This is a genomic window from Hydrogenoanaerobacterium sp., assembly GCF_032017025.1.
Lineage (GTDB): Bacteria > Bacillota > Clostridia > Oscillospirales > Ruminococcaceae > Hydrogenoanaerobacterium.
This window is the reverse complement of record NZ_DALZQO010000001.1, coordinates 112,013-160,806: the sequence shown is the minus strand read 5'-3', so window position 1 is coordinate 160,806 and position 48,794 is coordinate 112,013. Positions and strand designations below refer to the sequence as shown.

General features: G+C 44.7%; 37 protein-coding genes. 23 read left to right on the top strand and 14 right to left on the bottom strand.

The genetic code is table 11. The features are described 5' to 3' along the window. Nucleotides 1-101: 101 nt before the first annotated feature. A complete protein-coding gene (locus tag RTV33_RS00720; protein WP_312640495.1) occupies nucleotides 102-407 on the bottom strand; it encodes a DUF1292 domain-containing protein in 306 nt (101 codons plus the stop codon). A gap of 1,197 nt (nucleotides 408-1,604) precedes the next feature. On the opposite strand from RTV33_RS00720, the gene RTV33_RS00715 reads away from it, so the two are divergent. The 5 genes from RTV33_RS00715 to RTV33_RS00695 all read left to right on the top strand — a co-directional run bounded on the left by RTV33_RS00715 (nucleotide 1,605) and on the right by RTV33_RS00695 (nucleotide 12,596). Beyond that, a complete protein-coding gene (locus tag RTV33_RS00715; protein ID WP_312640493.1) occupies nucleotides 1,605-4,637 on the top strand; it encodes an ATP-binding protein in 3,033 nt (1,010 codons plus the stop codon). Between the two features lie 24 nt (nucleotides 4,638-4,661). Then, entirely contained in the window at nucleotides 4,662-5,783 is a 1,122-nt protein-coding gene (locus RTV33_RS00710; RefSeq protein ID WP_312640491.1) for a response regulator, read from the top strand. Between the two features lie 255 nt (nucleotides 5,784-6,038). After that, the gene (locus tag RTV33_RS00705; RefSeq protein WP_312640489.1) at nucleotides 6,039-9,329 is read left to right on the top strand and encodes a collagen binding domain-containing protein; all 3,291 of its coding nucleotides are present in this window, start codon (nucleotides 6,039-6,041) and stop codon (nucleotides 9,327-9,329) included. A 575-nt stretch (nucleotides 9,330-9,904) separates the two neighbouring features. Then, a complete protein-coding gene (locus RTV33_RS00700) occupies nucleotides 9,905-11,671 on the top strand; it encodes a methyl-accepting chemotaxis protein (RefSeq protein WP_312640487.1) in 1,767 nt (588 codons plus the stop codon). A 70-nt stretch (nucleotides 11,672-11,741) separates the two neighbouring features. Continuing rightward, nucleotides 11,742-12,596, top strand: coding sequence for a bacteriohemerythrin (locus RTV33_RS00695; protein WP_312640485.1), 855 nt, complete (start codon nucleotides 11,742-11,744; stop codon nucleotides 12,594-12,596). Between the two features lie 46 nt (nucleotides 12,597-12,642). Here RTV33_RS00695 and RTV33_RS00690 read toward each other — a convergent pair whose 3' ends face one another. The 6 genes from RTV33_RS00690 to mnmA form a co-directional block, all read right to left on the bottom strand. Next, nucleotides 12,643-13,320, bottom strand: coding sequence for a lipase family protein (locus tag RTV33_RS00690; RefSeq protein WP_312640483.1), 678 nt, complete (start codon nucleotides 13,318-13,320; stop codon nucleotides 12,643-12,645). Between the two features lie 204 nt (nucleotides 13,321-13,524). Continuing rightward, on the bottom strand, nucleotides 13,525-14,178 hold the full coding sequence (locus RTV33_RS00685) for a peroxiredoxin (protein WP_312640953.1): 654 nt from the start codon (nucleotides 14,176-14,178) through the stop codon (nucleotides 13,525-13,527). Between the two features lie 511 nt (nucleotides 14,179-14,689). Continuing rightward, nucleotides 14,690-15,556, bottom strand: a complete 867-nt coding sequence (locus RTV33_RS00680; protein WP_312640481.1) for a MetQ/NlpA family ABC transporter substrate-binding protein — start codon at nucleotides 15,554-15,556, stop codon at nucleotides 14,690-14,692. Nucleotides 15,557-15,578: 22 nt separating this feature from the next. Beyond that, entirely contained in the window at nucleotides 15,579-16,238 is a 660-nt protein-coding gene (locus RTV33_RS00675; RefSeq protein WP_312640479.1) for a methionine ABC transporter permease, read from the bottom strand. Then, on the bottom strand, nucleotides 16,231-17,244 hold the full coding sequence (locus tag RTV33_RS00670; RefSeq protein WP_312640477.1) for an ATP-binding cassette domain-containing protein: 1,014 nt from the start codon (nucleotides 17,242-17,244) through the stop codon (nucleotides 16,231-16,233). Before RTV33_RS00670 ends, RTV33_RS00675 begins: the two co-directional genes overlap by 8 nt. A 227-nt stretch (nucleotides 17,245-17,471) precedes the next feature. Further along, complete coding sequence (mnmA, locus tag RTV33_RS00665; protein ID WP_312640476.1) at nucleotides 17,472-18,551, bottom strand: tRNA 2-thiouridine(34) synthase MnmA; 1,080 nt, start codon at nucleotides 18,549-18,551, stop codon at nucleotides 17,472-17,474. Nucleotides 18,552-18,951: 400 nt separating this feature from the next. Between mnmA and RTV33_RS00660 the strand changes: the two genes are divergently transcribed. Next, a complete protein-coding gene (locus tag RTV33_RS00660; protein WP_312640475.1) occupies nucleotides 18,952-20,730 on the top strand; it encodes a DEAD/DEAH box helicase in 1,779 nt (592 codons plus the stop codon). A gap of 44 nt (nucleotides 20,731-20,774) precedes the next feature. Here the strand turns inward: RTV33_RS00660 and RTV33_RS00655 are convergent, their stop codons facing one another. Continuing rightward, nucleotides 20,775-21,362 carry a hydrolase gene (locus RTV33_RS00655; RefSeq protein WP_312640952.1) on the bottom strand — a complete coding sequence of 196 codons (588 nt, stop codon included), beginning with the start codon at nucleotides 21,360-21,362 and terminating at the stop codon, nucleotides 20,775-20,777. 173 nt (nucleotides 21,363-21,535) lie between these two features. Here RTV33_RS00655 and RTV33_RS00650 point away from each other — a divergent pair, with 173 nt between their 5' ends. From RTV33_RS00650 to RTV33_RS00635, 4 genes are all read left to right on the top strand, one after another. Further along, nucleotides 21,536-21,802: an autorepressor SdpR family transcription factor gene (locus RTV33_RS00650; RefSeq protein WP_312640473.1), complete on the top strand. Its 267-nt coding sequence runs from the start codon at nucleotides 21,536-21,538 to the stop codon at nucleotides 21,800-21,802. A 3-nt stretch (nucleotides 21,803-21,805) separates the two neighbouring features. Then, nucleotides 21,806-22,468 (top strand): SdpI family protein, encoded by a 663-nt coding sequence (locus tag RTV33_RS00645; protein WP_312640471.1) that lies wholly within the window; start codon nucleotides 21,806-21,808, stop codon nucleotides 22,466-22,468. A 291-nt stretch (nucleotides 22,469-22,759) separates the two neighbouring features. Next, complete coding sequence (gene asnS, locus RTV33_RS00640; RefSeq protein WP_312640470.1) at nucleotides 22,760-24,160, top strand: asparagine--tRNA ligase; 1,401 nt, start codon at nucleotides 22,760-22,762, stop codon at nucleotides 24,158-24,160. Between the two features lie 288 nt (nucleotides 24,161-24,448). Then, the gene (locus tag RTV33_RS00635) at nucleotides 24,449-25,735 is read left to right on the top strand and encodes an aminotransferase (protein WP_312640468.1); all 1,287 of its coding nucleotides are present in this window, start codon (nucleotides 24,449-24,451) and stop codon (nucleotides 25,733-25,735) included. Between the two features lie 81 nt (nucleotides 25,736-25,816). Here RTV33_RS00635 and RTV33_RS00630 read toward each other — a convergent pair whose 3' ends face one another. Together RTV33_RS00630 and RTV33_RS00625 are read right to left on the bottom strand one after the other, a co-directional pair. Next, nucleotides 25,817-26,524 (bottom strand): lysophospholipid acyltransferase family protein, encoded by a 708-nt coding sequence (locus RTV33_RS00630; RefSeq protein ID WP_312640466.1) that lies wholly within the window; start codon nucleotides 26,522-26,524, stop codon nucleotides 25,817-25,819. Further along, nucleotides 26,521-27,198 carry an HAD-IA family hydrolase gene (locus tag RTV33_RS00625; RefSeq protein ID WP_312640464.1) on the bottom strand — a complete coding sequence of 226 codons (678 nt, stop codon included), beginning with the start codon at nucleotides 27,196-27,198 and terminating at the stop codon, nucleotides 26,521-26,523. Before RTV33_RS00625 ends, RTV33_RS00630 begins: the two co-directional genes overlap by 4 nt. Before the next feature lie 245 nt (nucleotides 27,199-27,443). Between RTV33_RS00625 and secD the strand changes: the two genes are divergently transcribed. From secD to trxA, 6 genes are all read left to right on the top strand, one after another. Continuing rightward, nucleotides 27,444-28,844: a protein translocase subunit SecD gene (secD, locus tag RTV33_RS00620; RefSeq protein ID WP_312640462.1), complete on the top strand. Its 1,401-nt coding sequence runs from the start codon at nucleotides 27,444-27,446 to the stop codon at nucleotides 28,842-28,844. Then, entirely contained in the window at nucleotides 28,844-29,761 is a 918-nt protein-coding gene (gene secF / locus RTV33_RS00615) for a protein translocase subunit SecF (RefSeq protein ID WP_312640460.1), read from the top strand. The genes secD and secF overlap by 1 nt, the downstream gene beginning before the upstream one ends. Before the next feature lie 97 nt (nucleotides 29,762-29,858). Continuing rightward, on the top strand, nucleotides 29,859-30,635 hold the full coding sequence (locus RTV33_RS00610; RefSeq protein WP_312640458.1) for a sugar phosphate isomerase/epimerase: 777 nt from the start codon (nucleotides 29,859-29,861) through the stop codon (nucleotides 30,633-30,635). Between the two features lie 173 nt (nucleotides 30,636-30,808). Continuing rightward, on the top strand, nucleotides 30,809-31,069 hold the full coding sequence (locus tag RTV33_RS00605) for a DUF6514 family protein (RefSeq protein ID WP_312640456.1): 261 nt from the start codon (nucleotides 30,809-30,811) through the stop codon (nucleotides 31,067-31,069). Between the two features lie 93 nt (nucleotides 31,070-31,162). Further along, on the top strand, nucleotides 31,163-31,612 hold the full coding sequence (gene nrdR / locus RTV33_RS00600; protein WP_312640454.1) for a transcriptional regulator NrdR: 450 nt from the start codon (nucleotides 31,163-31,165) through the stop codon (nucleotides 31,610-31,612). Between the two features lie 219 nt (nucleotides 31,613-31,831). Then, entirely contained in the window at nucleotides 31,832-32,146 is a 315-nt protein-coding gene (gene trxA / locus RTV33_RS00595; RefSeq protein ID WP_312640452.1) for a thioredoxin, read from the top strand. A 16-nt stretch (nucleotides 32,147-32,162) separates the two neighbouring features. On the opposite strand, the gene RTV33_RS00590 is transcribed toward trxA, so the two are convergent. Next, nucleotides 32,163-32,837 carry a Crp/Fnr family transcriptional regulator gene (locus tag RTV33_RS00590; RefSeq protein ID WP_312640451.1) on the bottom strand — a complete coding sequence of 225 codons (675 nt, stop codon included), beginning with the start codon at nucleotides 32,835-32,837 and terminating at the stop codon, nucleotides 32,163-32,165. A gap of 68 nt (nucleotides 32,838-32,905) precedes the next feature. Between RTV33_RS00590 and RTV33_RS00585 the strand changes: the two genes are divergently transcribed. Beyond that, nucleotides 32,906-35,347 carry a DsrE/DsrF/DrsH-like family protein gene (locus tag RTV33_RS00585; RefSeq protein WP_312640450.1) on the top strand — a complete coding sequence of 814 codons (2,442 nt, stop codon included), beginning with the start codon at nucleotides 32,906-32,908 and terminating at the stop codon, nucleotides 35,345-35,347. A gap of 60 nt (nucleotides 35,348-35,407) precedes the next feature. Here RTV33_RS00585 and RTV33_RS00580 read toward each other — a convergent pair whose 3' ends face one another. Genes RTV33_RS00580 through metF form a run of 3 tightly spaced genes read right to left on the bottom strand, consistent with a single transcriptional unit; the run spans nucleotide 35,408 to nucleotide 39,351 of the window. Then, entirely contained in the window at nucleotides 35,408-37,771 is a 2,364-nt protein-coding gene (locus RTV33_RS00580; RefSeq protein WP_312640448.1) for a homocysteine S-methyltransferase family protein, read from the bottom strand. Continuing rightward, the gene (locus tag RTV33_RS00575; RefSeq protein WP_312640446.1) at nucleotides 37,761-38,441 is read right to left on the bottom strand and encodes a vitamin B12 dependent-methionine synthase activation domain-containing protein; all 681 of its coding nucleotides are present in this window, start codon (nucleotides 38,439-38,441) and stop codon (nucleotides 37,761-37,763) included. The genes RTV33_RS00580 and RTV33_RS00575 overlap by 11 nt, the downstream gene beginning before the upstream one ends. Before the next feature lie 37 nt (nucleotides 38,442-38,478). Beyond that, a complete protein-coding gene (gene metF, locus RTV33_RS00570; protein ID WP_312640444.1) occupies nucleotides 38,479-39,351 on the bottom strand; it encodes a methylenetetrahydrofolate reductase [NAD(P)H] in 873 nt (290 codons plus the stop codon). 578 nt (nucleotides 39,352-39,929) lie between these two features. On the opposite strand from metF, the gene RTV33_RS00565 reads away from it, so the two are divergent. From RTV33_RS00565 to RTV33_RS00540, 6 genes are all read left to right on the top strand, one after another. Continuing rightward, nucleotides 39,930-41,465: a histidine kinase gene (locus tag RTV33_RS00565; RefSeq protein ID WP_312640442.1), complete on the top strand. Its 1,536-nt coding sequence runs from the start codon at nucleotides 39,930-39,932 to the stop codon at nucleotides 41,463-41,465. Between the two features lie 45 nt (nucleotides 41,466-41,510). Then, a complete protein-coding gene (locus tag RTV33_RS00560; RefSeq protein WP_312640441.1) occupies nucleotides 41,511-43,112 on the top strand; it encodes a response regulator in 1,602 nt (533 codons plus the stop codon). A 162-nt stretch (nucleotides 43,113-43,274) separates the two neighbouring features. Beyond that, entirely contained in the window at nucleotides 43,275-44,606 is a 1,332-nt protein-coding gene (locus tag RTV33_RS00555; protein WP_312640440.1) for an ABC transporter substrate-binding protein, read from the top strand. Nucleotides 44,607-44,675: 69 nt separating this feature from the next. Further along, nucleotides 44,676-45,557, top strand: coding sequence for a sugar ABC transporter permease (locus RTV33_RS00550; RefSeq protein ID WP_312640438.1), 882 nt, complete (start codon nucleotides 44,676-44,678; stop codon nucleotides 45,555-45,557). A 4-nt stretch (nucleotides 45,558-45,561) separates the two neighbouring features. Beyond that, the gene (locus RTV33_RS00545; RefSeq protein ID WP_312640436.1) at nucleotides 45,562-46,455 is read left to right on the top strand and encodes a carbohydrate ABC transporter permease; all 894 of its coding nucleotides are present in this window, start codon (nucleotides 45,562-45,564) and stop codon (nucleotides 46,453-46,455) included. Nucleotides 46,456-46,494: 39 nt separating this feature from the next. Further along, the gene (locus RTV33_RS00540) at nucleotides 46,495-48,738 is read left to right on the top strand and encodes a glycoside hydrolase (protein WP_312640434.1); all 2,244 of its coding nucleotides are present in this window, start codon (nucleotides 46,495-46,497) and stop codon (nucleotides 48,736-48,738) included. Nucleotides 48,739-48,794: the final 56 nt, after the last annotated feature.

Here is a 48,794-nt window from a genome sequence, read left to right as displayed (position 1 = left end):
GAAAGAGTCCGGAATCCCTTTTAATAAGTGTTGGATTATAAATACCATACATATCGTACAAGGCAGGAGACAATGCTTTGTTGTTATTCTGTTAGAATGGTTTATTCCTCGGTAAAGTCGTAAAACTCCTCAAGGCGCTCCATGAAGATTGCCGAGATATTGTTGAATTCATCCTCATCTTCAATGGCAATCAAAAATTCCTCGTCACCTTCGGCTTCCACTTTCAGAACGATCAGTTCACCGTCGTCCTCCGCCAGTGTTTCCTCATCCTCCACGGGGATAACTGCGATGTAACGGTTGTCATCTTCCTCGTAGGTATCGAGCACTTCAAAATCGTGGTCAACGCCTTCCTCATCCTGCAAGGTCAAGATATCCGGTCCAAATTCCATCTCTTCATTGGTGTCCATAATAAACCTCCATTGTGCATGGCAGCACATCAAATTCATTGAAACGGTACAGCCGGGTAATCTTTAAAAGCTGCACAGAATTTCTGTTACTTTCATATTATAATACAAATGAGGTATAAGTCAACCGGAAAGTATTTTTAATACTATATTAACAAATTATATTAAGATTATTTAAAAAATATATTGACATTACATATAAAATGTGCTATATTAAAGACACAAAAGAAAGAATAAACAAGTACAACATTCCATGAAAGGTGGCGATTCCAATGTACACGGAAGCTGAACCAGTCCAGTTTGCGGGCTGCGTGTTTCAAACGGAATGCGCAGCCGATCTCGAAACGTAACCTCACCAAATCAGAAAGCTTTATCGTTTTATATGTTTGTTAAAACGCATTACTTTTAGCTCAATGGCGGTTGCCATAAATTGGTGTAAGGTTTTGTAAGGAGAAGGTTAACATCTGAATAAGCATTTATCTGGTATCATTTATAGCATATCCGGTAACATGTAAAAATGAATTATAAAGGTTGAGTCCAATGAAATAGTCAGATGAGCCCACACAAAGAATAGAAGAAGGGTGAGTCCAATGGAAAGATAGGCGGGTGCCTATTTACAGGCAAGGTGCTATCTCAAATTTACGAATAGATTACTTCCATTATACTGCAAGAATGCTTTTGTTTTTGTAAGTAATCCTCAGTAAGCGTATTCGAACCAAAATGAAGATAGGAGATTTAACCTGTATAAAAATTATATAAATGGTGCGCAACAGTAGTCATTTATAGCCTTTATAAACACTAAAATTTAAAGCTCACGGCAACAATAGCTGCCGTGGGCTTTTTGCATCTATTTAACAGGTGACGAACCGATTTTAGCTAATTTAGATGTAAAAGTATCTACTCATAATTGCGCTTACCGATTGCTTTCTTTTATGGCTTATGCTACCATTACAACAGTAATTTGCCAGATATTTCTTGTGATAAACTAAGGTAAAGCTCCGAGTACTACCGCCGAAAGTTTGCATTTAGGCGAAAGGCTGTTTATGGTTTGTTCTACTCAAGCGGTGCATTTTGAGGCGTAGTTTTTTAGCATTTCGCATAGTGTACGATTTCTGGGCAGCCAATTTGCTTAATTTTGAAATGCAGCTTGGGTATGGGGTGAAAAATTTTGCTGCAAATAGGATGGAGGGCATATTTCCAATGCGAAAATGGATTAGCTTAATAATTGTTTTTGCAATTACTCTGTTTTTTATCTTACTCTCTTATTCTGACCCGATTTACAGAAAATCTGCCCCAGCCGCACAAAAAGGCTTTCTTGACCTTTCAGCCTGGAACTTTTCGCAGGATGGGCTTGTAAAGCTCTCGGGTGAGTGGGAATGCTACGACGGGCAGCTGCTGTCACCGGCGGATTTCAGCGACAGTGCAGCGCCAAAGCCGCAGTTGACGGGCTATGCGAATCCAACCGCTACGCGTATTAGTGGTAAGAGCGGCGGTTTTTTAAGCCCTAAGGGTGCCAGAACATTTCGCCTAGTTGTAGCTACGAATCACGAGACAGATTATCTTGGCTTACGCGTTGATAATATCAAAATGAGCAACAAGCTTTACATAGACGGCAAGTTGAGAGGCTCAAGCGGAACCCCTGCATTAAATGCAAATGAATATCAACCGAAAAATGCAGCTTACAATATCTATTTTAGCCCGGATCATGATCAGATCGAAATCCTGCTTCAGTCGGCAAACTACGACTTTCCCTTACGGGGGTTGATGTATACCGTTCTTTTAGGCGAGCAGGAAGACATCAGCCTTCAAAGATCAATCAAAACTTCATTAGAACTTTCCGGTGCTATCCTTTGTTTTTTGTTTGGACTGTATTATCTGTTTACGTTTTTTTACATTCAAAAAAGCAAAAGCATGTTCTTTTCTTTTGTTGAGTTTTTTTTGCTGTCCCTTGTATTTTTAACGACCGGTGAAAAGATGCTTTACAGTTTAATTTCTACAATATCGTTTGAGATTTTTGCGAAAATACAGGTGATAAGCTTTACCGGAGTAGCGGTTTCGATTATTGTCTATACCAATGCTTCCCAAGAAAAAGCATTCCCCAATTATATTTTTAAACCTACCCTAATCGGGCTTTTAGCCTATATTGTGCTTGCTGTAGTCACGCCCTATTCTGTGTACAGCAATCTACTGGTTTTCAGCCATATGGCAATCCTGTGGTCTTATCTTTTTATTCTATATAGGCTAGCCTCTTTTTACAAAAAAGTACCGGTTGGCTCGGCTGATAGAATTAATATCATACTTTACATGCTCTGTCTGGGTGGCTTGACGATTAGCTTTATCAATGGTTCTATGAGTGTATTGAGTTTAACGGCCAGTCAGGCTGTAGGGTCAGCGGGATTTTGTATCTTTGCAATTTTTTCACTGATTTTTTTGGTATTTCGCTTTAGTGTAAACTACCATAACATGCTCAAAATGGACAAGGTCAAAGATGAGTTCATTACAAAAACCTCCTACGAATTAAAAGCGCCTTTGGGCAGTATTGTAAATATTTCCGAAGCAGCCCTTGCAAGCAGCCAGAAAGGCACTTATTCTGCGGAAGAAAATATCTATGATGCCGCTGCCACTAAAAATATTGCATTAAGATTATTAAATGTTGTGAATTCAACGATGGATATCACACTGCTGACCAACGACCAGCTTGTGCTTACAGCCTCTCCAATTGATATTAGGATTTGTGTTGAATTGGTTTTGGAAGGCTTTCGGAACTACATCCACAATGAAAAAATAATTATCATCAGTACAATTCACCAATCCATCGTGGTGCGGGCAGACGAAAGAAGGGTTAGGCAGGTTTTATGGAATCTACTGCTGAATTCTGTAAAAAGCATGGAGCAGGGTACGATAACGCTTTCTGCAACACGGTTCGACGAAAAAGTGTTTGTTTCTGTACAAGATACAGGCTGTGGCATCCCGGAAGAGAAATGGGAGGAAATTTTTAATCCATATACTACTTTAAAATTGCAGGGGATCGGGCTGGGGCTGTATCTCTCACGCTTGTTGATTGAGCGTATGGGCGGAAAGCTTTGGCTGGAGTGGTCGGAGATTGACAAAGGAAGCCTGTTTATCTTTTCTTTGCCCTACTCAGCAAAAAAGGCCGATAAAAGCTATGTGGCAGACATCCCTATAAAGGAACAGCCTCATTATGCTTTTGCAACCTTTGACAAACCTGAAGGCCACGAGGATGCGGAACATACGGTTTTAGTTGTAGATGATGAGATGTTTAATATGCGTACGGCATCTTCTATCCTGCAACATGATGGATATCGCGTTTTAACGGCTTTTTCAGGAGATGAGGCCTTGAAGAAAATAGAAGATTATCGCATAGACCTCGTCATATTGGACATTATGATGCCCGGCACCTCTGGAATTTCAATCTGTAAAAAAATCAGAGACAAATATTCGCTGATTGAGCTTCCCGTTTTGCTGTCTACGGTGGGAAATAGCAATTACAATCTGAATTTAGGTATGGCGGCCGGCGCGAACGATTTTATATTTAAGCCCTTTGAAGAAAGAGAAATCGCTTCAAGGGTACGAACGCTGATTGCACTGAAGACAACTATGGAGGATGCGATAAAAAGTGAGCTTGCGTTTTTACAAGCGCAAATCAAGCCGCATTTTTTATATAATGCAATCAACACCATTGTTTCCTTCTGCTACACCGATGGTAAAAAGGCAGCTAGTCTTCTTACCGATTTTAGTAAGTACTTGCGGCTGACCTTTGAGGTGGACAATAAGGTGATGATGATTCCTCTGCGGAGGGAAATTGAAATGATAAGTGCCTATACCCAAATAGAAAAAGCCCGTTTTGGTGAAAAAATAAGTGTGGAGTACGATGTTGACCCAATGCTGCTGGGGCTTGAGGTTCCGCCCCTTTGCATTCAGCCCCTGGTAGAAAACGCAATCAAGCATGGTCTGCTTCAAAAGGGCGGAGGCTGTGTAACCATCTCAGCCAAGCAGCGTGACGGAGTTGTTCTGTTTGAAGTAAAGGATACAGGAATCGGCATGTCGCAGGAAACGATCCTCAACTTGAAAAATGAGGACTATACGAATAAAGGCGTAGGTATTTCTAATGTGAGCAGGCGTATAAGGAGATGGGGCAACTCCAATCTGGATATTTGCAGCACACCGGGTGAAGGCACTACCGTAACCATATCGGTTCAGGCATACAGGTAAGCGTACTGTCGGAAAGGAATTAAAATGAGAGCTATAATTATAGACGATGAGCAGCCAAGTTTGAATCTTATGAAGATTATGATAGGCACCAATAAGCATTTGGAACTTGTGGGTGAATTTTTAAGTGCAGATGAAGCGCTCGATCAGATACAGGTGCTTATGCCGGATGTGGTTTTTGCAGATGTGGAGATGCCAGCTCTAAACGGTATTGAGCTGTCTCAGAAAATAAAAAGCATCCATGATAACATCCAAATTGTTTTTGTTACGGCCCATGAAAAATATGCAATTGAGGCATTTAAGGTTCAAGCAGTGAATTACATTTTAAAGCCCATTACGCAGGAGGAACTAAACATAACCGTCAATCGGCTAGTGAAAAATTATAACAACCAAATAAACCTTTTGCGCACACCAAGTACCAATCATATTCTACTGCTTGGCGGACTAAAGGTTTACGGAAACGCGATAGATGAAGAGGTCAAATGGCCAACGATTAAGGCTCGCGAGCTCTTTGCTTATTTTGTTTATAACCGGGAAAAGGAACTGGATAAATGGGAGCTGTGCGATATATTATGGCCGGATGCTCCTGCTGCTAAAGCGGAACAAAACCTGTACAGTGCGATTAACCGGATGAAAAGCAGCCTGAAACAGGTAGGTGTTCAGGATGTTTTAAAGTGCGAAAAGGGCAAATACAGTATGGATCTGCGTGGCTTTTCCTGTGATGTTTGGGAATTTACCGAATTTATTGAAAATAACCCCTTTGTAAGTGCAGAAAATATCTTAAAATGCGAAAGAAATTTAGGGCTCTATCAGGGGGGGCTGTTTGGCAGCGAAGGGTATTCTTGGGCTGCCGAGTTAAGAGAAAATATAAACCTTCGCTTTCTAAGAAGTGCTAAGAATATCGGCTTGTATTATATAGAGCACAAAAAATATGATAAAGCGGAAAAACTTTTACAAAAGGCGATTCAGATGGACGCAGGTGATGAGGAAACCGCTGAGTTCATGATGAAATTATATTTCCTTACCGAAAATAAACAGGCTCTGGTAGATACCTATAAAAGTCTGGTGTATTATTTAAAAGAGGAAATGGGCATCAGCCCCAAAAAATCAACGCAACAGCTTTACAATGATTTATTAATCAAACTTTAATAGAAGCATTTTTACAACGGGAACAGACTTATCTGCTCTCGTTGTTTTATTTTTGATTAAAAAAGTATCATTTTTAAATGTAGACCAATTTTGTGAGTTATTTGTGAGTTGAAATAGTTATAGTGGTAAAGAAACCTAACATTATTTACCAGATGCAGCAAACCCGTTCCCGGATGGCTGTGTATTCTGTGAAAAGCATAGATACAATCGATCCGTTTACCACAAACCACTATAACAATTAAGGAGCAAAGATTTATGAAAAAGAAAGCATCACCTGTTTTAGCTCTTGTGCTCGCCGTAACTTTATTGAGTTCAGTATTTGCGCCGGCTGTTCATGCACAGGCTGAAACAGAAATTCCGCTGTCCTCCGGTGCTGAAATAGTTTCAGTAGAAGCACCAGTAGAAACACCAGATTCCGATAACTCACAGGAATTACCTGCAGAGGGTGAGGAAGTAGTCGATTCCGGCAACCAGCAGGGATTAGAGGAGCCTACCGGGGGCGAGCAAACAGCCGATTCCGGAAACCAGCAGGAATCAGACGAACCTAGCGAGGGTGAACAAATAGTCGATTTCGGAAACCTACCGGAGCTGTCGGCGGATACCGCAGAAAAGCCCTTTATCACCAAGATATCTTTTACAAATTTTAAAGGTGAGCCATTGGGCAAGGATGTAGATAAAGCAGCGGAGGTTCGCATCAGGTTTGACTTCGAGCTGCCGAATGGCCATAATGTAAAAAAAGGCGATACCTACGGATTGCAGATACCGCCGCAAATCGACATCGTAAATGAAATGGATTTTCTACTTCTGGACAAAGGCGATCTAACGGTCGCAAATGTACATATCAGCAAAGATGGAAAGGCAGTCATCACCTTTACCGATTACGTAGAGAAGTACTCCAATGTATCGGGCTTCTTTTTTATCAATACACAATTTGACGAAGAAGAAATCGGCAACGAAACCCCTGTTGAAATTAAATTTCAGGTTGAGGGTAAATCCGAACCCTATATTGTTGAAGTGGAGTTTAAACAAGATGGGCCCACAATGACAAAAAAAGGCGATTATAATAAAACGGATGGTACTATAACCTGGACGGTGGTGGTGAACCCCGATAAAATGACGGTAAACAACGCCGTGTTTACCGATGATATTCTTGCGGGTATGACGTATGTGCAAGGCACTGCAAAAATCACCCCGGCAATTGGAGGAAAAAATTTCGAGTATGCATCTTCTGGGCAGGTCGATTCTGGAAGTGCCCCCTCAAAAACCGGTACGCTTACCTATGTATTCCCTGAAAAGATTCAAGACACCTATACCATAACTTTTAATACTAAGGTTACCGCAGATTATGCATTCAAACTAGAAAATGAGGCTTCGCTTGCTTATGGTGATTCAAAAACAATCAAAGCAAAGGCGGAGGTAACACGAAGTGTTAATTTCATTCGTAAAACAGGTGCAATTATAAAGCAGGGCACGGAACAGTATATTGAATGGACCATTGAGGTAAACCCCGATTCCTATAAGCTGACCAAGGCCAAGATAAGAGATATCATACCGGATGGACTTGTATTGGTAAACGAAACAGTAAAAGTAACCAGAGAGGGAACGGCCGTCGAATCGCCTGTTTATACTTATGACGAGGGCAGCAATACGTTTTCTTATACTTTTAATGGTGAAATTACCAAGCCATGCAAAGTGGTTTTTCACACCAAAGCTTCCGACCCTAATTATTACAAAGGAAATGGAAAAAGATTTAAGAACATTGCCACTTTAACTACCGATGAGGATATTCCCGAGGATAAAAAAGAATCAGGATATGAGATTGGGCTCCCAAGCAATGTCATTAAAAAAGAAGGCGAGGGGTATGACCCAGCCACACAGGAAATTTCCTGGAAAATTACCATCAATGCCAATAAGATTGACATTGCGGGTGCGGTTGTCACCGATGAAATTCCCGATGACCAGGAGTTTGTTGCAGGTTCTGCCAACATTGATAAGCTGGGCACAGGGAGCTTTACTAAAATACCGGATGGCAACGCAAACACTTTAGAATATACATTTAACACGGGTGCTGAAAACAATGACACCTACGTAATTACTTTTAAGACCCGTGTTAAAGACGAAAAGCTAACCTCTGGTAACAGCAGGAAGACTTATTATAATGATGCAACAATTGAAATCAATGGGGTAAAAACCACGGATAAGGGAGATCGATTTGTTGAAAGCAAGGTGTTTGAGAAAAAAGGAGCATCCTACGACTACACAACAAAAGAAATAACATGGAAAATTACCGTTAACCAGAACGGAATGCCGCTGAAAAATGTAGTGGTGACCGACACGATTCCGGAGAAGACTGAATTTGTAATCGGGTCAGTTTTGGTTGGCGAGCAGCCAGCCACGCCGAGTGCGAGTGCACCCCCAACTGCTGGTACTTATTTCTACGATACGGAATCGAAAACGCTCACTTATAATTTTGGTAATATCAACAAAGAAATGGTCCTCACCTTTAAAACAAGAATTAGCGACCATTCTCTGTTTGCAACAAACGAGGATATCCCAATAAAAAATACTGCCCGTTTAACGCACAGCTTACATACTGATGAAATCAGCAGCGAAGACAGCCAAACAGTTAAAAATAGCATTGTTTCAAAAAAATCAACGACACAAAATGCCAGCAAGTTTATTGATTGGGAGGTTACAATCAATTCCAACAAAATCAAACTGACCGAGGCAAAGCTCACAGATACTCTTCAGGAGGGGCTAGCACTGGATAAAAATTCGGTTAAGCTATACGAAATGGAATTGAATGCAAACGGAGAGCTCTCACAAGGCTCGCAAATTTACTATCCTCTAAGCAGTGTAAAATACAACGCAGACACCCGTGAGATTATTTTCCCCCTGCCCAACGGAATTGAAAAGGCTTTGCTCCTCACCTTCCGCACTAATATTACAGATAAAAGCAAATCACCCTTCACCAACGAAATCTCGTTTGCGGGGCAAGGGCAGTTTGCAAAGTCTTCCTCGGGTAGCGTAAAGGTCTTGTCACAAGGCGGTGGCGGTGGAGCTACCGGTGAGAGTGGAAGCATAAAGGTTATTAAGGTAGATGCCAATAATGTTACCCGCGTTCTTTCGGGTGCAGAGTTTGAACTGCTTGATAAAGATAAAAACCCGATTGATTTTGCTGTGACAGGTGAAGACGGCAGTGTTGTATTTAAGCAACTCTTATTTGATGTTGATTATTCCATCAGAGAGGTAACTGCTCCGGCAGGGTACCAACTCAGCTCCGAGGTTTATGAGTTCCAAGTACACAACAGCACCGACCAAAAAAACATCACCTATCAATATAAAAATACCAAAATTCCCACAAGCGGTAGAGGCGGCGGCGACGGCGGAAAAAGTGGCGGAGGCAGTAGCTACAGCGAGAAAGAAGAGAACCCCAGAATGGGCATTGATCTGATTGCTCCTACTGTGTATACGTTGCTTGTTTTATCCGGTGCCACGGTTTGTTTCATCGTAAATAAAAAGATTGGTACCCCTAAGAAAAAGTAGAACAGATATAGACCCATACATGAAGAACCCCAAAAGAATAAAAACCACGAGTACCGGCTGGTGCTCGTGGTTTTTGTTATTTATTCCATATATTGATTTTTTTAGGAAATATAACTGGTTTTAAAATAAAGAATATGGTAAAATATATAGATTTTTTTAGAATAATATGGATATATGTTCTGCATTATGATATAGTAAAAACATTAATGATCAATTCATGGTAAAGAAAAAAGATAATGATTGTATAATAAAACAAATATTCAGCCTTTGGCTGAATGCCGCGCGTAGCGCGGTACTTGCCGTTTGGCAAATATGTTTTATCACATCGGAAACGGTCTTTGCGTGCCTTAGCACGCAAACTTGCGCCATGCGCAAGTGTAAAACTGTGTTTTAAGACCGATTTATGATATAATCTTATGAACTTTATTGTTTTGAAAGCCGGAAGCGGGGGCGTTTTTTTACGAATAAAACTGAATTTTCTATAAGAAGTAATTAAACATTGTTAAAAAACACCTTTTATGTGTCAAACGTAAGGAAAGATCTATTACAAATACAAACCGGAAGGAAAATTCAAAATGAAAAATCTAAAGATAAAAACAATCATCATTGCTACCATTGTTATTGTAAACTTTTTCTTACTCTGCATGGTAGGAACCGCTGTTTTCTCAATCAACAAATTATCCCAGCAAACACAAACGCTTTATGAACAACCACATACAAACCTTGTCACAGTTTGGCAGATGAACAGTAGCATTGCCTCAATTGGAAGTACCTTGAAAGATGGATTGTTGTATAAATCCATGGATGGAACCTATATAGCGGCAGACAGCATCAAAAGAAGTCTGAAATCAATTGAAGAGGATATGCAGGGTCTAACAAACCGCATTGGTGAGAATGAAATGCTTACCGATGTTCAAGCTGCTTATACAGAGTGGTCGGCTACCATTGATTTGGTCATACAACATTTAAAGAGCGCCGATTATACCAAAGCCCTTAGTGTTATGGAAAACGATTACACTTCGGCAACTAAAAATCTTACAAAAAAATTTGATAATCTCAGTGAAATGATGGGAGAAAATGCGCAAAACTTCTATGCACAGTCGCAAGAGCTATCTAGAATTTCATTCATTGTTATGCTAGCAGTTTCGGCAATATCAGCAGCTTCCATTATTACAATTATGCTGATGATGAAAAAGAACATTGAAAATCCGATTAAAATTGTTATGAATGCAGCGAAAGAAGTTGCAAATGGTAATTTGAGCAGAAAAATTGAGTACAACTCTAAAAACGAGATGGGCGTACTTGCAGATTCTATTCAGCACACAGTCGATACAATCAATACCTACGTCACCAATATATCTGAAGTGATGGAAATATTGGCTCAAGGTGATTTTAGTGTTTCTGTTGATCTCGATTACATCGGAGATTTTGCCCCCATCAAAACCTCGATCAATGATATTATCCTTTCGCTCAACAATACAATGACTCAAATTAATGAGGCTTCCAACCAGGTTGCAAATGGTTCTGAGCAAGTGTCTACCAGCTCACAGGCATTGTCTCAAGGTGCCACGGAGCAGGCGAGCTCGATTGAGGAGCTTTCGGCTACAGTCACCGAGATTTCCCATCAGATCAGAGAAAATGCTGACCACGCCTCTGATGCCAATGGTAAGGCAAGCGTTGTTGCCAATGAAATGATGCAAAGCAACCAAAAAATGCAGGAAATGATAGAGGCGATGTCGCAAATCAGCATTTCGTCCAAAGAAATCAGCAAGGTAATTAAGACAATTGAAGATATCGCATTCCAAACCAATATTTTGGCGCTGAATGCTGCTGTAGAGGCTGCACGTGCAGGCGCTGCGGGCAAGGGGTTTGCAGTAGTAGCAGATGAGGTGCGCAACCTTGCATCCAAGAGCGCTGAGGCGGCAAAGGGAACTACTTTGCTGATTGAAAATTCCATTGTTGCGGTAAATAACGGTACAAAGCTGGCAGATGATGCTGCAAACTCGCTGTCAACTGTGGTAGAAGGCGCGGTAGGTATTATAGATTCCTTAAATAAAATTTCCAGTGCATCCACAGAACAGGCGCTTTCCATCAATCAGGTAACACAGGGCATTGACCAAATCTCGAGCGTGGTGCAGACCAACTCTGCAACAGCGGAAGAGAGCGCCGCTGCAAGCGAAGAGCTCACTGGGCAGGCACAAATGCTAAAACAGTTGGTTGATAAGTTTAAGGTAAAAGACGATGCTGCCGCCACTTACTTCAATGACAGCGATGATGACCTGACGGATGATTTCAGCAATGCTTATTCCAAGCCTGAACTGACTTTTGCAGGCAAATACTAATTAAAAATGCAGTTTTTATTTATTAATTGCATAGTAAATCGTACATAGAAATTGATGGGAGTATCGTGCTATGATGTGGAAAGAAAGCTATAGGCTTGGTGTAGACCTGATAGACGAACAACATTTTGAGCTATTTAAGATGGTCGAAAATCTATTAAACACCTTTGAAACCGATAAAAATTGGGATCGTAAAGAGGACTATATTGCTGCCATTTCATTTATGAAGGATTATGTCGTAAAGCATTTTCAAGAAGAAGAGGAGTATCAAGCTTCTATTCAGTACAGCAATATTGAAAACCACATAAACGAGCATAGAAATTTTACAAACACCATTCTTGATTATGAAAAGAAATTCATCGCGACAAATTATGACATTAAGCTTGTAAAAGAGTTTGCAGGTACATTAGTATCATGGCTGATTTATCATGTTGTTGAAACAGACCAACGTATTGTAAATGGTGTGCACGAGGCGGAAGAAAAGAGCGAGAAATCCTATACGGAATGCTTTTCAACAGGGGCAAGTCAGGTTTTTGAACGGATGTTTGGAATTGAAGAAATCGAAATCAGTGAAGCTCCGATATTGAATCATCCGATTTCAGGAGACATATTTTCGAAAATTGAGTTTGTGGGAGATCTCAACTGTGAAGTGATCTTTTCCTATCCCAAAGAACTTGCGTTTCAGCTTATGAAAATCATGACTTTTATGGATACAAACGAAATTGATGAAATCGTATGCTCTGCAATGGCTGAAGTATCGAATATTATCAGCGGCAATGTGACAACCGCACTTTTAAACCAGAATTGCAACTGCGATATACGCCCGCCGGTAGTAACCGTAGGTACCTATGTAGGTGCTATGCAAAACCCTAGGGCAATTTCAATCCATACAGGGATTGGAACTATGGAAATTGTGGTATCTCGGTAGAGTATTACTTTACCGGCAATAAGCGATACGAAAGCAACAGTTCGCTTTACGGCTTCAGTTGTTTAAAGAAATGCGAATAATACGACTGGAGACGATGTTGGTTAAAAGATACCACTCCAAAAAGCCTAGGCGGGCCGATGTGTATTTTTATGCCGACATGGCGATACCCCCAAGAGGCGAAGGGGATTTTTGTAACAATATCGTTTCCATTTTCAACTCGGAGCGTTTTAAAAACTCTTTTGTTGTAGGATTTTCGGAATGCGCTGTTGCCAACACGCGGGCAGCCAAATAAGAAAACTTCATAATCTTTTGTCGGGAAATTGTATTGCAAATCAACGGCACACAGTACGGCTAAAGCAGCGCCGTAAGAGTGCCCTGTAATTCGAACAAAAAACACATCTTTGGTTATCAGGTTGTGAATCTTATCTCGAATGGTATCGCTTTTGTATGCATTTATAAAACCGGCATGTACCCTTATTTTTGATGTTGCATTATTGTATGGCACTACCTTTTGCCAAAATGTAAAATCAGTGAGCCAATCCTTGCAGGAATCCGTTCCCCTGAAAGTGATCTCTAAGTGGCTGCCCCTGCGACGAATATAGCTCTGGATGTCGGTTTTTGGATCGTCAATAACAGTTAGATGTTCATAAGGCAGAATGGGCTGAACACTATTGTATGCAAGGGCGGACGATTCCATCATTTTAATTACGTTGTATTTCGTCATAAAAACACCTCGCTCTAGTGTATGGCGTAATTGAAATTTTGCTATCAAAATGTTAAAAATAAGCGTGTGTTTCGGTAGTTTTATGCAATAACGCTGCGTAAGCTTGAAAAATATGTTTAAGGGCAATGGCTGATTCACTCGCCATTGCCCTTAAATTATATAAAAAAGGGTGAAGCAGCGGTTTCACCCTTTCTAGCAACACCGTTATTGGTTGAGCTGAGGTGGCTGTTTATAGCACCAAAACCAGTCATTGCAGTCAAGATTCTGCGCTTGAGGATTTGTCTGCCGCTCCACCAGCTCGTTATATGTTTTAGGCGCGGGCACCATCGCAGGTTGCCCCGGCTGCCAGTTTGCGGGAGTAACTACCTTATCTTTATCGGTGGTTTGCAGCGCCGTAACAAGGCGGAGAATTTCCGGAATACTTCTGCCGTTTGTAAGGGGATAGATTAGAATGGCCCGAATGACCTGATTTGGGTCAATGATAAATACATTGCGAACGGTTTCCTGGGTACTGGCTTCCGGCGCAATCATGCCGTAAAGGCGTGCAATGTCTCCGGTTCGGTCTGCAACAACCGGGAAGGGGATTTGTGTTCCGGTTACCATATAAATTGCGTACACCCAAGCCAGGTGTGATGGATTACTGTCGATGCTAAGGCCCAGAAGCTGTACATTTTTGTCGGTGAACTGATGAAAGGCCTGTGCGAATGCGATAAATTCTGTTGTGCATACCGGCGTAAAATCTCCCGGATGTGAAAAAAATACAACCCATTTGCCTTTATAATCAGAGAGCTTAATAGGCCCAAATGTAGTGTTCGCGCTAAAATCCGGTGCTTTCATACCAATGCTTAAATGATTCATGTCCAAAAATAGGACCTCCTTTTCTGTTTGGTATATACTATGCAGCGGTAATTTTAAAAGTGAGATACAAAAAACAGCTACGATTCGGTGCAGTCGAATATCTGCGGGGGCTTAGCGCGGAATTTTTTAAGTAATGCCTTGCGCTGATAGCGAGAAAAAACAAAGGCAAACAAAAAATGCGACTTCCACCAGCAGATGAAAGTCGCAATTATGCTCAATAAGTAATGTCTAATTAGCACCAAGAACCGAAGCACTTGCTAAGGATAGCAAAAATATCATTAAAACACATGATTTTTGAAACCTCCTTATATTATTTGTCTTGCAAGAACAACCTCATTATAGCACACTTCATTTAGAAATCCATCAAGCAATTGTTGGCTGTAAAACAGAAAAAATGTGTATCATAAACTGGAAAAAGGCGATAGAATCTTTGGTAATATACAAGCCTGCGACGCAAGCAAAAAGGGCGAAGCTGTAAAGCTTCGCCCTTTTTGCCTTTAATGTATTTTGATTAAAACATGGGAACAACCGCGCCCTGATAGGTATCGTTGATGAAGGCTTTTACCTCATCGCTCTGCAATGCGGCGACCAGTGCCTTCAAATCTTCTCTGTTCTCATCGCCTTTGCGAATTGCAATGATGTTTGCAAAGTTGGTTGCTGCAAGCGAATCCTTATCCTCAGATGCTAAAGCATCGGTAGACACATTAAATCCAGCCTGAATTGCATAGTTACCGTTGATGACAGCAAGGTCAACGTCGGGCAGAGAACGGGCAAGCTGTGCTGCCTCAATCTCCACAATTTTAAGCTTTTTGGCATTCTCGGTAATATCCTTTACGGTTGCCCCCAACCCCGCGTCGGGTTTTAGCTTAATCAGCCCTTGCTTTTCAAGCAGTAGCAATGCTCTGGCTTCGTTGGTCGTATCATTGGGCACTGCAATTTGTGCGCCATCTTTTAAATCTGCAATGGATTTTGTTTTGCCTGCGTAAATCCCAAATGGTTCATAATGAATAGCCGCAATTGATACCAAATCGGTTTTATTTTTAGCATTAAAGTCATCTAAATACGGCTTATGCTGAAAGTAGTTTGCATCCAAATCGCTGCTTTGTAAAGCAAGATTGGGCTGAATATAATCGGTAAATTCGGTAACTTCCAGTTCGTAGCCTTGTTTTGCAAGAACTTCTTGAGCCACCTTTAAAATTTCTCCGTGAGGTGTTGGTGATGCACCAATCATAATTTTACCTTTGCTCTGCACAGATTCTGTGCCGGATGCTGCCTCAGATGAGGTAGCGGCAGAAGAATCGGGCTGTTTTGAAGCACAGCCGGCAAACAATGTGAGGGTTAACGCTGCAGTTAATGCAAGTGCTATTATTTTTTTCATACAATATACCTCCAAAATGTATTTATAATCGTTTATCGGTAGAGCGTGCAATTTTCATCCCAATCTCTTGGAACACTTGTACCAAAATTACAAGCAGTACAACGGTAACCAGCATAATATTGGTTTGGTAACGATGGTAACCATAGTTTATAGCAATTGTGCCCAATCCGCCGCCGCCTACAAAGCCTGCCAATGCAGAGTAACTGAGTATGGTGGTGATAGCGATTGCACCGTTTACAATCAATGCGGGTTTGGCCTCGGGAAGCATTACCTTATAAATAATCTTGATGGGGGAAGCCCCCATAGATTGAGCAGCCTCAATGACACCGCGGTCAATCTCCTTGATAGAGGATTCCACAAGCCGTGCGATAAACGGCGCAGAACCAATCACGAGGGGGACAATCGTTGCAGTTGAGCCGATTGTAGTGCCCACAATCGCACGGGTAAACGGAATTAACGCGACCAATAAAATCAAGAAGGGTACCGAACGTAAAATGTTAACAATAAAACCGAGTGTACGGTTCAAGCCAACAGCAGGGCGGATTCCGTCTTTATCGGTAACCACCAATAAAATGCCCAAGGGCAGCCCGATGATGTAAGCAAGCAATGTAGACACTAGAACCATATAAAGAGATTCTAAAAGGCCTTTGGCCAGCAAACCGACAGTAGCCTGATCAAACATCCTCTTGTACCTCCTCTACTGTCAACTCTTTCGAACGTAGATATGCAACCATTTTCTTAGCGGATTTTTCATCCTCCGGCAGCTGTACCACAATCTGCCCAAACGCCTTGCCGTCGATATTCTTTGTGTCTGCAAAAAGGATATTGACGGGCTCCTTGCAATCGAGCACCATGTTGGCAATCACCGGCTCAAACGATGAGCGGCCGTCAAACACAATGCGGCAGCAGTGGCTGCCAAAGCTATCAATGCGTTTTCCCTCGGGGTATACAAGGCGTTTTGCCGCCTGCGATTTGGGGTTGGTGAAGATTTCCTCCACACTGCCCACCTCGGCAATACGGCTTTGATCTATAATTGCCACACGCTGGCAGACTTCTTCAATAACCGCCATCTCATGCGTAATAATCACAATCGTAATGCCCAGCCGCTGGTTAATATCCTTTAAAAGCGCCAGAATCGAACGGGTTGTGGTCGGGTCCAGTGCACTGGTTGCTTCGTCGCACAGCAGCACCTTTGGGTTGGTGGCAAGTGCGCGTGCAATGGCGATACGCTGTTTCTGCCCGCCCGAAAGCTGCGACGGGTAAGATTTCGCCTTATCCGAAAGCCCCACCATCTCCAAAAGCTCGGTGGCACGCTTTACCGCCAGTGCCTTGGGCACACCTGCAATTTCAAGCGGGAAACAAATATTCCCGATAGAGGTGCGCTGCATCAGCAGGTTAAATTGCTGAAATATCATGCCCATCGATTGCCGTGCCATGCTCAACCCCTGGCTGCTCAGCTTTGAAAGGTCTTTGCCATCAAAAACAACTGTACCGCTAGTGGGTCTCTCCAAAAAATTGATACATCGTACCAGCGTGCTTTTACCCGCACCGCTCATTCCGATGATGCCGAAGATTTCACCCTGATGGATATCAAGGTTGATGTCTTCGAGCGCGTTTACGGTAAGATCTTTGCTCTTAAATATTTTGCCCATGCTTTGCAGCTGAATCAGAGCATTGGTTTCACTCATAACTTCACCGCTTTCCTTTTTCTTCGCCCATTGCAAATTCATATCATAGATTGCCGTTCAATTCGAAGCAAATATTTCTCTTGCCTGTAGCAGAGTCTGTAATTTCAGACAATTCTCTAAAGTGAGAGATACAAATTTGCAGCTATTTCGCGGGCAGAATTCACAATAAAAAAACATTATTTATTATAATAACATATTTTAGCATAGCAGTACAGATACAAGTGGAATTATTTTAAAATTGTTCCACCTCCTACAACAATATCGTCACAATAAAACACAGCTGCCTGCCCGGGTGTAACAGCACGCTGTGGTTTTTGCAGCCGAACCTGCACCTTTCCGTCATTGATGGGGGAGATGACAGCAGGAGTTTCCTCCTGATGGTAGCGTGTTTTCACCGTAACCTGCATTGGCTCGTTTAGGTCAGCGACTGCAATCCAGTTGAGGTCACCAACCGCAAAGGTATCACAGAATAGCTCATCCTTTTTGCCCAGTGTAACGGTATTTTCCTTGGCATCTTTGCCAACAACATAGCGTGGTGAATCAAAGCTCAATCCCAACCCTTTGCGCTGACCTACCGTATAATGCACAATGCCCTTGTGTTGCCCCAAAATCTTACCGTTACGGTCTATAAAATTGCCTTGCTGCAATTGTACACCCATTACATTGGTGAGAAAACCTGCGTAATCGCCGTCCCTTACAAAACAGATGTCTTGACTGTCGGGCTTGCGTGCATTGATTAGCCCGCGTTCCTCTGCCAGTGCGCGCACCTCACTTTTCAGCAGGCCGCCAAGTGGAAAGAGCGTACGAGCAAGCTCCTGCTGTGTGAGCATATACAGCACATAGGTCTGGTCTTTTGATTGATCGCGTGCTTTTTTCAGCAGCCAACGGTCGGTGTCTGCATCGTATTCCACCTGTGCATAATGCCCTGTGGCAATACAGTCTTTCTCCAGCAGTAAGGCGCGTTGGAGCAGCCTACTAAACTTAATATAGCGGTTACAATCGATACAAGGGTTGGGTGTTTCGCCGCAGACATAACCATGTACAAAGCGTTCGATCACATCCTTTTGAAAATGCATACCAAAGTTGAACACATAATGGTCAAAGCCAAGCTTGTAGGCGACACTCTTCGCATCCTGCACATCATCAAGCGAGCAGCAGGTTCTTGTTCGGTCGTTTATGCCAACGTCATTGTTGCTAAACAGCTTTAGGGTTGCACCACATACCTCATAGCCTTGTTCCTGTAATAATGCGGCGGCGGCCGAGCTGTCTACACCGCCGCTCATTGCCACCATCACCTTTTTTTGCATCTGCGCGCCTCCTTGCATTTCCTATAATTCCTATTAATTTAATATGAATTATAAACTGCGAAGTAAACCTTGTCAACACTTTTTCATACATTTTTTATGAAAATATCATTTTTTGAACATACTAACATTAAAAGTCAATCTGCATATTTCACAAAACGTTAATTGACCAATTGTACAATGTGTGGTAAACTAAATAGGTTACAGTTACAGAATTCTCGTTTTTTCGTATATACTGGTTTGTTTCAAGGTTTTCTTTGATTGGCTGCACCGGATGGCTAGGGTGCACCGCGCAAATCGGTATTGGGCAGGCGGGCGTATTCGCTACCGTATTTGCCCTAAATCTGATGGAATGCGGATTGTTATTGGAACAAAATACAATATCTTTGAAAAGAGGACATGAATGAACCAGATACCCTTTTTGCAGTTAGACCTTATCCCCGAAATCCAGCGTGCGGTTGATGCCATGGGCTTTGAAACGGCCACTGATATCCAGTCGCAGAGCATCCCCTTGATCCAAAACGGCTACGATGTAATCGGCCGTTCTCAAACAGGTACCGGTAAAACAATTGCGTTCGGAATCCCTGCAATTGAAAAAATTGATACACGCGAGGCAAAGCCCCATGTGCAGGTATTAATCCTTTGCCCCACCCGTGAGCTTGCCATGCAGGCTTGCGAGGAGATAAAAAAGCTTGGCGAGTTTATGCCCGGCATTAAAACCGCCGACGTATACGGCGGAGCGCCGATGGACCGCCAGATTCTCAAGCTCAAACGCGCGAACATTGTAATTGGCACTCCCGGGCGTGTTATGGACCATATGCGCCGCAAAACACTCAAGCTTAACCATTTAAAAATGATTGTGCTCGATGAAGCCGACGAGATGCTTTCGATGGGCTTTCGTGAAGACATTGAAACCATTTTACAGGATACTCCTGAAGAACGCCAGACCATCCTGTTCTCAGCTACAATGCCCCCTGCGATTATGGCTCTCACCAAGCAGTACCAGAAAGACCCTCAGCTTGTTGAAATTGACAAAAAGCAGGTAACGGTTGAGAACATCGAGCAGTATTTTTACGATGTACCCATGGGCAGAAAGATGGACGCGCTGAACCTTATTATTAAATACCACAACCCCAAGCTTGCAATGATTTTTTGCAACACCAAGGCAATGGTCGATGAAATTACCGATTTTTTGGAGAAGCAGGGCTTCAACGCCGAGGGGCTACATGGTGACATGAAGCAGAGCCAGCGTACCAAGGTAATGGATTCGTTTAAATATGGTAAAACCAGTATTATGGTTGCTACCGATGTCGCCGCACGCGGCATCGACGTCAACGACATTGACTACGTTATCAACTACGATATCCCCCAAAACTCCGAGTACTATGTCCACCGTATCGGCAGAACCGGCCGCGCAGGAAAAAGCGGTGTGGCGATTACCCTTTGCAGCGGCAGACGCCAAGTCGATCAGCTTATGATCACCGGGCGCATGACCAAATCGAAAATTATCCGCAGTGAAATTCCAAATGCAAAAGACATTCTAGTAAAAATTGCAGAGCAGAATATGGCAAGTGTGGAGGAGTTCATCCAGAATACCCCCGAGCTTGCATTCAGTGATATGGTGGAGCGCCTCAACGAAAAAGGCTTTGCGCCCGAGGTTGTTGCAGCCGCTTTGATGGAGATGCATTTTGGCAGACAGGATTTGGAGCTCAAGGAGATTAAAGCGAACAAACCCAAAGAGCGCATTGGCGGCGCACCGCTGAGCTATTCTAAAATCGTGCTCAATATCGGTCGTTCCAGCCGTGTAGCGCCCAACCATATTGTGGGTGCCATCACCGAGCGCACCAACCTTTCGGGCAAAGACATCGGTAAGATTGAGATTTACGATGAGCGCAGCATTGTTGGTATCCCCACCGATGACCTTGAGGCGACGGTGAGTGCAATGCAGAACAGTAAAATCTGCGGCAAGCCTACTACCGCCGCTGTTTACGAAACCCGCGAGAGATCCGGCGGCTATCAGCCGCGCCGCGGTGCGCCGCAAAAGCGTGATGGCTACCGCAAGGACGCACCAAAAAAAGACGGATACAAAAAGGATTTTTATAAAAAAGATGGCGGAAAAAGCGATGATCAGAAGGATTACCGCAGCCTGTCGAAAAAGCGCTATCATAAAGATCGTGCATAAAACGTATAAAAAAATCCGATGTCATTCAGACATCGGATTTTTTGTTATTTACTGCGTGCATTGGAGGTTCCGTGCTCCCTAAGGTAGGTTGCCTCAAGGTCAGACAGATGCAGCTTTACCGCAATGGGGTATTTGTCGTAAGCCTGGCTGATTGCGAATCCGCCGCTTTTTGCGGTATCGTCAAAACCGCCCATGTGCCAGCGGATTGCCATTGCTTCACCAGTGTTAAGCCGGAGAAAGCGTTCGATTAAAAACACACTTTTTTCGCCGTGTCCGTAGGGGAAGATGTCCTCCACCGAATAGTAGGGCTGTTTTTCCCATTGGCCGGTTTTTTCATTTTTCACATTGCGGGTAGCAACCTTATAAAACTGTGCCTTGCATAGGTCGTGCAGCAGCGCGCACAGTGCAAAGCTTTCGGCATTGTCTTCGCCCTGTACAAAGTGCTTTTCCATCATCACTTCGTACACATTCACGCTGTGCTGTACCAAGCCGCCCTCGCAGGCGCAGTGAAATTTGGTGCTGGCAGGGGCGGTAAAAAAGTCTGTTTTCAGCAGCCAATCCAACAGCTTATCTGCACCCTCACGTGAAATATTCTGTTTATAGTAAGTAAGAAATTTCTCTTTGTAATCAATGTTTTCCATAGGTACACCTCGTTTATAAGATAGTATCAGTATACCATAAGTTACAGCAATTTCCTATCGATCTGCCGATATTTCTATTGACAAACACTGGTAGCCGCATTATGCTATATTTAGATGATTACCTAAATAACTAAACATCTAAATACAACATTGGAGATGATATCATGAACGACGTATGGGGAGCAATGTCCGACCCGACAAGGCGTAAGATTCTGGCGTTGCTTCGAAAGAACAACATGACAGCAGGGGAGATTGCAGACAACTTTACTATGACAAAACCATCCATCAGCCATCATTTGAATATTTTAAAGCAGGCGGAATTGGTGGATGCCGAGAAGAAAGGCCAGCAGATTGAGTATTCCATTAATACCACCGTTTTGCAGGATATTTTGGGGTATGTCGCCGACTTGGCAAATAAAAGGGGAGAATGAGTGATGAAATATCAAAAAATAACAGTTCCCATAGCAATTGTAAATTTAATCGCGCTGGTTACGGTGACCACGGGGCTGCCTGAGCAGGTTCCTGTACACATTAACATACACAACATAGTAGATGGCTATGGTCCGCGCTGGGTGGTACCTCTTTTCGGGCTGATTCCGCTGCTGATGCTTGGAGGTATGTTTTTTTATCACCGCTACACCGAAAACAACAGTAAGGTACAAAAAAATAAAAAAACAGAGGAAATTGTATTCACTACGCTTGCACTGTTTTTTACGGTATTTTCATGGTTCCCAGTATTGGTGGCAAGCCAAACTGTGCAGCAGGTTCAGCTTCCCATGGAGCTGATTGTTGGGTTGCCTTTGGGCGCACTGATGATTGTTTTGGGCAATTATATGGGGGTTATTAAGCAAAACCGTTTCTTTGGGATTCGCACCAAATGGACGCTTGGAAACGAAGAGGTATGGCGAAAAACCCACCGTAAGGCGGCATACTGGTCGGTTGCCGCGGGGCTTATCATCATTGCAAGTTCGTTGCTTGCCTATGCGGTGCACGATACAATGTTTGCTGTTGTGGGGTTAATTCTGTCTATTGTATTGCTTGCGGTAGTACCCATCGTTTACTCCTATATTGTCTACAAAAAGCTCAAAAGTGAATAATACCTGAATATTATTAAAAGATAAGGATGATGCGCAAGAGATGCCGGCAGAAAAGTTGGATTTCGACAGGGTAACGATCAGCAAATAGAATTGGACACATTGAGCGCTTCTCTAAATTACTCTTTGCAATTTCAGATATTTCGGGAATTCCCACATATGTTTTTTGAGTTTTGCGATTAATAGAGCAGTATACCGCCTAAGACATAGGGAATCCCCTTGTAACCACCTGCTTTTTGTAATATAATAATAGAACACAACTATTTCGATTATTCAAGATTACGGAGGGATACCATGCAGAGAACAGAGATAAAATCGCTCTGGCAAAATGCGGCAGAGCTTGCAGATCAGCAAGTTACTGTCGGCGGATGGGTAAAGACCATCAGAGATTCCAAGCAGCTTGGCTTTATTGAGCTTAACGACGGCTCAAACTTTAACAATCTTCAAATTGTGTTTGAAGACAATAAGATAGATAACTTCAAAGAGGTTGCAAAGTATAATGTTGGTGCTGCGGTTGTGGTAACCGGCAGGGTCATCTTAACTCCGGAGGCAAAGCAGCCGCTGGAGCTCCACGCAGAAAAGATTGAGCTTGAAGGTGCTTCCGCACCCGATTACCCCTTGCAGAAAAAACGCCACTCGCTCGAATACCTGCGTTCCGTCGCACATCTGCGCCCCCGCACCAATACGTTTGCAGCGGTGTTTCGCGTGCGTTCGGTGGCAGCCTATGCCATCCACAAATTCTTCAACGAGCGTGGCTTTGTATATGCGCACACACCGCTGATTACAGGCAGCGACTGTGAGGGTGCGGGTGAAATGTTCCGCATTACCACATTGGACGCGAAGAACCCCCCACTTAATGAGGACGGCAGCGTCGATTACAGCCAGGACTTTTTTGGCAAGTTGACCAGCCTTACTGTTTCGGGGCAGCTCGAAGGCGAGTGCATGGCGATGGCATTCGGCAAGATTTACACCTTTGGACCAACATTTCGTGCCGAAAATTCCAACACTGCGCGCCACGCTGCGGAGTTCTGGATGATTGAGCCTGAGATTGCGTTTGCCGACCTAGACGACAACATGCAGCTTGCGCAGGATATGATTAAATATGTGTTGCAGTATGTTATGGAGCAGTGCCCCGCCGAGATGAAGTTTTTCAACGACTTTTATGACCCCGACAAAGCGCTGATTACTCGCCTTACCGACCTTGTTAACTCCGATTTTGGTAAGGTAACCTACACCGAGGCCGTCAAGCTGCTCGAAGAGCACAAAGATGAATTCGACTATCCCGTATACTGGGGCTGCGACCTGCAAACCGAGCATGAGCGTTACCTCACCGAGAAGATCTTCAAAAAGCCGGTGTTTGTCATCGATTACCCCAAGGAGATCAAATCATTCTATATGAGAATAAACGACGACGGCAAAACTGTCGCCGCAATGGATCTTTTGGTGCCGGGTGTCGGCGAAATCATCGGCGGCAGCCAGAGAGAGGAACGCCTCGATGTACTGCTGGCTCGCATGGAAGAACTGAAGCTCAACCCGGAGGATTACTCCTGGTACCTCGACCTGCGCCGCTACGGCGGTACAAAGCATGCAGGCTACGGCTTAGGCTTTGAGCGCCTTATTATGTACATGACGGGTATTTCCAACATCCGTGACGTACTGCCGTTCCCAAGAACAACCGGTTCGGCTGAATATTGATTTACCAAAAATTGCATGGGCAGAGCTTGTAAAAACAGGCTCTGCCTTTTTATTTGCCCGCCAAATGCACAAAAAAGGCTTCCTTTTTAGCAGCTACAGTAGCACATTCCCGAAATTCATCATATAATATGCAAGGTAGCAAAATAAAACTTGCAAAAAAACGAGATTTGAGGTACAATAAACCGTAGTTAATAATGTTTTATGATTTTTTTGAAGAATTAGAACTTCATGCAAAGGCGCATGGGACGACAGCGACCCGATAACAGCGCCAATTTTAGGAGGATCGTCATGCCGTCTTATGAATCGATGAGCAAACAGGAGCTTTTGCAGCTCAAAGAAAAACTTGGTGCAGAATTTGAGGCGTTTAAAGCAAAGGGGCTAAAGCTTGATATGTCGCGTGGTAAGCCGGGCGCAGATCAGCTTGATCTTTCCATGAAGATGATGGATGTGCTCAGCAGCGAAACGAATCTCAAATGTGCCGAGGGAACCGACTGCAGAAATTACGGTATTCTCGACGGCATTGCAGAGGCAAAGCAACTGCTTGGCGATATGATCGAGGTTCCGGCCGAGAATATCATCATCTACGGCAACTCCAGCCTAAACGTCATGTACGACACTGTTTCCCGCTCTGTTACCCACGGAGTTATGGGCAGCACCCCATGGTGTAAGCTTGACGAGGTGAAATTTCTCTGCCCTGTACCGGGCTACGACCGCCATTTTGCAATCACCGAGTTTTTTGGAATTGAGATGATTCCTATCCCCATGACTTCTACCGGCCCCGATATGGATATGGTGGAACGCCTTGTGGCAGAGGATGATGCCATTAAGGGTATTTGGTGTGTGCCGAAATATTCTAACCCGCAGGGAATTACATACTCAGACGAAACCGTTCGCCGTTTTGCACGCTTGCAGCCGGCAGCAAAGGATTTTCGTATTTACTGGGATAACGCATACGGTGTTCACCACCTTTACGAAGATGACCAGGATATGCTGATTGAAATTCTGGCAGAGTGCGAGCGGGCAGGCAACCCTGACCTTGTGTTTAAATTCTGCTCTACCTCCAAGATCAGCTTCCCGGGCTCGGGTGTCGCTGCTATTGCGGCATCCGCTGCAAACCTTGAATTCATCAAGAAGCAGCTTGTATTCCAAACCATTGGTTACGATAAACTCAACCAGCTGCGTCATGTGCGTTATTATAAGAATCTTGACGGAATGAAGGCGCATATGAAGCTGCATGCAAATATTTTGCGCCCCAAGTTTGAGGCGGTGCTGGATACTCTGGATAAAGAGCTTTCCGCCTGTGGCATCGGCAGCTGGATTCGCCCCAAGGGCGGCTACTTTATCTCGTTTGAGTCACTTGAGGGCTGCGCCAAGGCGATTGTTGCAAAATGCAAAGAGGCCGGCGTTGTGATGACCCCCGCCGGTGCAACCTACCCCTATGGCAACGACCCGCACGATAGCAACATTCGCATTGCGCCGTCGTTCCCCACACCCGAAGAGCTTGCAACCGCGACAGAACTGTTTGTGCTGTGCGTCAAGCTCGTCAGTATTGACAAAATTCTAGCCAACAAATAAATCTACCGCAGAAACGGCCGCCTTTTTTGTAGGCGGCCGTTTCTGTTTCCCTCCCGCTGTTAGCCGCAGTGGGAGGCTTTGTTATTTGTTAGAGACAATCAGTGAACGAACCTGTTCCGGCAGGTCTTTTGCATCTTCTTTGCTTAGCCCCTCGGTAAATACGGGAGGGAGTATTTTTACATTTACCTCCGCAGGGCGAATCCAGTTGCCGTTTGCCTCCATCACCTTGTACGAGCCATCAATGCAAACCGGAATAATCGGTGCCTTGGTTTTTAGTGCAATTTTAAAAGCTCCCGACTTAAACTCGCCTATTTTATCACCTTTGCTTCGTGTCCCTTCGGGGAATACAATCACAGAATAACCATTTCTCACGTTATCTGCCGCAGCACCGAGTGCCGCAACCGACTGCCTTGGGTTCTGCCGATCAATGAAGACACAGGTGAGGTGTTTCATCCAGGTGCGGATGAGCGGCAGTTTCTTTAGCTCCTGCTTTGCCACAAGCCCGTTGGCATGGGGAAGTGCAGTGAGTAGAATGGGGATATCAAAGTTGCCCTGATGGTTGCTGACAAATACAGCAGTCTCGTCGGGAATGTTCTCGAGCCCGCTGACATGTACCCGAACCCCGGCGCAGCGCAGCAGTGCATTTGCCCAGTTTCGCACCTCACGCTGCACAATCGCGTCACGTTCGGCTGCTCTGCCCTCTGCATCCAGCCGTTCTACTTTGCGCATTTTCGGAATTAAAAACACGAGATATGTCCAAAAATAAATAAACCATGCAATTGTTCTCATAGGCGGAAATTCTCCTCTTCAGCGCCCAGCAGCAGTTTTTCCAGCTCTGCCACATCGGATACGATATAGTCGGCACCTGATTCCTCAAATTCGGCACGGTCACCAAACCCATACAGCACGCCCACACAGCGCAGCCCCGTGGCTTTTGCACCCATAACGTCGTATTTACGGTCACCAATCATCAGCGCCTTTTCTAAGTCAGTAATACGGCATTGCTCAAGTGCATGCGCAATCACTTCAGCTTTGTCGGTGCGCGAACCGTCCAATCCGCTCCCGCTGATAAAATCAAAAAATCGCAACAGATCGAACCTTTCGAGAATTTTTTCTGCAAAATACTGCGGTTTGCTCGTTGCCAAAATCACCTTTTTTCCGGCATCCTTTAAATGTTGCAACAATTCAACGGCACCTTTATAAGGAAAACATTCCAGCATCCCTTTCTCATGGTTGTATTCATGGTATGTTGCGATTACTTTTGCAATTTGCTCCTCGTTTAGCCCAAAAAACTCTCTATAAGAATAGCGTAGTGAGGGACCGATAAAGGCACGCAATTCACTTAAATTGGTTACCTCTATACCGATTTGCTTTAAAGAATATGCAACGCCCTTGGTAATCCCCTCTTCGGAGTTGACAATTGTGCCATCAAAATCAAATAATATGTATTCCCAGTTTCCCATAGTATCTCCTTTTAAAGTTAGATATAGATTTATTATATCAGTCCTGCCCGCACATTACAATCTTCTAAGGCAGATCGAATTGATCTCTATCGTAGAAGAATAGAAAATCCATATTGCTTCCACTATATTTTAATTGACATTTGATGCCGATTTAAATATAATAAAGGTTATGAATGTCGACGGGGACATGTAAAAAAATGGTTAAAATCCCGCGGACAGGACAAGAAAAAAGTGGAGGTTTACACATGAAAAGAATTGGCAAACCGGTGTTTTTCATAGTGGTGCTGCTTATCGCCCTCCTAACTTACGCCACATTTTATGGCATAAGTTCAACCTATGGTGATGTCACAAAGACTTACATCAAAGGTGCGGGCGATATTCGCTGGGGCATTGATATTCGCGGAGGTGTTGACGTAACGTTCAGCCCGCCGGAAGGCTTTGATGCAACCAATGAGCAGATGGCATCTGCCGAATCGGTTATCAAGCTTAGACTGCTATCGCTTAACATTACGGATTCTGAGGTATATACCGACTTTAACAAAGACCGTATCATCGTTCGTTTCCCCTGGAAGCAGGATGAGACAAACTTTGACCCTGAGGCTGCAATCGCAGAGCTGGGCGCAACTGCAATGCTCACCTTCCGTGAGGGCATCAATGTAGATACCGAGGGCAAGCCCACTGGTGCTACCAAAGACAATATCATTCTGCAGGGCAACGATATTAAAAGCGCATACGCCAGCATGACCCAGCAGAACAAACCGGTTGTAGCGTTGGAGCTCAATGAAAGCGGCAAGCAGAAATTTGCCGATGCTACCGGAAAACTGGTGGGGCAGCAATACCCCAATAACGTCATTTCCATCTGGATGGACGAAACAGTGATTTCGTATCCGACCGTAAACGCTAAAATCACAGAGGGAAAAGCTACTATTGAAGGTAATTTCACTGTTGAAGAAGCAAAATCTCTTGCAGATAAGATCAACGCCGGTGCGCTGCCCTTCAAGCTGCAGACTGAGAACTTTAATACCCTGTCTCCGACAATGGGTATGGGTGCAAAAGATGCAATGGTGCTTGCCGGTGTCATCGCTTTTGTATTGGTTTGCATTCTTATGATTGTGTTCTACAGGCTGCCGGGTGCAGTCGCCTGTATCGCTCTGGTGGCACAGGTTACCGGTATCGTAGCTTCTACAACCGGTTTCTTCCCAACCATTCCGAGCTTCACAATGACACTTCCCGGTATCGCCGGTATCATCCTGAGTATCGGTATGGGTGTTGATGCCAACGTTATCACAAACGAGCGCATCAAAGAGGAGCTTAAAGCGGGCAAATCGCTTGACGGTGCAATCAACCTAGGCTTTGACAAGGGTTGGAGCGCAATCTTCGACGGCAACATCACCGTAATCTTTGTTGCGGTTGTACTTATGGGCGCGTTTGGTGCACCGGGTACTGTATTTGCAAACTTGCTCAGCCCCATCTTTAATTTCTTTGGCCCATCCACCGCGGGTTCTATATACTCATTTGGCTACACATTGCTGGTAGGTATTATTATGAACTTCCTCTGCGGTGTGCTGCTGTCCCGTCTAATGCTTAAATCCATTTCGCAGTTTAAATGCTTCCGCAAAGCATGGCTGTACGGAGGTGACAAATAATGATAGATTTTTGTGGCAAAAGAAAACTGTTTTATACCATATCTATCGTAGTGATTGCTTGTGCCATTTTATCTACTCTGATATTTGGTATTCAGCTTGATATTCAGTTTAAGGGCGGAGCGATTATCACTTACTCCCACACGGGCGAGGTGGATAAAGGAGCTGCTGAGCAGTTCATTCAAAGCACCTTGGGCGAAAATGTCAGTGTGCAGGAAGCGGTAGATATCACTACAGGCAATACCAATATGGTGGTGTCTCTTACCGCAGATAAAAGCCTTTCTTCCGATAAGCAGCTGGCACTTACGGATGCTCTGCAGAAAGAGTTTCCTGACCAGAACTTTGAGGTAATTCAGATTAACAACGTTGACCCCACCATTGGTAAAGAGTTTTTTGCAAAATGCCTGGTGGCACTCGTGCTTTCTGCATTTTTGATGGTTGTTTACATCGCATTCCGCTTCCGTAAAATCGGCGGCTGGTCCGCAGGTGTAATGTGCGTGCTGGCACTGATTCACGATTCCATCGTTGTATTCGCAACCTTTATCATCTGCCGAATTCCGCTTAACGAGAACTTCATCGCGGTGGTTATTACTATTATCGGTTACTCGCTGAATGCCACCATCGTAATCTACGACCGTATTCGTGAGAATCGCCAACTCATTGGCAAAACGATGCCGCTTGCAGAGCTTGTTACCAAGAGCGTCAATCAGTCTCTCGGCCGTACCATTATGACTAGCGTTTCCACAATCGCCGCGATGACAATTGTGTGCATCGTAGGCAAGGTTGTAGGTTTGGATTCAATCCTTTCCTTCGCATTTCCCTTGACCATGGGTATGATTTCCGGCTTGTATTCCTCTGTTTGCATTGCACCCGCATTGTGGACTTCATGGCAGGAGTACAAAGTGAAAAAGGCAGCATAGTTTATTACAAAATGAAAAGACAGGACATTTTTGTCCTGTCTTTTTTTCTGCCTCTGTGGTATACTTTTAACACAATTGATTGTCAGGGGGTGATGCGGTGGATGTTGGAATATCTACCGCCTGCCTGTATCCTATGGAAACAGAGAAAGCACTGGAAACACTGGGCAAGCTGGGTGTTCGCACTGTCGAGATATTTTTTAATGCGCCAAGCGAGCTGCAACCGGAATTCTTGGCAAAGCTCAAAGCCATTGCACAGCAGTATGCGCTGAAGATTATTGCAATTCATCCCTATTCTTCGGGTTTTGAGCCATTTATGTTTTTTACAAATTATGAGCGTCGTTTTCAAGATGCAATGGTCATGTATGAGGATTACTACCGCGCTGCAAATGATCTCGGTGCGAAAATTGTAGTGCTGCACGGCGACCGCAAAGAGGGACAGTTGCCGGATGAGGTGTATTATGACCGTTTTGGCGAGATGTTTCTGCATGCAAAACAGAATGGTGTTATTTTGGCGCAGGAGAATGTCGAGCGTTGCAGAAGCAGAAGCAGTAGTTTTATTCGTCGCATGTACGAGTATTTAGGCGACAATGTACGCTTTGTGTTAGACCTAAAACAGGCAGTGCGCTCGGGTGAAGATATTTTTACTATGTGCAACGCTATGGATAAGGGTATTGTACACCTGCATCTCAGTGATAACTGTGCGCAGGGAGACTGCCTGCCGCCGGGCAGCGGAACTTTCGATTTTGCGGCACTGAAACAACACCTTAAATCGCATGGTTACATGGGTTCAGGCGTAATTGAGCTATACCGGAACAACTACAAAACAACCGCAAATTTATACGAGTCGTATTGTTTTATGAAGGCTATACCTTAAATTAAATTTCGCTAAAATTCGACAAACAGTTAGGGTGCTTCACAGGCAGAAAAACAACAATCTATGCACAACGACGGATTTGTGAACAGATTGTCGAATCATGTCGAAAAAAATTTCTTTAAAAACGCTCCTCTAACTATATAATTGTAAGTGAGGGATAGGAGGGTTCTAAATTGAAGCAAGCTGACAAAAAACTTACAGCACACCTGCAAACAGAATGTAAGACGATCTTGACAGAGGGGAGGTGCGAGGCTGAGGAATGCGAGGGAGTTACGGTTTACGGGCTTGCAATGTATCAAGGTGATAAGCCGGTAGCGGTAATATCGGACATTTCTTCTTACCGCAGCAATGTAGAAGAATTGGTTGCCTTATGCAACAGAGCCCAAGTGACCAAAGACACGATTTGGGATGTTGTAGACGACTATTTAACCTAACCTGTAAAACTACATAAAATTTAGGATTTAACTTGTATCTGCTGTGGCAACATGATACAATATGAAGTATTCAAAGCCAAGGAGATGAGATGGATGAAGTGTCCTTTTTGTGGATATGAGGAAACTAAGGTGATAGATTCCCGGCCGACCGATGAAAAAATCAGACGCCGCCGTGAATGCCTAAATTGTGAAAAACGTTTTACGACATATGAGGTGGTTGAGACTATGCCGCTGGTTGTCATTAAAAAGGACAAGTCACGCGAGATATTCGACCGCGATAAATTGATGAATGGTTTGGTTCGCGCCTGTGAAAAACGCCCAATATCCGTTGAGATGCTGGACAATATCGTAAATGGTATTGAAACACAGCTACTTAATATGCTTGAGAGAGAAGTATCATCTTATCAAATTGGCGAAATGGCAATGCAGAGGCTAAAAAATATCGACGAGGTTGCTTACGTGCGGTTTGCATCTGTTTACCGCCAGTTTGCCGACATCAACTCTTTTATGGATGAACTTAAAACTTTACTCAAAGAAAAATAATACAACAAAAAAGGAACGCAAAACGCGTTCCTTTTTGTTTTTGCCAAAAGGCAAGTGTTTTTGCATGCAAAATATGCTAAGATAAGAAAGAGATACCCTTAGCAATCAATTTGATATCAGCCCACTATGTGATTAGGTTACAGATAAAACTTTAGTTATGCTTATAATTAAATTATACCGAAAACAAAAACACATTCATAGAGTAAGGAGATTTATATTATGAGCGTTATGACAATCACCAAAGAGAACTTTGAAGCTGAGGTTATTAGATCCGAAAAAACCGTATTGCTCGATTTCTGGGCACCCTGGTGCGGCCCGTGCAGAATGGTATCCCCGATTGTAGATGAAGTTGCACAAGAGGTTTCTGCTACTGCAAAGGTTGGCAAAATCAACGTGGATGAACAGCCCGAGCTTGCCGCAGAATTCCAGGTTATGAGCATCCCCACTCTTGCGGTGATCAAAGACGGCAAGGTAGTTCAGTCCTCAGTGGGTGCAAAATCGAAGGCAGCTATATTGGGTATGCTCGAAAAATAAAAAGGTGCTACTGCAATTACGTATAGCTGCGCAGCTTGGCTTTGTCCAGTATCTTCACCCCGCCGCGAAACAGCTCGACGATGCCCTCGTCGGAAAAATATTTGAGCATGCGAGATACCACTTCGCGCGCAGAACCCATATATTTTGCAATTTGCTCGTGGGTAAGCTGGATATTATCAGAACCCTGCTTTGCAAGCTCATCCAGCAAAAATATTGCAAGCCGCTTATCAAAGCGCATAAATAGTATTTGTTCCATCGCCCACATAACGTCCGAAAAACGGTCGACCGTTATTTTGTTGGAAAAATTCTCTGCATATATATTTCGGCTGATGATTTGAGAAAAAACGGCTGAATTGATGAGCAGAATTTCACAGGGCGATTCTGCATCAATGTGAACGTCAAAGGTGATGTTCTTGAGAATACAGGAGGCTGAAAGCATGCATATATTTCCACTGGTTAAGCGGTAAAGAGTTACTTCGCGCCCGTCCTCTGAAAGGATGTAGGTGCGAAGTTCGCCGCTTTTAACGAGCAAAACGCCAATACAGTCGTTATCGCCACCATGAATATTATGGCCGCGCTCGTATTGTACAGAATGGGTGTTGTTTAAAATCAGTTCTTGTTCGGCAGCATTCAGTTTATCCCAAAAGGTTAGGGTTTTGCTGAGAAGTACGGCATCTTGCTTTTGCAGCACCGTAATCCCTCCTCTTTTTTGTAATTAAAACCAGTATAACATATTTTGAAAATGGAATGGTGAACGCAATGAAAAACAGTCAGAAAATTCTTATTGTCGGCGGTGTTGCAGGCGGCGCGTCGGCAGCCGCAAGACTTCGTCGTCTGGATGAAAACGCTGAAATTATCATGCTTGAAAGGGGAGAGTACATCTCCTTTGCAAACTGCGGGCTGCCTTACTACATCGGCGGGGAGATTACGGAAAAATCTGCGCTGACACTGCAAACTCCTGCAAGCTTTCACGCGCGTTTTCGTGTAGATGTACGCAATTTCAGTGAAGTGACGGCGATTGATACCGAGGCAAAAAATGTCACGGTAAAAAACAGCAAAACAGGTGAAGTCTACACCGAAGGCTATGATAAGCTCATTTTATCAATGGGTGCAGAGCCAATTAAGCCAAATCTCGGCGGTGCCGATTCGGGCAGGGTGTTTACGTTGCGCAATATCCCCGATACTTACCGCATCAAAGATTTCATCGATCAAAGCAAGCCCAAACGGGCAGTTGTTGTGGGCGGCGGCTACATCGGTGTTGAAATGGCGGAAAACCTACACCGTGCAGGGCTTGAAGTGACGATCGTCGAGATGTCCGATCAGGTCATCGCGCCTCTTGATTACGACATGGCCTGCGATGTACACCGTCATATCCAAAGCAAGGGTGTAAAGCTGCTGCTCGGCAACGCGGTACGCTCCATCGCGGAAAGCGGCAATTCTCTTAATGTCGTGCTCGACAGCGGTGAGATTACAGCCGACATGCTGATTATGGCGATTGGTGTAAGACCCGAAAGTGCTATTGCAAAGAACGCAGGGCTTGCGCTGAACGAGCGCGGGTTTATTGTGGTGAACGAAAATATGCAAACCTCCGATCCGCAAGTTTACGCGGTAGGTGATACTGTGGAGGTCACCGATTTTGTTACAGGGCAAAAAGCGGCAATTCCTTTGGCGGGCCCCGCAAACAAACAGGGTAGAATCGCGGCCGATAATATCTGCGGTATTTCCAGTAAATACACCGGCACACAGGGTTCGTCGATTCTTAAGGTTTTTGATATGACGGTGGCTACCACCGGAGTTAACGAAAAAACCGCAAAACGGCTGGGTCTTCATTACGACAAATCGTTTACCTATTCAGCGTCGCATGCAAGCTATTACCCCGGTGCAGTGAATATGACGATTAAAATTATCTTTGAGCAGGGAACAGGCAAGTTGCTTGGTGCGCAGGTTGTGGGTTACGACGGCGTAGATAAACGCTGCGACGTGCTTGCCACGGCAATTCGCGCAGGAATGACGGCGTACGACCTCACAAGGCTTGAGCTTTGCTATGCACCGCCGTATTCCTCTGCCAAAGACCCGGTCAACATGGCGGGGTACGTGATTGAGAACCTGCTCACCGGCAAGGTGAAAAATTTCCACTGGCACGATGTAAAAGATCTCCCCCGCGACGGCAGCGTCACCCTGCTTGATACGCGCACGGCCATCGAGTTTGAAAACGGCAGCATCGACGGGTTTATCAATATTCCGCTCGACAGCCTGAGAGACCGGTTGGGTGAGCTCGATAAGAGCAAGCCGGTGTACGTAACCTGCCAAGTTGCGCTGCGCGGCTATATTGCCGCAAGAATCTTGATGCAGAATGGGTTTGAGTGCTACAATCTCAGCGGCGGTTACCGTTTGTATCATTCTATTTTCGGTGCACAGGCTGCTCCTAAAAACCCTGTGGTGCTCAACCCCGAAACCCAGCGTGCCGAGAAAAAAAGCACCGCATTAAAAATTGATGCCTGCGGGCTGCAATGTCCCGGTCCTATCGTAAAATTATCGGAAGCGCTTAAGCAGACGGAAGTTGGGGATGTGATTGAAATATCTACAACAGACCCTGCCTTTGCCGCGGATATCCAGGGCTATTGCCGCAGAACCGGCAATGTGTTCCGTGGGATGAACAGCAGCAAGGGGGTATCTACGGTACTGGTTGAAAAGGCTGAGAGTATGCAGAACGCATGCAATATTTCAAATAAAGATAATAAGAACCTCATTGTATTTTCGGGTGACTTGGATAAGGCGATTGCATCGTTTATTATTGCCAATGCCGCGGCGGCAATGGGGCGCAAGGTAAGCATGTTCTTTACCTTCTGGGGGCTGAATATTTTGCGTCGCCCTAAAAAAGTATCGGTGAAAAAAGATTTTATCTCCAAAATGTTTGGTGGCATGATGCCGCGCGGCTCGAAAAAGCTGGGTCTTTCTAATATGAATATGGGCGGCATGGGTGCAAAAATGATAAGAGGGGTTATGAAAAATAAAAATGTTGATAGCCTTGAGGATTTGATCCGCCTTGCACAGTCCAACGGTGTGGAGCTTGTAGCCTGCTCGATGAGCATGGATGTGATGGGTCTAAAACCCGAGGAGCTCATCGACGGCGTTAAGCTGGGCGGCGCGGCCGCAATGCTTGCCAACGCTGAGGAATCGGATATGTCTCTGTTTATATAAACGAATGCAAAAAACCGTAAGCGAATTTCGCTTACGGTTTTTTACTATTATAAATGTTCGTTAACCGAGCAGCTTTTTGGCAATGTCCACCGACTCTTTTGCATCTTTGGCGTAATAGTCTGCGCCTATTTTGGCAGCGTAGTCTGCGGTAAGCACCGCACCTCCTACCATAATGCTGCAGGGCAGCTGCTGCTCGCGCAGCAGGGCAATGGTTTGTGCCATGCTGCCAAGCGTAGTGGTCATCAGTGCGCTCAGCCCCACAAGCGATACCTGATGCTCGCGTACAGCATCGGCAACCGCGGCGGGCTCTACATCCTTACCAAGGTCGATAATGGTATAGCCGTAATTCTCGAGCAGAATTTTCACAATATTCTTACCGATATCATGGATGTCACCTTTAACGGTTGCAAGCACAATTTTACCGCGGCTTACGCTACCACCGCTGACAGCCATTTTGCTTTTGATTACCTCAAATGCAGCCTGTGCCGCACCTGCGCATTGAATGAGCTGCGGCAGAAAGATATCGCCCTTTTCAAACGCAATTCCTGCTTTATCCAATGGGGGAATCAGCTTGGTGTTCACCAGCTCCATCGGGGCAACTGTTTCCAGCAGCTTTGCGGTAATTCTTGCCGCATCAGATTTTAGTCCGTTTTCCACCGCGTAATCCAGCTCCATATCGGGCTGGGCAAGTATAGGGGCGGTGGTTGTCGCCCCACCGTAAATCGATACAAACTCAGCGGCGTTTTTATCGGCGCATGAAAGCAGTGAATACGCCCGCACCGCGCCCATCATAGAAGCAACGTTGGGGTTGATGATGGGCAAATCCAGCCCTGCACCCATTGCCAATGTCAAAAAGGTCTGGTTGATCAGTTCGCGCCCCGGCAGACCAAACGAGATATTGGATACGCCCAGCACGGTTTTTACACCAAGGCGCTCCTTGACCATATGAACAGCCTTCAGCGTTTCCATTACCGTTTCTTGTTCCGCAGAGGCAGTCAGGGTCAGGCAGTCGATGTAAACATCCTCCTTACAGATGCCATGCGCAGCCGCTTTGGCTACTATTTTTTCTGCAATTTCAAACCGCTCCTGTGCAGTTTTTAAAATGCCGCGTTTGTCCAGCGTCAGCCCCACAACCGCCGCACCGTATTTTTTTACAAGGGGGAGCACTGCATCCAGCACTTCGTCGTCGCCGTTTACCGAGTTGACAATTGGTTTGCCGTTGTACACGCGAAGTGCGGCACCGAGCACAGCGGGGTTAGACGAATCAATTTGCAAGGGAGCGTCGGTAACACCCTGCAATGCCTTCAGCACCTTTACCATCATCTTCTGTTCGTCAATTTCGGGCAGACCCACGTTCACGTCAAGAATATCCGCACCGGCTCGGCACTGTTCAAGCCCCTGTGTGAGAATATAGTCGAGGTCATGGTTCTTCAGTGCCTCTTTAAACAGCCTTTTGCCGGTGGGGTTGATGCGTTCACCAATGACGCGAACCCGATCGATGGGTACAACCTTGTTGGCACTGCAAACCGCCGCGGGAATCTGCACCTGCGGCTTGGTATAGGTGCAGCCCTGCAAGGCTTGTGCCAGTGCTGTGATGTAGTCGGGGTTGGTGCCGCAGCAGCCGCCCAGTATTTTAACACCCAGTTTGGCAAGTGTAGCCATGCTCTCGGCAAATTCTAAGGGAGAAATATCGTAACTGTCGTTGTTTGGGTCTGGCAGCCCTGCATTGGGCTTGGCGATAATTGGCAGGTTGATCCATTGCCGCAGCTCCTCCACCAGAGGAACAAGCTCCTTGGGCCCCAATGAACAGTTGATGCCAACTGCATCTGCGCCCAACCCCTCCAACGTCAGCCCCATCGCAGAGATTGAGCAGCCGGTAAAGGTTCGGCCTGTCTGCTCAAAGGTCATGGTGCACAACACCGGCAGGCTGCAGTTTTCTTTGGCGGCAAGCAGTGCTGCCTTCATTTCGTAAAGGTCGGTCATCGTCTCAATGGCGATTAGGTCTGCCCCCGCTGCGGCACCCGCACGTACCTGCTCTGCAAACAGTTCGTATGCGTCCTCAAAGCAGAGCGTCCCGGTAGGCTCCAGCAGCTGCCCAATGGGGCCAAGGTCGAGCCCCACCAGCGTATTGGTACCCGATTCTGCAACTGCCTGCTTTGCCAGCCCCACAGCGGAAGAAATAAGTTGCTCTACGGTGTAACCGCAATTTTGTGTTTTGTAGCGGTTTGCCCCAAAGGTGTTGGCGTAAATAATATCGGAACCCGCGGCGATGTATCGCTTGTAAATATCCAGCAGCCAGTCGGGGTGTTCAATATTCATAACTTCGGGCACAGCGCCCAATGGCATACCTTTTTGCTGCAGCATGGTACCCATGGCACCGTCAAGTATAATAAATTCTTTCTGTAACAGTGTTTTAAAGTCCACAGTATTCCTCCCGTTTACGAAAAGCACAGGTCTCCCGCAAATTGCAGGTCTGGCAGCTTCGCTTATGTTGATTGATGGGTTGCTTGGCAATACCAATTACCGCAGTAACCGATTTGTGCGGTGTGAGAATGCAGCTTTCGGTAGCGCAAAGGCCGATTTGTTTCGGTGCATCCAGCAGCTGTAAAAAATCCTTTTGAATGGTAAGCGGCAAATCGCCGTAGCCGGGGCTGTAGCGCATGGTAAAATAGCAGCCGGGGAACTGCACTTCAATTTCGGCCTGAACTTGGTCACAAAGCACCTCAACGGCAGCAGTAGCACAGCTGTCCAGCACAACGCCGCGGCTCATATCGGTGAGCTGTGCGCGCCGCAGCAGGTTGTCTACACCCAAAGAGAGTGTGGCACAAAGCAATACCGCCTGCTCGCAGTGCTTTAGCAAAGCGGTAATATCCGCCCCCGGTAAAACAAAGCCGCACTGTGCCAGTGCAACACCGCTTTCATTCTCAGCGGGGATAAGGTCAAACACGCGGTAGAGCCAGCGTGGTACAGCCGCAGCCAGCAGCTCTGCACTGCAGCTTTCTGCCAATGCGGTCATCGCACTGCTTTCTTTGCTGCAGCCGAGGTACCGCAGCACTTCTTCCACAGGGATAGCATCCAGTACGATAGGCTTCATTCGCACACCTCCCTTAAATCTGTTGTATGTATGTCTCTTACACGGTGCGCAGAGAAGAGATGCTTTCTGAGATTTTGCGCGCCACATATGGGTTATTCATGGTATACAGATGGATTCCGTCCACCCCATTTGAGATAAGGTCTACGATTTGATCCACCGCGTAGGCAATGCCGGCGTCGCGCAGCGCCTCAGGGTGACCGTCGTAACGGCTGATCATTTTGGTAAACTTGGGGGGCAGGCTTGCACCGCACAGCGACACCATGCGTTCAATCTGGTTCTTGTTCACAACCGGCATAATACCTGCTTCAATCGGTACGTCAATTCCCGCAATTCTGGCGCGCTCCACAAAGGAATAAAAAGCACTGTTATCAAAAAACAACTGCGATATCAAATGCTTCGCGCCGGCATCCACCTTTTTACGCAGATTATGGATGTCTGAAACCACATCTGCACATTCGCAGTGCCCCTCCGGGTAGCACGCACCGGAGAGTGAAAAGCCGCTCTGCCCTTTAATAAAGGTGATGAGATCACTGGCATGCGCAAAATCGGTTTTCGGCGGGACATCGGGGTTGATATCCCCACGCAGGGCAAGAATGTCTTCGACACCCTTGGCCTTCAGCTCATCCAGAACAATTGAAATCTCTTCCCGGGTAGAATTAACACAGGTGAGGTGTGCAAGGGGCGGTATACCGTATTTTTCTTTGATGATGGATGCGATTTCACAGGTAGGCTGCTTAGCGGGGTCTCCGCTACCGCCTGCATTGTAAGTAACACTGATAAAATCGGGCTTTAAATCCTGCAGCTCATCCAATGTCTTATAAATGGTATCGATAGGGCTGTTGCGCTTGGGAGGAAAAACCTCAAACGAGAAGACGGTAGACTGCTTTTGAAACAGGTTGGCGATACTCATATAGAAACCTCCGTGTATTGAAATAAGGGAGAATAAACAGCATTTTATGTATTTAGCCTGATATCATGGTAAAACATTTAATTCTTTTATTTTATAATACATCCTTGCGAAAAGCAACAAAAACATTCCTTTACAATTGTGTAAAATTACAGAAATATCTGAAATAGAAAAAGCAAATGCAAATCATACTATTAATATATGAAATATATTCTAGTGACAAAAGCTGTAAAAGTCAAGCTAAAAGGCATAAAACGGGTGGGAAAATGAGCGTTGAAGTATCTGCCAAATAATGCTATTATAAAAACAGCCCAGAAAGATAAAAAAATGTTTGGATGTTGAAAGTAATGGTGAAATTTATACATAGCATTTCTGCAAGATTTCTCTTAATCTTTTGTACTCTCATTCTCATTCCCGTAATCATATGCGGTTACATGCTGACAAAGCGGTTTGAAACAATACTTATCAACAATAATATCAGCAAGAATCTTCAAATTACAGAGCAGATATCCCATAACATTAATAACACAACAAAATCTTTCATCCACACTGCTGCGAGCATTATTAATGACACGAGTATTATGATGGATGTAAGCGAGCTCAAAAGCATTGATAATCTGCAAGTGCGCCTTACTACGCAGAAGCAGGTTGAGTTAAAGCTTGAAAACTACTTTAATTATACAACCGATCTAATTGGTATTGTTTTTATTTATAAAGAGGGAGATTATTTTTACTATAAAAATCCCCCGCGCATTAAGGCGGAGGAAATACGCTCTATGGACTGGTATGAAGACATACTGGAGCAAAACATTAAAAATAAGGTTGCAACACTTGATTGCACCGATAATTTTTTGTTCTCCGTATCAAGAACCAGCAAGGCGGTTTCGTTTGCGGCAATACCAGATATCGGAAAGCAAAACAATGTGGAACTCGTCTATTTTGCGTTTCGTCCCAATGCTTTTGAGCGCATTTATTCTCAGCTAAACCTTTCTGATGATTGGAGTATCGATATCACCAGTCAGGATGGCTCCTCTGTTTTACAGAGCCCCACAAGTGCGTCACAAATGTTATTATTGCGTGAAGATGATGAGCGAAGCTACGGCTATCAGCGCTATCAAAACGGTAAAGAAGACCTGCTACTGACGTACTACACCGTTCCCAACTTAAAATGGCGCGTAACCGGTTCGGTGCCATACAAAACCCTCACCAGAGATATCGATATTGCCACGCGGTATGTTTCTATTATTTTTGTCATCATTGCTATTTTGTTTTTCAGCGTATTCTTCGGCTCTAGCCTAAGCACGGTCATCATGCCTGTGCGCAACCTGATTCATGAGATGAAAAAGGTGGAGACCGGCAACTTCAGCATCTGCGTTCCTCTAACGGGGAAAAACGAGATTGGGCAGCTGAACAGATCGTTCTCCGATATGGTAAAAAGAATCAAAGAGTTGATTAAAAAAGTAGAGCACAAAGAAAAAGAGAAAATACAGCTGGAAATCAAGAGTTTGCAATATCAAATCAATCCGCATTTTTTATTTAATACACTTAATACCATTACAACAATGGCGGATACCTACGGCGTGGATAATGTGAAGCGGATGACAGAATCACTTACCAGGCTGCTGATCAATACGCTTGAAAAGCATGGTGCATACAACACGGTGGAACAATCGTTTGAACTGCTGCGAAATTATGAATATATCATGGGTGTAAAATACTCAGGGCGCTTTAGCGTTCAGTATTCCTACGAGCGGGATGTGCGCGACGCTTATCTGCTGAAAATGATTGTTCAGCCGATTCTGGAAAACGCCATCATCCATGGCTTTGAGGATGTGTTTATGCAGCTTCACATTATGATTCACGCCTGCAGTAATGAAGGGGATTTGCTCATTACCGTGGCGGATGACGGCGTTGGTATGTCACAGCAGCAAATTTTAGAATTGTTGACAAATGACGCCGAAAACAAAAGAGGGTTTAATAAGCTTGGCATTTACAACGTGCACAAGCGTATTCAGCTTAATTATGGGCAACAGTATGGTTTAGAGATTTTGCAAAGAGAGCCAAAGGGAACAGAGGTGCGCATCCGATTGCCTAAGCTGTTTAGAGAGGAAGAATAAGAGTAGATAAACGTCATGACAACTAAGAGATATAAGGAGGACAGCATGTACCGAATACTTCTTGTAGACGATGAACCGATTGTTCGTTTAAAAGTCAAGTCGCTGTTGGAGTGGGAGGAATATGGATATGAAATAGTGGGTGAGGCAGGCGACGGAAATGATGCTCTTAAGTTGCTGAAAAGCGGCTGCTACGACATCATCCTCACCGACATCAATATGCCAAAAATGTCAGGCATCGAGTTTATCAAAGCGGCAAAAGGAATAAACTGCGCCATCCCTGTTTTAGTGCTGAGCGCTTACAATGAGTATATCTTTGTAAGAGATGCCTTTAAGCTGGGTGCGGTCGATTATATTCTGAAAAATGAGATGACCGGTGAGGGTATTTTGGAACTGCTGCGGCGGTGTGTGGAGCAGCAACAGGGAAAACAGTTGGAGGAGGACAGGCGAAACATCTCCAACAAGGTGAAAAAAACAAGGCTTCTTGAGCAGCTTTTAGGCGGAGAGCCGATTGAAACGCTGGAGCAGCAGATACAGAATTATGACATTAATCTGAGTAAAAAAAATCTGGTTGTGGTGAGCATTATCATCGATAACTATAAACTAATGGAGGAAAAATACGATGAAGTAATCCTTACCAACCTGAAAACCTCGGTGTTTCATATGCTAGAACAAAAAATGCGTGAATTTAAACTGGGGGAGGTAATCGGGCTTTCGAATAGGCTTTATATCTACACCATGAGCTTTGAAAACGACAGCAGCCTGCTCACCATTCAACAAAAAATACATACGGTGCTTTCGAGCATTGCCTATAGCTTTAAAGAATTCTTTAATTTGTCTGTCACCTGCGGTGTCAGCGGAATCAAAGACGGCTACGAATCAATCCCTGCACTTTATGTGCAGGCGGTTTCGGCAGCCGAGCTGCGCATGGTGTATGGTACGGGCAAAATTATCACCCAGCGGGAGGTTCAAGTGGTTACGCCGAAACAGCTGCACCTCAATGAGGAGCTTCTGCATTCTCTTATCGGCCTGCTGGAGAACGGAAATAGAAAGCAGGTTGATGACAAGCTGTACGAGTTCTGTGATTCGGTGAAAGCACTGTGCATTGTGGACAGCAACGATGCCTGTGCGCTTTATCTAGAGGTTGTCTACATTACAGTCAACCGTCTGAACGCACACGGCATCAAAATAAGCGACCTGTTTCAGGAGCATATCAATTTTTATGAGAAAATAACCCGTCTTGAAACAATCGACGATATGAACAATTGGTTTTACAATCTGATTCAGTACATCTATAACGAAATTCAAGAGCGGAATTCCAGTAAAAATTTTAAGCTGCAAAACGCAATCAGCTACATTAAGCAGCATTATACAGAAAACATCAGCCTCAGAGTAGTCAGCGATTACTGTGAGATGAGCGAAACCTATCTAAGCAGGATTTTTACGGTAAACACGGGCGAGAGTTTTATCAATTTCGTAACAAGGCTGCGCATACAAAAGGCAAAGGAACTAATGACCGGCAGTAATTTTTCGATCAGCGAAATTGCCGAACAGGTAGGCTACGAAAGCCAGGAGCATTTCAGCCGCATGTTTAAAAAGTATACGGGAAAAAGCCCTACAAGCTACCGTAACAGTTTTATATCAGCCTAAAAATTGCAAGAGAAAACGGTGCACAGCTACCGTTTTTCTTGCTTTCAGGTGAAAAATGCATCATAAATAAGCAAGATAAATCATTAAATAGAGCTTATCATCGGAATATAATAAAAGCACAAGAGAGCCAACCGGTAAACAAAAAATCGAGGAGGTAATCATATGATAAGCAGCAAAATCAAGAAATGGTCTTCACTGGTACTGGCAGCAGCTATAGTTTGTTCAACCTTTGCAGGGTGCGCGGGTGCAGGCACTGCTCCCGAGTCGCCATCTGCGGCGGCTCCTGAGTCCTCAGCGTCCGCGGCAGAAAAGCAAGAAAAAATCACGATTACATATGCTCTGGCTGATCCGCAGGATTACGCGTATTGGGATTCCAAGGCAGAGGACTTTACCGCGAAGAACCCGAACATCACCGTAGATATCGAGTGCTTTGGCGGTACCGATGAGATGATGAAAAACCTAAAAATTCGCCAAGCGGGTAACGAACTCCCTGACATTATTCAGCTCAAGCCCGATTTTATCAACGACTTTAAAACCTACCTAATGGAGTGGGATAAGAACGAAGACGTTGTAAAGAAAAACACCTTTGCGCTTAAGTTTGAGCAGGAGGGTAAGCTTTACGGTCTTCCGCTAAGAAGCTTCAGTGAGTTTGTATACTATAAAAAATCTATCTTTAAAGAGCTGGGCCTTGAAATTCCAAAGACATGGGATGACTTTATTAAGACCGCACAAAAAATAAATGAGAGCGGCAAGTATATCCCGATTGCAATGGGCGGAAAAGATATTTGGCCGGTATATCCTTTCAATGAGTTTATGCCACACCTGATCTCCAACGATGAAAAAATCCTCTCCAACATTGCGGCACAGGATGAGCCTTTTTCAAAAGGCGGCGGATTCTATGACTCTTACGCGATGATCAATGACCTTTACCGTGCAAATGTCATGGGCCCCGACCCGTTGGGTATCGGCGCTGATCAGGCGCAGCAGCTATTCGAAGCAAACAAAGCAGCCATGGTTGCGCTCGGCCAGTGGTACCTGCCAAACTACATTGAACGGATGCAAAATACTGACGACATCGGCTTTTTCTCACTACCTGTGGTAGGTGCCGGCGAGAAGAACCGCGTTATGACAATGGCAGATAACTTCCTCACCATTAATAAAGATTCCAAGCATATTGACGCGGCAAAAGCCTTTGTCAGCTGGAGCTTTGAAGATGAGATCTATGCAGGGTATCTAAAGGCTACCATGAACAACTCCACCGTTCAGGGTATTGAAAATGATAACCCGCTGTTTAAAGAGTACCGCGAGCAGTCTGATTCGGATGAGTTTATGTTCTATCCCGGCAACGGCGACTACACAAAACTTGTCAACCAAACAAAATTCGACTCTAAATCCATTGGGCAGAGAATGCTTTCCGGCGAAAATTTTGCCGATATCCTCGGTGAGCTTAACGGTAAATGGAAGCAGGCTAGAACAGAGTTAGGAATCAAATAATCACAGTAATTTGGGCAGATGAGGGAATTGTTGAGAGACAATTCCCTCTCTTGGAAAGGAGGGGATTTTATGACAACAAGTTATAAAACACAAAAGAAAATGTTTATTGCGGCCTTTATGTTTATCCCAGTCACCCTGCTTTTGCTGTTTCTCATTTATCCAACCTTCAAACTGCTGCAGCTCAGCATAACCGATTGGGATGGAATTGGCCAGTCTTTTAACTATATCGGATTTAAAAACTACTGGAATGTTTTTTTCAAATCCCCTGAAGTATGGACTGCGCTGAAAAACAACTTTTTATATTTCTTTATCCACCTTTTGATGATCCCCGTTGAGATTATATTTGCTGTAATACTATGCAAAGGGCTTCGAGGATTTAAATTTTTTAAATCCATTACTTTTATGCCATACATTATCAACGGTGTAGCAGTGGCATACATGTTTTCGTTTTTATACAGCCCAATCGGTGGGCCGATTAACAGCTTATTAGAGCGCATGGGGCTGGGTTTTCTGGCGCTGAACTGGTTGGGCGATACGAGCATTGTAAATTATTCGTTGGTGGGGGTATCACTTTGGCGGTTCAGCGGGCTTCACGTTATTCTGTTTATCTCCGGCATTACGTCAATACCACATGAATATTACGAGGCGGCGGATATCGACGGTGCGAACGCGCTGCAAAAGCTGAGCAAAATCACCATACCGGGCATCAAGCGTGTTGTTCAGATGGTGCTTTTCCTCAACGTAAGGGGTGCTCTACAGGTGTTCGACATCCCGTTTCTCATCACAAACGGCGGGCCGGGGTTTGCATCCTCCACCTTTACTACCTACACCATTGATACGGCGTTTAAGTACGACCAGTATGGAATGGCTTCTGCCATGGCGGTTGTGCTTATGTTGCTGATTTGTTTACTATCGCTTGGTCAGAATAAGCTTACTAAGCTCAGGAGGTGAAAGGATGAACGCAGTAGAAACAGCTTCTATACAAAAACGAATACAGACCCCAAGGCTTGCAAGAGACAATAAGAAAAAAAAATTAGCGACTACCATGCTGATGTACCTTTTGCTGTTAATCATTACTTTTACGGTGCTTATGCCGCTGTTCACTCTGGTGCTCGCCTCGTTTAAAACACCAATGGAGATTGCACAGGGCAGCCCGTTTGATCTGCCACAAAGGCTGAACTTAAAAAATTATTTTAATGCGTTTCGGCAGGCAAAAATGGCGACCGCATTCAAAAACTCTATGATATTGTCGCTCACATCGGTTGCGCTGAACATTATTCTCGGCACCATGACCTCATATGTTCTGATCAGGCACGATTTCAAAATGAAAAAGTTTATTATGGCGATGTTCATGTTTGCAATGGTGCTGCCATTTTACACAACAGAAATTGCAAGGTTTAACATCATCAAGGGCTTAGGGCTGTACAACACATTGCTTGCACCGCTCATTATTTACATTGGCACCGATATGATGCAGATCTACATCTACGCACAGTACATTGAAAAAATACCGTATTCACTGGAAGAGGCGGCAATGCTGGAGGGTGCATCTTTTCTGCAAATATTTACAAAGGTAATTTTCCCGCTGCTGCTGCCGGCATCGGCTACGCTGGGCATTATCAAGTTCGTTGAGGTCATCAACGATATGTATATCCCTTATCTCTATATGCCGTCCAGCAAACTAAAAACACTTTCTACGTCGCTGATGATGTTTGCCGGGCAGCGGAATATGGATTGGGGCAAGCTTTCCTCAGCAATCATTCTGGTTATGATTCCGACTATGGCGGTATTCATCATCTTTCAAAAAGCGATTATTGAAGGCATTACACAAGGCGCAGTTAAGGAATAGGAAGAGAGAGAGGCTGTTAAAGAAAAGGGGAGGTAAACTATGGCTCACTGTAAATTGGTAAAGAAAATTGCGGGTGTTCTTGCTCTTACAACAGCTGTATCGGCACTTATGGCAAACGTATCCATAGGCGTAGGCGCGGCAAGTGATGTCATCGTAGATTGGAACGATGTCAGGCAGGAAATCGACGGGTTTGGTGCGTCGCAGGCTTGTGATGTGTACGGAGACCAGATATTTAACTTTGCGAAGCGTGACGAGGTCATGGACTTGCTGTTTTCTCAAGACAACGGCATTGGGCTTTCTATTCTGAGGTGCGAGGTGGGCAACGGGCTGAATATGCCTACCATCGAGCCACAGGACGGCGTATGGAACTTTGCAGGTGCAGAGTCGGAGCTGTGGGTGATGAACGAAGCCAAGGCGAGGGGAATCGACAAAATCTTCAGTACGGTTTGGAGCCCGCCCGCATGGATGAAAACCACCGGAAAAATAACCAACGGAGGCTATCTTAAGGCGGATTGCTATCAAAAGTACGCAGAGTATTTGGCGGAGTATGTAAACGGATACAAGGCGAACCATAATATCGATATCTATGCGGTATCCATTGCGAATGAGCCGGAATATGCAGCCAGCTGGCAGTCCTGCTTATGGAAGCCCGCGATGTTCACCAATTTTCTCGCAAATTACCTTACCCCCGAATTTGCCGCTAAAAATGTCCCCGCCAAGGTGATTGTGGGTGAAAAGGGCTGGTGGCAAGAGGATATGGTGACCGATGCCCTCAACAATCCGCAGGCATGTGCAAGGCTGGATATTGTAGGCGGGCACCAGTACAACGGTGCAATTGTGCCATTTACCGTTTCTCAAAGCAAAAACAAGCATGTGTGGGAGACCGAGGTTTCAGACACAGGCATCTATAAAAACCATATCAAAGATGGTGTCGGCTGGGCAAAAAGAATTCATGCTTTCATGGCAGATGCTGAAATCAACGCCTTTATGTATTGGCTGGGTGCCAGCTATAAGACGAACAATGAAAGTCTCATCCGGCTTTACAATGACGGCAGCTATGTTCCTGCGAAAAGGCTGTATACAATGGGCAATTTCAGTAAGTTTGTAAAACCCGGTTATGTAAGGATAGGCGCCACTGCCAACCCCGAAAAAGGAATTTACATTTCTGCGTATAAAAACCCGAATACGGGTGAGTTTTCTATCGTGGCGATTAACGATTCAGACAGCAACAAAGTAATCAATCTTGTACCGAATGGTTTTTCTACAGGCACGCTTACCCCCAATGTGACCAACGAAAAGGTAAACCTCGAACAATATGAGGATATTGCACTGAAAAACGGTAAGTTTACGGTTTCGCTCGGGGGCTACAGTGTTACTACCTTTACAGGGATGGAAGGCTCTGCGCCGAACGAAGAAAAGCAGTGGACGGTGGTAGATGAACTGAACGACTGGACGAAAATCTACTCCTCCTCGCCAAGCTGGATGCTGGAAGGCAACAACCCATATGGGGCGTTTGACGAGGATCCTTCCAGAGCGCGCAGAACCAGTCTTTCCAAACAGGAAATTGTCTATAAATACGACAATATCATCGATTTCGAAGCAGACATCTACTTCCACCTTGGCTTGCAGGGGCTGAAATTTTATACCTCGCAGGACGGAGAAGCATGGACCGAGCTGCAGTACAACACCACCAAATTCCTCACAACGGGCGGTGGTTGGGAAAAATTCAAGGCGCTGCCTGCGGGTGCAATGCCGGCAAACACCAACTACTTTAAGGTGGAGTTTGATTTGGGCGGTAAAGAGTGGGATAAACACCTTGCCGCAATCCGATTTATGACCGGTGAGGTGAACGCTGCCCCTTATGACACACTGGATGACTGGTCGAAGGTATATGAGCATTCCAAAAATTGGATGCTGGATGCGGACAATGCGGTGAGCTTTGAAGGCGACACCGCAAGGGCACGCAGAACCACTGGTACCACCGAGTACATAACCTATGCGGCTGAGCAGGGGAAAGCCATTTCAAACTTTAAGGCAAAGCTGTTCTATTTCCGTTCACATTCCGACACAATGAGCTTTTATAGTTCAGAAGACGGTCAGCAGTGGACTGCGATTGATGTAAAATACACGGGAAAAGTGGATACAGGCGGATATTGGAACAGGATGTATGGTGTTCCGGCATCCAAGCTGCAAAACTGTAAGTACCTGAAGATAGAATTCTCCGGCGGAGGGCTCTATCCCTGGGATAAACAGCTTGCAGAAATCGCAATTGATTTCATATAGCCCGCAAGGCGAAAAGGCTGTTAAGAACTTGTTCCTAACAGCCTTCTTGCAATACA

Excerpts from the sequence above, each read along its gene's own strand:
- RTV33_RS00650 (WP_312640473.1), top strand. The coding sequence starts at position 21,536 with ATGAACGACGTATGGGGAGCAATGTCCGACCCGACAAGGCGTAAGATT.
- RTV33_RS00585 (WP_312640450.1), top strand. The coding sequence starts at position 32,906 with ATGAAAAACAGTCAGAAAATTCTTATTGTCGGCGGTGTTGCAGGCGGC.
- secF (WP_312640460.1), top strand. The coding sequence starts at position 28,844 with ATGATAGATTTTTGTGGCAAAAGAAAACTGTTTTATACCATATCTATC.
- nrdR (WP_312640454.1), top strand. The coding sequence starts at position 31,163 with ATGAAGTGTCCTTTTTGTGGATATGAGGAAACTAAGGTGATAGATTCC.
- RTV33_RS00685 (WP_312640953.1), bottom strand. The coding sequence starts at position 14,178 with ATGAATCATTTAAGCATTGGTATGAAAGCACCGGATTTTAGCGCGAAC.
- RTV33_RS00635 (WP_312640468.1), top strand. The coding sequence starts at position 24,449 with ATGCCGTCTTATGAATCGATGAGCAAACAGGAGCTTTTGCAGCTCAAA.
- RTV33_RS00555 (WP_312640440.1), top strand. The coding sequence starts at position 43,275 with ATGATAAGCAGCAAAATCAAGAAATGGTCTTCACTGGTACTGGCAGCA.
- metF (WP_312640444.1), bottom strand. The coding sequence starts at position 39,351 with ATGAGTATCGCCAACCTGTTTCAAAAGCAGTCTACCGTCTTCTCGTTT.
- RTV33_RS00700 (WP_312640487.1), top strand. The coding sequence starts at position 9,905 with ATGAAAAATCTAAAGATAAAAACAATCATCATTGCTACCATTGTTATT.
- RTV33_RS00575 (WP_312640446.1), bottom strand. The coding sequence starts at position 38,441 with ATGAAGCCTATCGTACTGGATGCTATCCCTGTGGAAGAAGTGCTGCGG.
- RTV33_RS00695 (WP_312640485.1), top strand. The coding sequence starts at position 11,742 with ATGATGTGGAAAGAAAGCTATAGGCTTGGTGTAGACCTGATAGACGAA.
- RTV33_RS00660 (WP_312640475.1), top strand. The coding sequence starts at position 18,952 with ATGAACCAGATACCCTTTTTGCAGTTAGACCTTATCCCCGAAATCCAG.
- RTV33_RS00705 (WP_312640489.1), top strand. The coding sequence starts at position 6,039 with ATGAAAAAGAAAGCATCACCTGTTTTAGCTCTTGTGCTCGCCGTAACT.
- RTV33_RS00645 (WP_312640471.1), top strand. The coding sequence starts at position 21,806 with ATGAAATATCAAAAAATAACAGTTCCCATAGCAATTGTAAATTTAATC.
- RTV33_RS00710 (WP_312640491.1), top strand. The coding sequence starts at position 4,662 with ATGAGAGCTATAATTATAGACGATGAGCAGCCAAGTTTGAATCTTATG.
- RTV33_RS00560 (WP_312640441.1), top strand. The coding sequence starts at position 41,511 with ATGTACCGAATACTTCTTGTAGACGATGAACCGATTGTTCGTTTAAAA.
- RTV33_RS00675 (WP_312640479.1), bottom strand. The coding sequence starts at position 16,238 with ATGTTTGATCAGGCTACTGTCGGTTTGCTGGCCAAAGGCCTTTTAGAA.
- RTV33_RS00680 (WP_312640481.1), bottom strand. The coding sequence starts at position 15,556 with ATGAAAAAAATAATAGCACTTGCATTAACTGCAGCGTTAACCCTCACA.
- asnS (WP_312640470.1), top strand. The coding sequence starts at position 22,760 with ATGCAGAGAACAGAGATAAAATCGCTCTGGCAAAATGCGGCAGAGCTT.
- RTV33_RS00670 (WP_312640477.1), bottom strand. The coding sequence starts at position 17,244 with ATGAGTGAAACCAATGCTCTGATTCAGCTGCAAAGCATGGGCAAAATA.
- RTV33_RS00550 (WP_312640438.1), top strand. The coding sequence starts at position 44,676 with ATGACAACAAGTTATAAAACACAAAAGAAAATGTTTATTGCGGCCTTT.
- RTV33_RS00630 (WP_312640466.1), bottom strand. The coding sequence starts at position 26,524 with ATGAGAACAATTGCATGGTTTATTTATTTTTGGACATATCTCGTGTTT.
- RTV33_RS00690 (WP_312640483.1), bottom strand. The coding sequence starts at position 13,320 with ATGACGAAATACAACGTAATTAAAATGATGGAATCGTCCGCCCTTGCA.
- RTV33_RS00540 (WP_312640434.1), top strand. The coding sequence starts at position 46,495 with ATGGCTCACTGTAAATTGGTAAAGAAAATTGCGGGTGTTCTTGCTCTT.
- RTV33_RS00625 (WP_312640464.1), bottom strand. The coding sequence starts at position 27,198 with ATGGGAAACTGGGAATACATATTATTTGATTTTGATGGCACAATTGTC.
- RTV33_RS00715 (WP_312640493.1), top strand. The coding sequence starts at position 1,605 with ATGCGAAAATGGATTAGCTTAATAATTGTTTTTGCAATTACTCTGTTT.
- secD (WP_312640462.1), top strand. The coding sequence starts at position 27,444 with ATGAAAAGAATTGGCAAACCGGTGTTTTTCATAGTGGTGCTGCTTATC.
- RTV33_RS00565 (WP_312640442.1), top strand. The coding sequence starts at position 39,930 with ATGATGGATGTAAGCGAGCTCAAAAGCATTGATAATCTGCAAGTGCGC.
- mnmA (WP_312640476.1), bottom strand. The coding sequence starts at position 18,551 with ATGCAAAAAAAGGTGATGGTGGCAATGAGCGGCGGTGTAGACAGCTCG.
- trxA (WP_312640452.1), top strand. The coding sequence starts at position 31,832 with ATGAGCGTTATGACAATCACCAAAGAGAACTTTGAAGCTGAGGTTATT.
- RTV33_RS00720 (WP_312640495.1), bottom strand. The coding sequence starts at position 407 with ATGGACACCAATGAAGAGATGGAATTTGGACCGGATATCTTGACCTTG.
- RTV33_RS00545 (WP_312640436.1), top strand. The coding sequence starts at position 45,562 with ATGAACGCAGTAGAAACAGCTTCTATACAAAAACGAATACAGACCCCA.